At 45.9% G+C, this 41,810-nt stretch carries 34 protein-coding genes and 1 pseudogene; 15 read left to right on the plus strand and 20 right to left on the minus strand.

From position 1 onward, the window contains the following. Window positions 1-17: 17 nt before the first annotated feature. From AB4484_RS25625 to AB4484_RS25635, 3 genes and pseudogenes are all read right to left on the minus strand, one after another. A pseudogene (locus AB4484_RS25625) lies at window positions 18-971 on the minus strand (carbohydrate porin); the annotation flags it as partial. Window positions 972-1,344: 373 nt separating this feature from the next. Then, entirely contained in the window at window positions 1,345-3,405 is a 2,061-nt protein-coding gene (locus tag AB4484_RS25630; RefSeq protein WP_372080934.1) for a prolyl oligopeptidase family protein, read from the minus strand. A gap of 11 nt (window positions 3,406-3,416) precedes the next feature. Continuing rightward, entirely contained in the window at window positions 3,417-4,334 is a 918-nt protein-coding gene (locus AB4484_RS25635) for a LysR family transcriptional regulator (RefSeq protein WP_048611944.1), read from the minus strand. 234 nt (window positions 4,335-4,568) lie between these two features. Here AB4484_RS25635 and AB4484_RS25640 point away from each other — a divergent pair, with 234 nt between their 5' ends. The 3 genes from AB4484_RS25640 to AB4484_RS25650 all read left to right on the plus strand — a co-directional run bounded on the left by AB4484_RS25640 (window position 4,569) and on the right by AB4484_RS25650 (window position 11,012). Beyond that, complete coding sequence (locus tag AB4484_RS25640) at window positions 4,569-6,263, plus strand: L-lactate permease (protein ID WP_372080935.1); 1,695 nt, start codon at window positions 4,569-4,571, stop codon at window positions 6,261-6,263. A 286-nt stretch (window positions 6,264-6,549) separates the two neighbouring features. Further along, window positions 6,550-7,689 carry an FMN-dependent L-lactate dehydrogenase LldD gene (lldD, locus tag AB4484_RS25645; RefSeq protein WP_050620158.1) on the plus strand — a complete coding sequence of 380 codons (1,140 nt, stop codon included), beginning with the start codon at window positions 6,550-6,552 and terminating at the stop codon, window positions 7,687-7,689. Window positions 7,690-8,156: 467 nt separating this feature from the next. Continuing rightward, window positions 8,157-11,012 carry an FAD-binding and (Fe-S)-binding domain-containing protein gene (locus tag AB4484_RS25650; protein WP_372080936.1) on the plus strand — a complete coding sequence of 952 codons (2,856 nt, stop codon included), beginning with the start codon at window positions 8,157-8,159 and terminating at the stop codon, window positions 11,010-11,012. A 121-nt stretch (window positions 11,013-11,133) separates the two neighbouring features. Here AB4484_RS25650 and AB4484_RS25655 read toward each other — a convergent pair whose 3' ends face one another. The 7 genes from AB4484_RS25655 to AB4484_RS25685 form a co-directional block, all read right to left on the minus strand. Beyond that, window positions 11,134-11,376, minus strand: coding sequence for a hypothetical protein (locus AB4484_RS25655; protein ID WP_372080937.1), 243 nt, complete (start codon window positions 11,374-11,376; stop codon window positions 11,134-11,136). A gap of 152 nt (window positions 11,377-11,528) precedes the next feature. Continuing rightward, a complete protein-coding gene (locus AB4484_RS25660) occupies window positions 11,529-13,265 on the minus strand; it encodes an ABC transporter permease subunit (protein ID WP_372080938.1) in 1,737 nt (578 codons plus the stop codon). A gap of 4 nt (window positions 13,266-13,269) precedes the next feature. Beyond that, window positions 13,270-14,781 (minus strand): ABC transporter substrate-binding protein, encoded by a 1,512-nt coding sequence (locus tag AB4484_RS25665; RefSeq protein WP_372080939.1) that lies wholly within the window; start codon window positions 14,779-14,781, stop codon window positions 13,270-13,272. A gap of 48 nt (window positions 14,782-14,829) precedes the next feature. Next, window positions 14,830-15,681: an ABC transporter ATP-binding protein gene (locus AB4484_RS25670; RefSeq protein ID WP_372080940.1), complete on the minus strand. Its 852-nt coding sequence runs from the start codon at window positions 15,679-15,681 to the stop codon at window positions 14,830-14,832. Further along, window positions 15,678-16,436 (minus strand): ATP-binding cassette domain-containing protein, encoded by a 759-nt coding sequence (locus tag AB4484_RS25675; RefSeq protein ID WP_372080941.1) that lies wholly within the window; start codon window positions 16,434-16,436, stop codon window positions 15,678-15,680. The genes AB4484_RS25670 and AB4484_RS25675 overlap by 4 nt, the downstream gene beginning before the upstream one ends. A 234-nt stretch (window positions 16,437-16,670) precedes the next feature. Then, entirely contained in the window at window positions 16,671-18,008 is a 1,338-nt protein-coding gene (locus tag AB4484_RS25680; protein ID WP_372080942.1) for an MATE family efflux transporter, read from the minus strand. A gap of 246 nt (window positions 18,009-18,254) precedes the next feature. Further along, on the minus strand, window positions 18,255-19,124 hold the full coding sequence (locus AB4484_RS25685; RefSeq protein ID WP_050620166.1) for a GyrI-like domain-containing protein: 870 nt from the start codon (window positions 19,122-19,124) through the stop codon (window positions 18,255-18,257). A 115-nt stretch (window positions 19,125-19,239) separates the two neighbouring features. Between AB4484_RS25685 and AB4484_RS25690 the strand changes: the two genes are divergently transcribed. The 6 genes from AB4484_RS25690 to AB4484_RS25715 all read left to right on the plus strand — a co-directional run bounded on the left by AB4484_RS25690 (window position 19,240) and on the right by AB4484_RS25715 (window position 23,676). Further along, window positions 19,240-20,388 (plus strand): PLP-dependent aminotransferase family protein, encoded by a 1,149-nt coding sequence (locus AB4484_RS25690; protein ID WP_123961488.1) that lies wholly within the window; start codon window positions 19,240-19,242, stop codon window positions 20,386-20,388. A gap of 155 nt (window positions 20,389-20,543) precedes the next feature. Then, window positions 20,544-20,879 carry a 5-carboxymethyl-2-hydroxymuconate Delta-isomerase gene (locus AB4484_RS25695; RefSeq protein ID WP_372080943.1) on the plus strand — a complete coding sequence of 112 codons (336 nt, stop codon included), beginning with the start codon at window positions 20,544-20,546 and terminating at the stop codon, window positions 20,877-20,879. A gap of 75 nt (window positions 20,880-20,954) precedes the next feature. Further along, window positions 20,955-21,374 carry a GNAT family N-acetyltransferase gene (locus tag AB4484_RS25700; protein ID WP_372080944.1) on the plus strand — a complete coding sequence of 140 codons (420 nt, stop codon included), beginning with the start codon at window positions 20,955-20,957 and terminating at the stop codon, window positions 21,372-21,374. A 278-nt stretch (window positions 21,375-21,652) separates the two neighbouring features. After that, the gene (locus tag AB4484_RS25705) at window positions 21,653-22,642 is read left to right on the plus strand and encodes a rhodanese-related sulfurtransferase (protein WP_372080945.1); all 990 of its coding nucleotides are present in this window, start codon (window positions 21,653-21,655) and stop codon (window positions 22,640-22,642) included. A gap of 156 nt (window positions 22,643-22,798) precedes the next feature. Next, window positions 22,799-23,056 carry a YdcH family protein gene (locus tag AB4484_RS25710; protein WP_009846137.1) on the plus strand — a complete coding sequence of 86 codons (258 nt, stop codon included), beginning with the start codon at window positions 22,799-22,801 and terminating at the stop codon, window positions 23,054-23,056. A gap of 98 nt (window positions 23,057-23,154) precedes the next feature. Further along, entirely contained in the window at window positions 23,155-23,676 is a 522-nt protein-coding gene (locus tag AB4484_RS25715) for a GNAT family N-acetyltransferase (RefSeq protein ID WP_372080953.1), read from the plus strand. Here AB4484_RS25715 and manA read toward each other — a convergent pair. The 5 genes from manA to uhpT form a co-directional block, all read right to left on the minus strand. Continuing rightward, window positions 23,673-24,878 (minus strand): mannose-6-phosphate isomerase, class I, encoded by a 1,206-nt coding sequence (manA, locus tag AB4484_RS25720; protein WP_372080946.1) that lies wholly within the window; start codon window positions 24,876-24,878, stop codon window positions 23,673-23,675. The two genes, AB4484_RS25715 and manA, sit on opposite strands and share 4 nt — an antisense overlap. Window positions 24,879-25,169: 291 nt before the next feature. Next, entirely contained in the window at window positions 25,170-26,510 is a 1,341-nt protein-coding gene (locus AB4484_RS25725) for an MFS transporter (protein ID WP_372080947.1), read from the minus strand. Window positions 26,511-26,518: 8 nt separating this feature from the next. Next, entirely contained in the window at window positions 26,519-28,015 is a 1,497-nt protein-coding gene (uhpB, locus tag AB4484_RS25730) for a signal transduction histidine-protein kinase/phosphatase UhpB (protein ID WP_372080948.1), read from the minus strand. After that, a complete protein-coding gene (gene uhpA / locus AB4484_RS25735) occupies window positions 28,015-28,623 on the minus strand; it encodes a transcriptional regulator UhpA (protein WP_333917611.1) in 609 nt (202 codons plus the stop codon). Before uhpA ends, uhpB begins: the two co-directional genes overlap by 1 nt. A gap of 147 nt (window positions 28,624-28,770) precedes the next feature. After that, window positions 28,771-30,165: a hexose-6-phosphate:phosphate antiporter gene (gene uhpT, locus AB4484_RS25740; RefSeq protein ID WP_048610001.1), complete on the minus strand. Its 1,395-nt coding sequence runs from the start codon at window positions 30,163-30,165 to the stop codon at window positions 28,771-28,773. A 369-nt stretch (window positions 30,166-30,534) separates the two neighbouring features. Between uhpT and AB4484_RS25745 the strand changes: the two genes are divergently transcribed. Beyond that, the gene (locus tag AB4484_RS25745; protein WP_372080949.1) at window positions 30,535-31,305 is read left to right on the plus strand and encodes a hypothetical protein; all 771 of its coding nucleotides are present in this window, start codon (window positions 30,535-30,537) and stop codon (window positions 31,303-31,305) included. A 178-nt stretch (window positions 31,306-31,483) separates the two neighbouring features. On the opposite strand, the gene AB4484_RS25750 is transcribed toward AB4484_RS25745, so the two are convergent. After that, window positions 31,484-31,822 carry a DUF1840 domain-containing protein gene (locus tag AB4484_RS25750; protein WP_048610005.1) on the minus strand — a complete coding sequence of 113 codons (339 nt, stop codon included), beginning with the start codon at window positions 31,820-31,822 and terminating at the stop codon, window positions 31,484-31,486. A gap of 302 nt (window positions 31,823-32,124) precedes the next feature. Between AB4484_RS25750 and AB4484_RS25755 the strand changes: the two genes are divergently transcribed. Further along, window positions 32,125-33,315: a GGDEF domain-containing protein gene (locus AB4484_RS25755; protein WP_372080954.1), complete on the plus strand. Its 1,191-nt coding sequence runs from the start codon at window positions 32,125-32,127 to the stop codon at window positions 33,313-33,315. Window positions 33,316-33,340: 25 nt separating this feature from the next. On the opposite strand, the gene AB4484_RS25760 is transcribed toward AB4484_RS25755, so the two are convergent. Next, the gene (locus AB4484_RS25760) at window positions 33,341-33,625 is read right to left on the minus strand and encodes a hypothetical protein (RefSeq protein WP_061037706.1); all 285 of its coding nucleotides are present in this window, start codon (window positions 33,623-33,625) and stop codon (window positions 33,341-33,343) included. A gap of 158 nt (window positions 33,626-33,783) precedes the next feature. Between AB4484_RS25760 and AB4484_RS25765 the strand changes: the two genes are divergently transcribed. After that, window positions 33,784-34,656 (plus strand): pirin family protein, encoded by an 873-nt coding sequence (locus tag AB4484_RS25765; protein WP_372080950.1) that lies wholly within the window; start codon window positions 33,784-33,786, stop codon window positions 34,654-34,656. A 232-nt stretch (window positions 34,657-34,888) separates the two neighbouring features. Here AB4484_RS25765 and AB4484_RS25770 read toward each other — a convergent pair whose 3' ends face one another. Continuing rightward, on the minus strand, window positions 34,889-35,170 hold the full coding sequence (locus AB4484_RS25770) for a pyrimidine/purine nucleoside phosphorylase (protein WP_017057600.1): 282 nt from the start codon (window positions 35,168-35,170) through the stop codon (window positions 34,889-34,891). Between the two features lie 307 nt (window positions 35,171-35,477). Here AB4484_RS25770 and AB4484_RS25775 point away from each other — a divergent pair, with 307 nt between their 5' ends. After that, on the plus strand, window positions 35,478-35,942 hold the full coding sequence (locus tag AB4484_RS25775; protein ID WP_017065063.1) for a DUF2850 domain-containing protein: 465 nt from the start codon (window positions 35,478-35,480) through the stop codon (window positions 35,940-35,942). Between the two features lie 394 nt (window positions 35,943-36,336). Next, window positions 36,337-38,877: a glycosyl hydrolase family 18 protein gene (locus AB4484_RS25780; protein ID WP_372080951.1), complete on the plus strand. Its 2,541-nt coding sequence runs from the start codon at window positions 36,337-36,339 to the stop codon at window positions 38,875-38,877. Between the two features lie 132 nt (window positions 38,878-39,009). Here AB4484_RS25780 and AB4484_RS25785 read toward each other — a convergent pair whose 3' ends face one another. Continuing rightward, window positions 39,010-39,858 carry an alpha/beta hydrolase gene (locus tag AB4484_RS25785; protein WP_048610017.1) on the minus strand — a complete coding sequence of 283 codons (849 nt, stop codon included), beginning with the start codon at window positions 39,856-39,858 and terminating at the stop codon, window positions 39,010-39,012. 242 nt (window positions 39,859-40,100) lie between these two features. After that, entirely contained in the window at window positions 40,101-40,694 is a 594-nt protein-coding gene (locus AB4484_RS25790; RefSeq protein ID WP_050632571.1) for a TetR/AcrR family transcriptional regulator, read from the minus strand. A 161-nt stretch (window positions 40,695-40,855) separates the two neighbouring features. Between AB4484_RS25790 and AB4484_RS25795 the strand changes: the two genes are divergently transcribed. Beyond that, window positions 40,856-41,810 (plus strand): AEC family transporter (locus AB4484_RS25795; protein ID WP_372080952.1); only part of this gene is annotated, 955 nt, incomplete at its 3' end.

Raw genomic sequence — 41,810 nt, forward strand, 5'->3', positions numbered from 1 at the left:
TTCAATGATCACGGGTATATGATGAACTGCTCACTGACAGCATAATTACCTTCAACACTCGCGTAAAAGACAGTCTTGTCGCCAGCGAGGTCAAACACAGAGTCATCCGCACCGTCACCATACTTAACAATCAACTTGTTAGACTCACCCAGCCCTAAAGTTGCACCTACTAGGTATGCCGTTTCATCGCTGACTTTTGGCTCACCCGCTACGTCTGAGTCGGCTTCATCTGAAGCAAAACCATAGTTCGCATATAAATCCAGTTGACCGATACCCGCGTTAATTGAGTGAAGTTTAGAAGTGATTGCGTATCGACCGTTGTCATTTACGAGACCGCCTTTCACTTGGCCAACAAAGCCCATGTCTAGCTTGGCACCGCCGAAATCTAGGTTGTTAAAGCCAGCGCCTTGACCATCATGTGTCATCCAGAAGTAATCGTTCAAACCTTGTTGCGGACGTTGATGGAAGTCACGACCAGCCCACATGTACAGCTCAGGTTGGCTTTCAAATACATTGGTTACACCTGCGTACATTTTTTTCATGCTCAAGCCGCCGTCGTCAGCCCAAGCGTCAGCTTCCCAGTGGTCAGCCATGAATACGATGTCCCAGATAGCGCCGTTGTCAGCTTGGAAAAGCTTAGCTAACTGAACCTCACCACCGTTGGCTTCGTTACCCAAGCGACCAACAGAGCGACCAGTTGAACCGATGTCTACGTAACGCTCATCACCGCTCTTGTAGTGAGCGCCGTAACGAGCATAACCAGAGAAGACGATGCCTTCTGGCACCTTAGTTTCTGCAGTTAGGACCGCGGGCTGTTGATCGTTAACATAATCAATATCCACAACCTTAGATTCTAACTCTTGGATTCGTTTTTCTAATGCTTCTATATCCGTGTCAGCAGCAAAAGAAGAGAGTGAAGCAAGCGACGCCGCCACTGCGACTGTTATTGGCAAAAGCTTAAATTTTTGCATTGTAATTCCCTATTATTTTTTTGAGTTTTCATCGAACAGGGAAATATTAAGCAATGAAAGCGTTGAAAAGTTGGTCGCTGTTCACACTGATAAATCAGCCTAAATGCCATGAAACTTTTAGAATACCCATGACGAAAACTACTGATTTTAGATCAACAGGTTAGGATTGATATTGCGTTAAATATCAGCTTGAAATCGCTTTCATTTCATCAGTAATGGTGGCGGCTATCACGGAAAACAGTGTGTGAAAGTGAAGGAAATATGACGCAGTTTTGATTGGTTTTCATGTATATGAAAAGCCTCAAAATCTAAGGCAGATTTTGAGGCTTTTTGGTCTGAGTAAAATACCCTGTTATCTAGAATCAAGCATTCGCTAAAGTGAATCTAGAGACGCAATCCCCATATTGAACAAAGTAAATGCATAGATATCGGCGGTGAGATCGATCGCTTTACTCAGCGGCATTCCAGCGCCATGGCCCGCATTAACATCAATACGAATCATCACGGGCGCGCCACCTTCATGCTTATCTTGCAGCTCTGCAATGAACTTATAAGAGTGAGCTGGCACCACGCGGTCATCGTGGTCAGCGGTCGTAACCAGTGTTGCCGGATAATCAACGCCGCGCACCACATTATGAACCGGAGAATAGCCAAGCAAGTATTCAAACATCTCTTTGTTTTGTGCTGATGTGCCGTAGTCGTACGCCCAGCCTTCACCAGACGTGAATGTGTGGTAACGCAACATGTCCAACACACCAACCGCAGGCAGAGCCACTTGGAACAGCTCAGGCCTTTGTGTCATACAAGCGCCGACTAGCAAACCACCATTAGACCCACCACGAATCGCTAGCTTGTCGCTACTGGTGTAATTTTCTGCGATTAAGAACTCCGCGGCGGCAATGAAGTCGTCAAACACATTCTGCTTTTGCTGCTGAGTCCCAGCTTTGTGCCACGCCTTACCATATTCGCCACCGCCACGTAAGTTAGGCACTGCATACACACCACCAAGTTCTAACCAACTGCCTACCGTACCTGAGAAAGAAGGCGTCAGACTGACATTAAAACCACCATAGGCGTACAACATGGTTGGGTTACTACCGTCCAGCTTTAATCCCTTCTTATAAGAGATAAGCATCGGAACCTGAGTGCCATCTTTTGAGGTATAGAAGACCTGTTTAGACTCAAATTTATCCGATTCAAACGGTGACTCAGATCGCTGATAGATTTCAGAACTGCCAGTTTCGACATAGAATGAGAAAATCGTTGGCGGCGTGACATAATTGGTAAAGGTGTAATAAAGCTGGGTTTGCTCTTTTTTACCACCTAAGCCACTGGCCGTTCCCATCCCAGGCATGTGAAGTTCTCGAACTAAGTTACCTTGGTAATCCAGCTGATCGATTTTAGACACCACATCCACCATGTAGTGCGCAAACAAGTAACCACCACCAGTGCTGATGTCCAATGGCTGTGGCTTCTCAGGGATGATATCAAGCCACTTTCCATCGCGAGTATCAAAGCTCACCACCTTGCCGTTTGGCGCATCTAAGTTGGTATATAAGATGAAGACTTGGTCTTGGTTATCGATGAGGTAAGTGTCGCTATCAACATGGTCAATCAGCGTGTTCAACGGTTGCGCCTCTGAATCTAAATCGATATAGAACAGCCTGTTACCCGATGTCGACTCTTTCCCAAGAATAATTAGGTAACGATCGTCTTCCGTGGTGTAGCCCGACACATAACGGTGTTGTTCAGCGTTGCTCTCACCAAAGATTACCTTGTCGCTAGCTTGCTCTGTACCCAACTCATGGAAGTACAGCTTGTGTTGCTCAGTACGTGCCGACAGCTGGCTGCCGTCTGGCTTGTCATAGCTAGAGTAATAAAAGCCGCGATTACCCAACCAAGAAATACCGGTAAATTTGGCGTCAGTGATTTCTGCTTCAAGCGGCTGTTTAGTCTCGGTATCAATCACGAAGATCTTACGCCAATCGCTACCACCTTCAGAGATGCTGTACGCCACTAAGCTGTAGTCTTTAGAAAACGACACCGAGCCTAGAGATGTGGTGCCGTCTTCCGAGAAGGTATTCGGATCTAGGAAGACTTCAACCTCCTGCCCCTCTTTCTGACGATAGAGAATGCTGTGGTTCTGCAGACCATCGTTCTTATAGAAGTAGGTGTACTCACCTCGAACAAACGGCTGCGAGCTCTTTTTGTAGTCTTGCGCTTTCGCCAGTCTTTCTCGCAGTTCAGCGCGATACGGAATTTGAGCAAGGTAATCAAACGTGACCTCATTTTGACTCGCTACCCACTGCGCGGTCTCGTCACTTCTATCATCTTCTAACCAACGATACGGGTCTTCGATTATCTGGCCAAAATAGTCATCGCTGACGATCTGTTTGTTGGTGACTGGATATGGATACTCTTTTAAATAGCTCATCGTGATCCTTATTAAAAATAGTGAGAAATCGTCAAGTAGCGCGTTCTGATATGTTCAATCAATAACTTAATCTTGTTTGGTGGTTGGCGAGTAAAAGGGTACACCGCATAAATGCCCAACTTTTTCCCTACCAAGTCAGGGAAGATATCCACCAGCTGGCCGTTACGAATATCGTGATAAACCAGACAACGTGGCACGTACGCCACACCATGGCCGCCCAACGCCGCTTTACGAAGTGCCGTGGCGTTGTCGGTAGAAAATGAACCCGAGACACGCACGATGTATTTGTCGTTGTCAGTACAGCCGTCTTTACTATGCAGGAACTGCCATTCACTGGCACCCGTTGTTTGATACGCGTATTGCAGACAGTTATGTTGCACTAAGTCTTTAGGTAACATCGGCTTACCGTTCTTAGCAATATAAGACGGCGATGCGCACACCACCCATTGTGAATCCAATATATGACGAGCAATGAGGCTTGAATCTTCTAGGTAACCAGTACGAATCACCAAGTCCAAGCCATCCTCAACCAAGTCGACAAAGCGATTGTTCAGAGACATATCGACCGTTAAACCTGGGTGCATATTACAAAACTCGGCCACAGCGTCTGCGAGAATCAAATCTCCGGAGATAGTAGGCACTGACATTTTGATATGACCACTCACATTTTCACCAAAGCCTGAAACTGCATCCATAGCCTCTTGAGCTGCCTGCTTCACATTTTTGGCCCCGTGTAACATTGCCTTGCCCGCCTCAGTCAGGGTCAATTTACGCGTGGTTCGATATAATAATTGCACACCAATCTCTTCCTCTAAACGCGCAATTCTTTTACTAACTACCGAATTTGTAAGGTTATTTTGCTCTGCCACCTTACTGAAACTGCCCAGTTCTACCACCTGTGAAAACAGGATCAAATCGTCTGCTCGCATCTGATTATGCCAATTTTGGAATTAATTATTTTCATTATTTCCCTATATCAATAAAAAATAAAGGGGTAAATTCACGCCAAATTAACAAAACAATTACAAAAACAGTCATTCCAATTACAAGAGTCGCCCAAACAAGGTTCCCGTTTAGAGGCCAAAGCGATTCAAATAATGACAAACCATAACGTGATCTTTACTTCAAACATGAACGTTTGAAAACAGTACGAGGAAGTACCCATGAGTGAAACTCTACTAGCCCTATTGGCATTTTCACCAATAGTTGTTGCAGCGATTCTGCTGGTTGGCCTTAACTGGCCTGCAAAAAAAGCGATGCCTGTGGCATTTGCCTTAACAGTTGCTATCGCCCTACTTGCTTGGGACATGTCTGGCACTCGCGTGCTGGCTTCAGTATTCCAAGGCTTCGGCATTACCGTGTCGGTTCTCTGGATTGTGTTCGGCGCCATCTTCTTATTAAACACTTTGAAACACACCGGAGCCATCACCACTATCCGCAACGGATTCACTGATATATCCGCTGACCGTCGTGTTCAGGCAATCATCATTGCTTGGTGTTTCGGTTCATTCATTGAGGGCGCATCTGGCTTCGGCACACCAGCTGCCATCGCTGCACCACTGCTGGTTGCTATCGGCTTCCCTGCGCTTGCAGCGGTACTGATGGGCATGATGATCCAATCTACGCCAGTATCATTCGGCGCGGTTGGCACTCCAATTATCGTTGGTGTGAACAAAGGTTTGGATACGCACAACATCGGTGAAAGCCTGATTGCTCATGGCTCAACATGGGATGCTTACCTACAACAAATCACGTCAAGCGTTGCGCTGATTCATGCTTCTGTTGGTGTGATGATGCCTGTATTGATGGCAATGATGCTGACTCGCTTCTTCGGTAAGAACAAAAGCTGGACTGAAGGTTTAGATATCCTGCCGTTCGCACTGTTCGCAGGTGCTGCTTTCACGATTCCTTATGCATTAACGGGCGTTTTCCTTGGCGCAGAGTTCCCATCACTGATTGGTGGTCTGGTTGGCCTAGCGATTGTGGTTACAGCAGCAAGACGTGGCTTCCTTGTACCAAAATCAAAATGGGATTTCGAGAGCGAAGACAAGTGGCCAGCAGAATGGCTAGGTTCTCTGAAAATCGATCTTGATGACACTAAGCAAGGTCATAAAAAGATGAGTATGGCGATGGCATGGGCACCTTACGTGCTGCTCGCTGTCACTCTAGTTGCTAGCCGTGTAAGCCCTGAGTTCAAAGGCCTACTTAAGAGCGTGAGCTTATCGTTCAGCAACATCCTAGGCGAGACTGGCGTAAGCACTGCGATTCAACCTCTGTATCTACCGGGCGGTATCTTGGTCTTCGTCGCGCTGGTTGCGGTTCTCATGCAATCTCGTAGTGCAACGCCACTAGCTAAAGCGTTTGGTGAATCAAGTAAAACACTGATTGGCGCAGGCTTTGTGTTGGTGTTCACCATCCCGATGGTACGTATCTTCATTAACTCTGGCGTGAACGGCGCTGATTTGGCCAGTATGCCGGTAACGACTGCGAACTTTGCAGCTGACCTAGTTGGCGGCGCATTCCCAGCACTAAGTGCAACGGTTGGCGCGTTAGGTGCCTTCATTGCAGGTTCGAACACAGTTTCAAACATGATGTTCAGCCAATTCCAGTTTGAAGTGGCACAAACTCTGACTATCTCTAGTGCGGTGGTTGTCGCTCTGCAAGCGGTTGGTGCAGCAGCAGGTAACATGATTGCGATTCACAACGTGGTAGCGGCATCAGCAACGGTAGGTTTACTAGGACGTGAAGGTGCAACGCTACGTAAAACAATCATTCCAACGTTCTACTACTTGGTAATGACAGGCATCATTGGTCTAGTGGTTATCTACGGATTCAAAATGACAGACGCACTTATGTAAACCAAAGTCGTTAAAAAAGCACTTGGCGTTAATACTCAATTCCCCGACTGCAACACCGTCTAATAAGACAGTTGATGAGTTTCGGAATGGATACTGAAACACATCAACACCCTCGGGTATTAACGCCATTTTCCCGTTTTATCGTTTTATCGTTTTATCGTTTTATCGTTTTATCGTTTACAGCTTCAAAGATTAAGAAAGACAGAGCACTTACTTTCAAGAATTAAAGCAGCCCAAACCAAGCTCTCATAGAAGGGCAACATCCCAAGAATTTAGGACTGAAATTATGATCATATCCGCATCGACTGATTACCGCGCCGCAGCAAAATCGAAATTGCCACCGTTTCTTTTCCACTACATTGATGGCGGTTCTTACGGAGAACATACCCTACGCCGCAACACTGCTGATCTGGCAGAGATCGCGCTCAAGCAGCGTGTGCTTAATGACATGTCGGACCTAAATTTGGAAACCGAGTTGTTTGGCGAAAAGCTCGCAATGCCAATCGCACTGGCTCCGGTTGGTTTAACAGGCATGTACGCACGACGTGGTGAAGTACAAGCAGCAAAAGCCGCCGATAACAAAGGCATCCCTTTTACCATGTCGACGGTATCGGTATGCCCGATTGAAGAAGTCGCACCTAAGATTGAACGCCCAATGTGGTTTCAACTTTACGTGCTCAAAGATCGCGGCTTCATGAAGAACGTGCTTGAACGTGCAAAAGCAGCTGGCGTTACAACACTGGTCTTCACCGTGGATATGCCGGTACCCGGCGCTCGCTACCGTGACATGCACTCAGGAATGAGTGGCCCGAATGCAGCAATGCGTCGGGTATTTCAATCGATGCGTCATCCTAGCTGGGCCGTTGATGTTGGCCTACTCGGTAAGCCTCACGATCTGGGCAACATCTCTACTTACCGCGGTTCACCAACCAAACTGGAAGACTACATCGGTTGGTTGGGTGACAACTTCGACCCATCAATTTCATGGAAAGATCTAGAGTGGATCCGTGACTTCTGGGACGGCCCAATGGTCATCAAAGGCATTCTTGATGAAGAGGATGCAAAAGACGCCGTGAGGTTTGGTGCAGACGGTATTGTGGTTTCAAACCACGGCGGTCGTCAGCTTGATGGTGTTCTATCAAGTGCCAAAGCTTTGCCTGCGATTGCAGACGCAGTAAAAGGCGACACCAAGATTCTGGTCGACTCTGGTATTCGTACTGGCTTAGATGTAGTGCGCATGATGGCGATGGGCGCAGATTGCACCTTACTTGGCCGTTCTTTCGTCTATGCGTTAGCGGCACAAGGACAAGCAGGTGTTGAAAACCTACTCGACCTTTACGACAAAGAGATGCGCGTTGCGATGACATTGACAGGCGCCAAGACAATCAAAGACTTAACTCGTGAATCTTTGGTGGGATTAGATTAACCCGCCACGACTCAGGTTCATGTTCGGATTCAGATTCGGACTCATGCTTTGGTCTACTTAGACTGAAGTTCAATCGGTGTCACAGCAATTCCACTGCCGTTGTGACACCGTTTAAGCACTGGAAAATAAAATTAAAACTAGGGCGTGTTGATCTTTCGAGCTGATTTTTGCAGCGAGTTGCTGGGTATTTATACAAGACAGAGGCGTCGATGTGTAGCTAGCCTACATGAGAAGCCGATAACGTAGTAGAAATGGCCAGCAAACGCTGCCCGAAGGGTTCGAGCTGGGCGCCCCCGCAAAAAGCGTTTTACTCTTTGTTGAGGGGGATTTGCTTAGAGTGACTAGGCTACTTTCCCCTCGCCGCGATTAAAACGCTTTTGACTAGGCGTCCCCATTCGAACAAAATTTAACCACGAAAGGTCAACACGCCCTGATCAGTGCCAAATAAGAAGCACAAGGAAGCAAAGATGGAGACAAACACATCCCATGAGCGAGTAATAGACGCACTAGCTTATCAGCAGCTTGAAGCGATACTGGCTCAAAAAATAGAAACGGAACGCATTGTCACTCAAGAGGCAAAGCGCTTGGCTTACGGCACCGATGCGAGTTTCTATCGCTTGGTGCCGAAAATGGTTCTAAGGCTGAAAAACTTAGATGAAGTGATATTCACCATTCAAATCTGTCGCGAACTGGGCATTCATTTTACCTTTCGCGCTGCGGGTACCAGCCTTTCAGGCCAAGCCGTTTCAGACTCGGTACTTATTACTCTGACCGACGACTGGCGTGGTCATGAAATCGTCGACAACGGCAATCAGATTATCCTTCAACCGGGTGTGATTGGTGCTGATGCCAACAAATACCTTGCCCCTTTCCAACGTAAAATCGGCCCAGATCCAGCCTCAATCAACACCTGTAAAATCGGTGGTATCGCGGCGAATAACGCCAGCGGCATGTGTTGTGGTACTGCGCAAAACTCTTATCGCACCGTCGAGAGCATGAAAATCGTATTAAGTGATGGTTCCCTGCTTGATACCGCAGATAACGCCAGCGTTGAAGCATTCAAGCAATCACACAAAGCGCTGTTTGAAGGCATTATTGATTTACACAGACAGACAAGCTCGAATCAAGAACTGGCAGACAGAATCCGCCACAAGTACCGTCTTAAAAACACCACCGGCTATGCTCTGAATGCATTGGTCGATTACCACGACCCAATTGAGATCATCAAACATCTGATGATTGGTTCAGAAGGCACGCTAGGCTTCATCGCTGAGATTACCTATAACACGGTTATCGAACATCCGAACAAGGCTTCGGCTCTGCTGGTGTTTGCCGACATCGAACAAGCCAGTAAAGCCGTTACTACGCTATCAAAAACACCCGTTGCTGCGGTTGAATTGATGGATGGCAGAGCACTACGTTCAGTGGCTGATAAACCGGGTATGCCTGCATTTATGCCGAGCCTAGATTTAGAAGCCGCTGCTATTTTGGTGGAATCACACGCCAGCTCCCAGCAGGGCTTAGATTTACAATGTAAATCAATTTTGGATGCATTGGCTGATTACACGATTGTTGAATCAGTCCCTTTCACGTCCGATCCGAAGACAGTCGCGACTCTGTGGGGCATCCGAAAGGGCATGTTCCCAGCAGTTGGCGCAGTGCGTGAAGTCGGCACTACAGTCATCATTGAAGATGTTGCTTTCCCTGTCGAAAACCTCGCTAACGGCATTCGAGAACTGCAAGAACTGTTCGACAAATACGACTACAGCGAAGCGATCATTTTCGGCCATGCCCTCGAAGGTAACCTGCACTTTGTGTTTACTCAAGGTTTTGACAGCCAAACAGAAATCGATCGCTACGGCGGTTTCATGGACGATGTTGCCGAGCTAGTCGCGGTGAAATACCAAGGCTCTTTGAAAGCGGAACACGGCACGGGCCGAAACATGGCACCTTATGTGGAATTAGAATGGGGCAAAGACGGCTATGCCTTGATGCAACAGATCAAAGCACTGTTCGACCCAGAAAGGCTGCTTAACCCCGGCGTTATCATCAACGACAATCCAAATTCCCACATCACAGACTTAAAGCCGATGCCTGCAGCTGATGACCTTGTCGACCGCTGTATCGAATGTGGCTTCTGTGAGCCTGTTTGTCCTTCTCGCACACTGACTCTATCACCACGCCAACGTATTGTTTTATATCGAGAGCTACAACGCCGCCGTGCAGCAGGTGAAGAGATAGAAGCAAGCGAGCTAGAGAAGACATTTGAATACCAAGGCATTGATACCTGCGCCGCGACAGGCCTGTGTGCCGAGCGTTGTCCAGTGGGAATCAACACCGGCGATTTGATCAAGAAGCTTCGTATTGCCAAATACGAGAAATTTACGCCCATCGCTAAGTGGACAGCGGATCATTTCTCGACCACAACAAAACTGACTAAGGCTGGCCTCAAAACCAACCAAGTGGCGAGTAAGGTTCTAGGCGCAAATACAGTCGGCAAGCTAACCAACGGCTTACGCTCAATGACTAAAGGCGCGACACCGGTTTGGATGCCAGAGATGCCGCAATCCAATAGTCACTCGCTAGCCTCATCACCAGTGACGGCAGAATCCTCAAGCAACCATAAAAAGGTGGTTTACCTGCCTTCGTGTGCAAGTCGAACCATGGGGCAACAAAGCGATGCGGGCGACCAACGTCCTCTAACTGAAGTAACCATGTCTCTGCTTAAAAAAGCAGGATTCGAGGTGATTCTACCGAAGAAGCTAGATGACCAATGTTGCGGGATGCCTTACGACAGCAAAGGTATGACCGACTTAGCCCAATCGAAAGCGCAACAACTCGAAGAAGTGTTGTGGCAAGCCAGTCGTCAAGGTGAATACCCAGTATTAATGGATACCAGCCCATGTGCTAAACGCAGTATTGAGCAGTTCACCAAGCCATTAGAAGTGCTAGAACCAACAGGGTTTGTGAACCAATACCTGCTAGAGCACCTGACACTTGAGCCGCTGCAAGAAACCGTAATGCTGCATGTCACCTGTAGCTCTCGTCGAATGGGTTTAGAAGGTGCGATGTTAAACCTTGCTAAAGCGTGTACCGAAGAGGTGATTGTTCCAGAGCATATTCAATGTTGTGGTTGGGCAGGTGACAAAGGCTTCACGACACCAGAGCTGAATGAAGCAGCAGTTCACCCACTTAAGGAACAAGTGCCGAGCAACTGCACTCGTGGCTTTAGTAACAGCCGAACCTGTGAGATCGGTTTATCGCACCACAGTGGCATTTCGTATCAATCAATCTTGTACTTGGTGGACGAAGTAGCGCAGTAGCTCCACTCATACTGCGAGCAACGTGCTCTAGCTTAAAACGAAAAATGGCAGCCCAATCAGGCTGCCATTTGTTTATTCGATTTAAAACGTATTACCGAGCTAGATATTGCTGAGCTAGCGGCTACTGAGCTAGGCGCATCAACTCTTCTGGCGAGTAGTATTCTGCTTCTGCACCTTTGGCGATTAAGTCGATCACTTGGAACTCGCTCATGTCACCAAACTCTTTGGTTAAGTAATCACGGAACGCTTTCTCGTTCGGCCATTTGCCTCGCACGATATAGCCATCTTCCTTATCGAAATCTTCCGTCTCAAAGAAAGAAAAGTCGGTCATACCAATATTGTGACAATACAAAACGAGATACATGTTGAATCCTTTACACTTAACTAGGGCCTGTTTAACTTTCGAGCCGATCAAAAAGCGTCTCTAAAAAGCAGGGCTAAGGTTACAACATAAATGCTAAATCGAATACCCAATCGGATCGTCAATTTAGAAACCTCAGCGACCGGATCTTTACGTTAGTCATCAAACATCATGTTAATGGCTGCACCCAACAAGATCAGCCCAACAATTGGCCCCATGACTGCTAATGGCGCGCGCTCAATGTATGGAAGGTTCTCTGCGATCATCAAACCCCATTCAGGTGTTGGTGGCTTTGCCCCTAATCCGATGAAGCTCAGCGAGGTCAGACTTAGAGTGATAACCGGTAGCCTCAACATCGCGTGTCTTAACAACGGTGGCAGCACATACGGAAGCAAGTAGAAACGGAAGATTCTAAGCTTACTGGTGCCCCATAGTGGCGCGAGGTGTGTATAAGGTTGAGCCTTGGCTTCTACGATCAAGCTTGAGCAGTGCGCGGCTAACGGCGCCCACGATACCAATACAATCGCGATTAAGGCGCTGTTCGGATTCATCCCCGTTAAACCTGCAACAAGCAAGCCTGCAATGATGTATGGGATACCCTTAGTGATCTCGATAAGGCCTTGGCTAAAGCGGGTGTTGAAACCCATGATGATGCCCGTCACCAAGCTCAAGAACGTTGCCAATATGCCGGCTTGGAAGGTCGTAATCATACCAGAACCAATTCTCGCCAGTAGGTCTCGACCAATGCCATCTGCGCCCAAAGGTGCTTGCCAACTCGGTGATGCCAAGCGTGCGAATTGGCTAGTGTATGGGTCTCGGAATGCAGCCCATACAACGATAGCAATTAGGAAAGAGAAGATCGCAAAAGCAGTGACACGCTTTGCGCGGTTCTGGGTAAAACGAAACGAAGAGTGGCTACTGATGAGCTTGCCGCTTTTCAGGCTGTGGCCAAGAATCAATTGCTGAACAAACAAGCTCATGCTGCTCACGGCAATTGAAAATAGCAGCAACACCAATAAGCCGCCTTGCAGCGTTGGTAAGTCTTGCGCCTTGGCTGCACCAAGAATCATGCGCCCGATACCAGGGATCGAGAAAATAAGCTCAACCGCGACTGCGCCACCAGTTAAGCCAATCACGATCATCGCGATTTGCGGGATCAGACTGCTCAGCGCTCTTTTCAGCGCAAAGCGAATAATTTGATTGGAATGAACGTTGGCACTGAGCCAAGTGATCACCCAAGGTTCATTGAGAACGCGTTGTAAACTGTCTCTGAGTAGGCGACTAAACAGGCCGCTAGCAGGCAGTGCGAGCGCTAAACTCGGTAGCCAGATATCTTGCCAGCCTTGCCAACCATACGGTGGCAGCCAACCTAACCAGATTGAGAATACCAGTATTAATACCGAGGCGACCACATACTCTGGCAACGATATTAATACGGTGCTTAAACTGCTGTAACTCTGCCCCAGTTTGCCCTTCTTCCAACTGCGTAAGGTAGCCAGTAAGCCTGCACCGCACAGTACGAAAGTCATCACAAGTGCGCTAGACATCAAAAACAGAGACGTAGACGCTGTCTTTTGAATACCTAGCGCAACCGAGGAACCATCAATCCATGATTCACCTAGATCACCTGAAAAAGCACTTCCTACCCAGTCGATCAGGCGTTCAATGGCTGAACGGTCCAGCTGAAGATCAGCGCGTACCGCCGCTAAAGCTTCAGGCGTAAGCAGGTGTTGTTGCCCCGCCCTAGCCCGCAGAATAGATTGGCTTGGATCGATGCCTGCGATGTCAGGCATCAAACCAACAAGAATCACCACCACAATCAGTGAGGCGATTCTTGATAGCCAAGGCGTCAAGATAAATAGAGTTCGACGCAGAGTCTCAGCAGATAACATTTATTTAGTTAGCCTGTGTTGCCGGGTTAACTTGTGTCGTTTGATCAACCAAGCGACGTTCACTTGGGTCACGAACGACATTGCTTACACGCTCACTTTCACCTTGAATCACACGTTCGTGAAGCAGCGGGATAGCCGCGAAATCGTTAAGGATTTTTTGTTCAGCTTCGATGATCGCTTGGTGACGCAGCGCACCTAGTGGTTGTAGGTCAGCGTGATTCAGTGCTTTATCTACCTCTTGAGAACAGAACTGGCCAAGGTTGAATGAACCCTTACAACCAAAGTCGCTCATCATGTAAGCCACTGGGTCACCCGAATCTAGAACCGTTGCACGAGAAAGGATAAACGCGTCGAACTTACCAGATAGCGCATCGTTCTCGATCTGAGCGTATTCACGAATATCCAGCTCAACCTTGAAACCAGCCGCTTCAAGTTGTTGTTTCAGTAGTGCTGCCACTTCTGGAAGCTCTGCACGATCGGTAAAGGTACCGATAACAATGCTTTCGCCGTTCGCTTTTAGCGTTTTTTCGACTGCCGGGCCTTCAGGTCGAATTGGTTCAGCCCAAGCAAGTGCAGGACCTAATAGGCCTTGTGCGATATCCGCGTGGTTTTCATAAACAGTATTCACAATCTGCTCACGGTCTACTGCAGCTGCCGCTACCTTACGTAGTTCAATATCGCTAAATACGCCTGACTTGTTGTTCAGGTAAAGCGTATTAGTGCGAGGCATTGCCACTTCGTAAAGTAGGTTCGGATCAATGGTCGCGATTTGTGAAACGGGTACCGCTTCAACGACGTCAGCCGTGCCGGTTCTCAACGCTGCAGCGCGAGCAAAACCATTAGGAACGTATTCTGCAATTACAGATTCAACTTGCGCTTTTTCTCCCCAGTAGCCATCAAAACGTTTCAGTTTCGCGCTTGTTGTGCCGTTGATTTCAGTCAACTCAAACGGGCCAGTACCTGCGCCAATTGGACTAACACGGCCATCTTCTTGATAAGCACTTGCTGCAAGAATCGCTAATTGAGGGCTTGATAAACGGCTTGGTAAAAGAGGGTCATCAAAGCTGGTTTTAATCTCTACACGGTAGTTGTCCATCGCTTTCACTTCTAGCTCTACGCCATCTAGGATGCGCGGCTTAGGTGCTGCTTCAAGCGCTTTTTGTAGAGAGTTCACTACAGAGTTTGCCGTTAATGTCGAACCATCATGGAATTTAACGCCTTGGCGAATCGTGAACTGCCAAGTCAGAGGATCAAGATGTTTCCAATCCGTTGCCAACATAGGTTGTGCTTCTGAGGTTGGGCTCAGGTTAACCAGAGTTTCTGCTGTGCTCCAACGAGATAACTTAAAAGCGTCATCAGAAAGTGGCGATAAACCCGTTCTTGGTGGTTGCATCATCGCAACTCGAATTTCAGATTTTACTGCGGCATCGCTAGACCCTGGTTGAGAGTCAAAACAGCCCGTCAAAGGCAGAGCCAACGCAAGCGCGCAAGCCAGTTTGATTGAATTAAAACGCATAATTATTTTTTCTCTGTAGCTGTATTTTTTTAATAAATAAGGTTGTGTTTAACAAGTAGATTTCGAAAGAGGCTGAGACTCGATCAGCATCTGAGTCGCAGGATGAGCAGGTTTACTCATCACTTGATCGGTCGGTCCGTGCTCCACCATTTCACCATGGTCGAGTACCAGTATTTCTTCACAAAGGGCTTTTGCGGCACCTAAATCGTGCGTAACCAAAATAAGGCGCATATCGCGCTTCTTTTTTAATGAATTAACCAAGTCCAACAACCTTTGACGATTCACAGGGTCAAGGCTAGCAGTAGGTTCATCGGCCACCAGCACTGCGGGTCTAACGACAAGAGCCCGAGCAATCGCCACACGTTGAGCTTGACCTGTAGAAAGCTGATTAGGTTTCAGTAAGAGCAAACTGGCAGGCAATCCAACGTCTGACAGCGCTTCTTCAATGATGGCTTCATGATTACCCGAAACATCTAAGTTGCTTAACGGTTCGGCTAAGATCTGTCGAACGGTATAGTAAGGGTTGAGGCTAGTGTGGGGCTCTTGTGGCACCAATTGAATCAGCCGACACACCGTTGCTTGCGCTTTGCTATCGCGAATTGGGAGCGAATAACCGAACAAGTTTATTTGACCAAAGGTTGGCGCTTTAAGGCCAAATAGCAGTTCAATTAACGTTGATTTACCGGCACCAGAACGCCCAACAATTGCTAGGCTTTTGTCTTCAACATTAAGGTCTATGTTCTGCAGCGCTTTAAACGCTTTACCACCCAACCAACTTGGTACGGAGTAGTAGTGAACACTCACATTGTCGAACTGAATCTCTGTCGATGTTTGTGTTTCTGAATCAGTCACTGGCATTAATGGCGAGGCTTCTGAGTTTAGTGGTAAGGTCGAGCTCATTCGATTAAGTCTCTCAATGAACAGCAGAAAGCGTGAGAGCTCGACTCAAGTGCATGTTTCGGTGCACCGTAAGCCACCACACCACCATCATCGATGACCAACAACTTGTCACACGCCAACGCGCTATGCAGGTCATGGGTGATGAGTAAACCACCAATTTGACGTTGTTTAACATTGTGTCGAATCAGCTTAAGTATCTCTTGCTCTGTCACCGGATCTAACGCACTGGTTGGTTCATCGGCGATGATAATATCGGAGTTACTCAGCAAGCCAATCGCAATACACACACGTTGGCGTTGCCCACCCGAAATTTGGCTCGGGTACAACGGCAAGATGGTTTCTGGATTAGGAAAACCAAGTTGAATCAGCAACTCGGTAATTTTGATTTTGTCTTTTGATTTAAGCTTGGTGCGAGTTCCCGTCAAGGCAAGGCAGAGTTGGCCTTCTATTGAAACCAGAGGGTTTAACGCTTGAAGCGCATCTTGGAAGATAACTGCGGGGCGCTGTGCTGCAGTTCTTTGCAACATCGGCAAACCACACACAGCTTCACCAGATAGAGAAATATGACCTTCAACTTCAACCGTCTCTGGCAGAAACCCCGCAATAGCGCGAGAAAGCATCGACTTACCAATACCTGAAGGACCCATGATCGCCAACAGCTCACCTCGATAAACATCGAAGTGGATATCTTGGAAAAGGATTCTCGAAGAGGTTTTGATCGTTAATCGGTCAACAGACAAAAGTGGGGCGTTCACGCAGATACTCATATATAGATGTTATAACATAACAACTCTATCATTTAGCCGACATGATGAAAAGAGAACATTGAACTGTATCGCATTTTATTTGCTGTTTGATTGACCAATTTTCATTAGGGCGTGTTGACCCTTCGAGGTGATTTTTACCGATACAAAAAAGCGCTCACTAAATTTATCGTGTAAAAATAGTAAAGCGCTTTGATAAAGTATTACAGGTGGTGATTAGGTTACTTAGTTAATGGCACCCTGAGCGGCATCTTCGACTGGGTAACACTTCTGCTTAACTTGTGCGATGAACGGATACAGGAACGCAATACGCCCAAGATAGAACAGAGTAAACGCCAACCACAAACCATGATTGCCCCAAATATCGATTGTGAATGCCTGTACCGCTAAGAATACCAACAAAGTCGCGATGCTTGAGTTTCTAACCGGACGCGTGGTTCCCGTTCCGGTAAAAATGCCGTAAACCGTTAAGCCAAAGCCTGCCACTAGCGGGAACACGATTAACCATGGAGCCATCTCTTGATATAGAGCGACTAGCGCTGGAATATCGGTAAACAAGAAAACAATGCTGTCTTTAAATACCAAGGTCAACAACGTCAGCGCAGCAATAAAACCGGCCGTCCATTGGAAGTTAAGCTTTAATACTCGATCCAACATTGAAGGTTTCTTCTGTCCTACTGCTTTACCAGCAAACACACTCGATGCGTTGGCAATACCGTCAAACATGTAACTGACTATGAAGGTCACCTGCATCAAGATCGCGTTAGCCGCTAGAACATCCGTACCCAGTTTAGAGCCTGTACGCGCCATCATGTTGAAGAACACCAAGATACAAATGGTGCGAAGTAATAGATCAGTATTCGAAAAGATGATTGTCGATAGGTCTTTCTTGGTCATCTTCGAGCCTTGCAAGAACTCAGAGATCGAAATATTGCTGGTCTTCATCACCAAGGTCACACCAATCGCAAAGGTGGTAACTTGTGCAATCAAACTTGCGTAAGCCACACCTGCGACACCCAGATCGAAATAGAGTACAAACACCGCATCTAAAACAATGTTCAACACGTTACCAAACACTTGTGTATAAAGAACTTCTTTGGCTTTCGCCTGCCCCATTAACCAACCAATAATGGTGTAGTTGAGCAACACAAAAGGCGCGCCATAAATCAAAATATTGAAGTAGATATGCGCGTGATCGGCCACATTGGCTTCAGGCTCTATCACCCACATTGCGCCTTGCCAGATGAGTGGTTGTATCAAGATCAAGATCAAACCCACCAAACCAGACAGCACAAACGGACGCATCAAACTACCCGCCAAATCAGAGCGATTCCCCTTGCCCAGTGCCATCGCACTTTGCCCCGTGGTACTGACACGGAAAAAGCCAAACAACCAATACATGGTGTTCATAATGATGGTGCCGATCGCCACGCCACCAATCAGTTCAGCAATACCAAGTTGGCCGATAACAGCGGTATCCACCGCACCTAGTAGAGGCTGTGTCACCGTTGAGATGATGAAAGGGAAGGCAATTTTCAGATAATCTTTGTGGGTAATGGTCATATATTCTAGCGAGTGATATTAAGAACTATTTGCAATTAGAGCGGGATGCTATCGTTTAATCCGTACGTTGTCATCATTTACTTAGAGTCGTTTATCAACAAGCTTCTCTCTCATCGCACCATCAACATAAGAGCCCTTTCTGTCATTGAGCGAGCAAATTAGCCACAACAAATGAGTAAAATCACGCTCGACAAAACACAACAAAACCAATTACAGAGCCAACTCAATGGTTAACCTAGTAAAGGCTCAGTAAAAACTCACGGGAAGGTAGAAATCGAGTTCGAATATTTCATCACTATTAAGAAAGTGATTCTGATGATAATGCACGTACGCAGGAGTAGATCGCTGTTTGAAACCAGATGTGGGTAGCCATTTTTCTAACACCATACTGATCTGTGGTAGCAGCTCGCCGTAGCGGCCATTCAATCTAAATACGGCATGTAAACCACCCGGAATCACCATCTGGTTCACGACACTACGATACTTAATCGGTTCATCAATCGCGATACACGCCACATAACGACACTGATCCATTTCAACCCAAGCAGGGTTTGAGTGATGCAAACCAAATTGACTCGAAAAATCACGCTGTTCTGAATTCGCCCACGCTTTCAATATCAACCACGCATTGCGAATGGATCGGTTATAGCCCGTATGTCGAACGTAGGCCGCCATGCGTTCAGGCACTTCAACGATCTTGGGTTCGGGCAATACTCGCTGCGCCACATTCAAATAGCCCGCCGCCACTTCGGGATCTTTCAAATAGGGTTTTTCTGCTACTTGTAAATCATGCTTACGCCATTCTCCGGGCGACATATTAAAGGTCGCTTTAAATGCTCGACTAAACGAAGACACAGAACTAAAGCCACATTTATGCGCGATCTCAACCACAGACGAGCTGGTATCGAACATCAATTGATTAGCCGCATACTCCATTCGAGTGCGTCGGATATATTGATGCAGCGACTCCCCGACCACACTTTTAAAGGTGCGATGAAAATGCTGTTCTGAATAGGCCGCTATCTCAGATAACTCTTTGGCTGACAAAGGCTGACTGATGTCTTGGTGAATATGGAACAGGACATCATTGATTCGCGATATGTGTTGACGTGACATCGTTTAAATAGCATAAATGGACATGTTTAAGAGCATAAACGGACACGCTAGTTTTTACAATTGCCGTGTAATATCAAGCGATAGAATAAAAACGATAAACGACGAGACCCAACACATGGAAATCGCACAGTCATTACAACAGATTCAATCTTCATACATTCGAGAGATCCTCGCAGCCGCAAGTGATCCAAATGTCATCTCATTGGCCGGTGGTTTACCGGACGAGAAAACATTCCCAATCGATTTAATGAAGCCAACGCTAGAAAACCTAGCGAACATGCCTGAAGTTTTCCAATACGGCTCTACTGCCGGTTACGGCCCGTTGCTTGACCACCTAACACAAAGCTACCAATTGCCAGAAACTCACACAGCAATGATCTGTACTGGTTCTCAACAAGGTTTGGATTTGATTGCGCGTGCGTATGTCGACCCGGGTGATGTGGTTGTGATGGAAGCGCCAAGCTACTTAGGTGCGATGCAGGTGTTTGGCCTAGTTCAAGCAAACATTGCGACCGTGTCTCAAACTGAATTTGGCCCGAACCTAGATGAACTGGAAACGTGCTTTGCACAGCAATCACCGAAGATGTTCTATGCCGTGCCTGATTTCCACAACCCAACCGGCGTGTGCTGGGCAACAGAAACTCGTCAAAAAGTGGCTGAGCTATGTATCAAATACAACGTGGCATTCATTGAAGATGCACCATACCGTGAGCTACGTTTCACAGGTACAGAACTGCCGTTGGTTTCTTCGTTCTGCCCTGATAACTCTATCGTTCTTCGTTCATTCTCTAAGATTGCATCGCCAGGTTTACGTATTGGCGCGGTAACAGGCAAACGCAGCTACCTTGAGCCACTGATCAAAGTGAAGCAAGGCGCGGATTTACACTCAAGTGTACCAATGCAAGCGCTGCTTGTTGGTCTTCTAAAACATGAAGACTTTGGCGTACACATGGAAAACATTCGCACCCTGTACAAGTCTCGTTATGAGGTGCTGTTCTCAGAGCTAGAGAAACAACTGCCTGCTGACTGTGTACTGAAAGCGGTAGACGGCGGGATGTTCATTTGGGTTGAGATCCCAGAGTGTGACACCTTCGAACTGGCTAAAACCTTGCTATCGAATGGCGTGGCAGTAGTACCAAGCCCAGTATTCTATCCAAAGGCCGATGAAGCCAAAGCCGCACTGCGCTTAAACTTCACCAACGCCAACCCAGAAGAATTGACGGAAGCGGTAAAACGCTTAGCAGAAGTACTTAACCAAGCGTAATCGCTGACAATACTGGCCGCTTTGGTGATTGCCTGATCGGCTTATTACTGAGTAAAGCTGTCACGAGTCAGCATTAAAAGCCAATGTCATTCTCAACAAGAGAGCCACATTGGCCTTAATTCTAGGTCTCCATAAAGCACAGAAAGGACGTCAGTTTGCCGCATTGTATTATCGAACACTCATCTACTATTGATGGTCAGCAACTCAACCAAAAAGTGTTTCTCGGCGCGATGGAATCTCAGCTGTTCTCACCAACAGGAGAAGACATCAAAGTACGCAGCCTTGCCTATCAGCATTACCAAACCGGCGAAGTAAAAGAAGACTTCGTGCATGTCTCTGTGCGTATTTTGTCTGGGCGTAACGAAAGCGTTAAAGCGATGCTCTCCAAGTCCATATTGGATCAATTACTGACTCTTTCACTATCTAATGCTTCGCTGACCGTTGAGATCATTGATATTGAGACAAGCAGCTATTCAAAAGCCTTAGTTTAAAGGCAAATCACAAGCGTACATCCCCGCAACAATAGGGGATTCTAAAAACATTCGTTAACAGCATGGAGCAATGAAATGGAATTGGTGATTGGTAACAACCCAGAATTGATAACGCAAGCACAGTCCATTCGTCATCAAGTATTCGTTGTTGAACAAGGTATTCCCCATGTGTTGGATCTTGATGGGTTAGACCCAGTATCACATCATGCACTCATCACCGATGAAGATAATTTAGTCGCGACGGCACGCTTGCACATTGATGAATTAGGACATTCAACCATGGCACGTGTTGCTGTTCTTCAGCCTTATAGAGGATCAGGTATCGCGTCTAAAATTGTACGTGCACTTCTAAATCACGCTTCTGAACATGGTGTCAAAGTCATTGAAATCCACGCCCATCAATACCTAAAAGGTTACTATGAAAAGTTCGGCTTTGAGTTCATTCGTGAAGTGGAAATCGTCGGAGAACACCAACTCATTGAGATGAGATACTAAATAAGTTCATAGCCGAAGATTCAATAGACAACAAAGCACCACTCCTTATTTGAGTTAAAACTGCTTTTCAAATAACGGCCTTTTCACCACACCTAAAGCCACACCAAAAATAATGTTATATAGCCCTACGTTTGGTTGGTTTTTGTCCCGCACCGCCTTGGTTATACTGCGCCTGATTTTAATAAGCCAACAAGACAGAACTAAGTTGAAATACTCAGTTCTGATCACAACAGGCAACCGCTCTGGATTTACGTTCCAGCTCGCAGAAAGGAAAAACCATGTCTCAATATGTTGTATGTGCTCTGTATAAATTCGTAGCACTTGATGATTACCAAGAAATTCGCCAGCCACTAACCGACGTGTTAGAAGCCAACCAAATCCGCGGTACTTTGTTACTTGCGAGTGAAGGCATCAACGGTACCGTTGCAGGTAAGCGCGAATCGATCGACGCCCTTCTTCAATGGTTCAAACAAGATTCTCGCTTGGCTGATGTTGTTTACAAAGAGTCGTTCAACGAAGAACAACCATTCAACCGCACCAAGGTTAAGCTCAAGAAAGAGATCGTAACCATGGGTGTTGAGGGCATCGACCCTCGCCACGTTGTCGGCACTTACGTTAAACCAAACGAATGGAACGCTCTGATTTCTGATCCAGATGTGATTCTGGTTGATACTCGTAACGACTACGAAGTGGACATCGGCACCTTCAAAAATGCTGTGAACCCAAACACAGAAACCTTCCGTGAATTCCCTCAATACGTTGAAGACAACCTTGATCCTAAGAAACACAAGAAAGTCGCGATGTTCTGTACTGGCGGTATTCGTTGTGAAAAATCAACAGCCTACATGAAAGAGCAAGGCTTTGATGAGGTTTACCACCTTGAAGGCGGCATTCTTAAGTACCTAGAAGAAGTACCAGAAGAAGAGAGCATGTGGGAAGGCGACTGCTACGTATTTGACGGTCGTGTTGCCGTTAACCACCAGCTAGAAAAGAGTGGCTACGATGTATGTAACGCGTGTCGTCTACCAATCACAGAAGAAGACAAAGCCTCTGAGCATTTCGAGAAAGGCGTAAGCTGCCCTAAGTGTATTGATAAGCACAGCGACGAGCAGAAAGCCCGTTTCCGTGAACGTGAAAAGCAAGTTCAACTGTCGAATGCTCGTGGCGAAACTCACGTAGGTGGCGAAGCTGCCCACCTTATCGAGCAACGTAAAAAAGAGAAGCTTGCACACAAAGAGCAGCAGCGCTCTGGCAAAAAAACTCAGTAGTATTTGATCCTACTAAAATAACAAAGGGCATTAACGCATCCAAACTGGAACGTTAATGCCCTTTTTTGATCCTGCTCGCGCTTTGTGTTTAGGAACACATTTATCTTCAAGAATAGGCTCTATACTGAAGTTAATTAGACAAGTGAGGAAGTGCCAATGCTCAATGAAAACCATGCCTTTATCTTAGATTTCCCAGATCTTAAATTAGACATTGTTCAGCTCAACCACGACGACGAAAAATTCAAAGCAGATATGCAGAAGTACCACCAACTCGACTACGACATCCGTCAGCTAGAAATCTCTGGCAGCCCTATCGATGACGACAGCATGCACAACCTCAAAGTAGAACGCATGGAGCTCAAAGACTCGCTACACAAACAGCTCACACGCCATCACGCGCTTAAGATCGTATAGAAAAATCAGTCCAAAACTCTATTTTAAGCCATGCACTACGCATGGCTTTTTGGTTTTATAACATCGTAAAATCAAAAGCTAATTCGTCCTCTTCAATTATGTTACTGTTTGCTTATTCTAAGGCGTTTGATAAGGAAGCAAGCAAAGTGGCAATAAAAGAAGAGAACATACAACTCCAGCTTGTTTCAAACTCTGAGTTCGAAGAACTGTTTGCGAGTGTTAAACAAGGTCTTTTCATACACGTAGATAGCGTTTTTGGGTGGGATGATGACTTTCAACGTCAACGTCTAATCAATGATTATCATCCTTCTTGGTTTCATTGGATATATCGCGAAGATGAGAGAGTAGGACTCGCCTGCTTTAAGCCTTATGACAACGCATACCATATTCATCTGCTGATCATTTTCCCTCAATACCAAGGTCTTTCGCTGGGTAAGCAAGTCATGGCTCTCATACATAAGAGAACCATGGAAGAGCAACGAAGCCAAGTGACTCTGTCGAGCTTTAGAAGTAACACTCGCGCCATTAGCTTTTATCAATCACTGGGCTATCACATTGTTGATGATAGTGATGTTTACTTCGTAGGGATGGGGCTCGATCTAGGCCACAAGCTCCCCTAATTAAACGCCCTAGCCACTCGCCCATTACTGCTCAATTCGTAATGACCAATATAGGCAGGGATAAATACCGATTGCCCTTTGGTGAGTGTTAGGTGTTCACCTTTCTGGCTCATTAGCGTTAAATCATCATCGATTGCCATTAAGATTTCAGCACCACTTGTGATGACTTCTTCTTGCTTTGGGCCATGAAAGATATTGAAATCAAAGTCACTAACCGGGATATCATAGCGATCACATTGACCCAGTTTTGAGGGTGCCAATAACAAGCGATCAAACGGAATTGGCGTAAACTCTGTACACGCGACTAACTCAGGGACATCAATGTGTTTTGGCGTTAAACCAGCGCGCAACACGTTGTCTGAATTAGCCATAATCTCAAGCCCGGTTCCCTTAATGTAAGCATGTGGAGTGTTTGCGTTCAAATACATCGCTTCACCTGGCTTCAGTGTGATCAGGTTCAGCAGTAGAACACAAAATAGTCCGATATCGTTCGGGTACTGGTGGCTAAGCTCAGTAACCAAAGCAAACTCAGCTTGGTCTTGATGAGACGCTGCGTAAGTCAGAAGTTGCTCTAATGCTCGGTGTTTACGTTGGTCATCTAGAGTTAACAGATCACGAAAAAACGCTTCTAAGCCTAGAGAATCAAGGTGGTTGCCAAACTCTTCAACCAAATTAGCCAACTCGCTCGAATCCAACTTTCTGAACAACCCTAATATTTCATTGAATTCTCGAAAGCCATTCATCGCTTGATATTCGGTGATCGCGTAAACCAATTCAGGTTTGTGGTTAGAGTCTTTGTAATTACGATGCCCTGCAGCCAGAGGGATTCCTGCTTGCTCTTCTCTTGCAAAGCCAACCTCTGCTTGCTGCTTGTTTGGGTGAACCTGAACAGATAGCGCTTTTTCTGCTGCCAAGATCTTAAACAAGAAAGGCAGTTCACCGAACTCCTGCGCAATATCGCTTGATAGATAAGCGGGTTTATTCTTGTTAATCAGCTCAGATAGAGACACTAAATGTTGGTCCAGCTTGACCATTGAGCAGCCCTTCGGATGCGCTCCCATCCAAACTTCCGCTTGCGGCTCTTGTGACTCATTCTTAAAGCCAAACAGTTCACGTATCGAAGAAATGCTCCCCCATGCATAATTTTGGATGGTGTTTTCCATTGGGAAAAATGAGTGTTCTGAGAAGTGGCTGAGTGACATGACAATTTCCGTAGTGAGCCCTTTGAACACAATTCAGAGAGCTGATTTCTAATAACGTAAATAATTAGAAAGACTACAGAGAGCAGCTAGAACCCACATGAGATGAGGTCTTAGACGCAATAGGAAAAATTCTTAGAAACAGGTGAGAACGATGAAAAGCGTGAAAAAAGTCACATTTGAGTATCACGTATAGAAAGCGCCGAAAATAAGATAGCGGCTTGTATCGCACTGGATACAGCAGCGATACAAGCATCTGAATACAAACACTAGTGACTATCTTGTTATCGATCCTTAAAAAACAGAGCGAACCTCTGCACTTTTCTGAGGTGATTGAGCTTGTAAAAAAGGCAGTAACAGCAAGCCAATAACGGCCGCACAAGTAGAGATGGTAATGAAGAACCCACTCCAACCGTAAGTTTCTAGAACGAGCGCTAATGGGTAACCAGAAAGTGCTGCTCCCATATAAGCAAACAAGCCAACAAAACCTGTCGCCGCCCCGGCAGAGTCTTTATGTGAACATTCAGCCGCCGCCATGCCAATAAGCATTTGAGGGCCAAAAACAAAAAAGCCTACACAAAACAGCCCAGCGGCTTGAAACACAAAGTTGGTTAAAGGCATAAGCCATAAAGCCGAAACCGAAAGGAAGATGCCAATTGCAAACAGGATGTTCATCGGGCCACGGTTACCACCAAACAGCCTATCCGATCCCCATCCGGCCACAAGTGAGCCAACAAAGCCACCTATCTCAAACAGAGACAACGCAGCGTTGGCGTTTATCAAACTGTAATCGTGTTCTTCGGTGAGGTATAAATTGCCCCAGTCGTTAACTGCCGTTCTTACGATGTAAACCAACACATAGCTAAAGGCGAGCAACCAAATGTACTTATTGCTGAACACATAGGTTTTCAGTATTTCTCGATAGCTTAACCCTTGTCCATGGCTCTCTTGCGCTAATTCTAGGTGATCATTGCGCCACTTCCCTACAGTCGGAAGTCCCATGGTGGTGGGCTTGTCACGTAAGCGCCAGCAGACAATAAGACCGATAAAAACACCAATCACACCCGGCCAGATAAACCCAGCTCGCCAACTGAATTGCAGCGTCAGATAACCCACAAGAATAGGGATAAGCGCCCCGCCAACGTTGTGTGCTGTATTCCAGATTGCCCAGCGAAAGCCTCTTTCGGAGCGAGAATACCAAGTCGTCAATAACTTGGAACACGATGGCCAGCCCCAACCTTGGAACCATGCATTCAGTACCCACAGCGAGATAAAAGCCGCTAACGAACTCGAAAAGCCAAACGCGATGTTTATCAGACCAGTCGCGATTAGGCCAAGCCCCATGAAGTAACGCGGGTTCGACCGATCCGATATCGTGCCTGATATAAATTTCGATAAGCCATAAGAAAGATAAAAGAGCGTGCCAATTAAGCCGATATCGCCTTTGTCCAAACCAAGATCGGTGATCATGGCTGGCGCGGCATAATTAAAGGTTTTACGAGTGAAGTAAAAACCTGCATAGCCGACATACATTCCTATCATGATGTGAAGGCGCCAATAGCGATAACTCTGGTTGACCTCATCATCAGCTAGAGCATCACTCTTCGACGTTGTTGAGCGCAGAAATCCAAACATATTCGTTCTCACACTTTGGGTAATGTAACGCTGATATTGGTACCCGAAGACGAGCCATTAGCGTTGATTGTCATCTTGCCGCCGAGCGCCTGAACACGCTCTTGCATACCGCGAACACCCATTCCTTTGAGAAGATCTTGCGCTGTAAAACCAATGCCATTATCTGATATCTGAAGATAAGCCTGGTCACCTAAAAGCAGTTCAATTCTGATTTCGCTCGCGTTGGCGTATTTAGAGGCATTGTTTAGAGATTCTTGGCACAGCCTGAAGATAGTGACCTTAAGCGTGTCACTCAAACACGAGTAATCACCTTGCCAATTTAACTGAATATCAACGCCGAGATCCGAAAACTCCATCTCTCGAATAAGCTGTTCCACGGAATCTTTTAGGTCAAGATCGTCCAACATCTTAGGTCTTAGTTTTGTAAGTAGACGTTTGGTGGTGTCATAAACATTCAAAGACAATGACTCAATGGTACCCGCACAACGAGCGCTCATTTCAGCGGCATCGACGCGTTTAATGATGCTTGCCTGAGTACGAATTGCCGTGATGTTTTGGCCGATCTCATCATGCAACTCACGCGCAATATCACGACGAACCGACTCTTCAGCCGTCACTAACTGACGTGAAAGGTTTTGATTCCTAGAGAGTTCACTGCGTAATTTCGAGTTGAGGTCTTTCTGCTTTTGAACCGCTAAACCAAGCAGTATACCTGTGATGGTTTGAGCAGATAGAGACAAGAGTAAGTCGGTAATTTCGAGTTTGGATGTTCCGCTGTGGGCTGCAATCAACGCGACACTATTTAACATTGTTGCAAGCAAAGCGCCTTGCCATCCGTAACGAACAGCGAGCAAGATAATAGGGATCGCCATACAGAATGGGGCGAAGCGCCTTAGTTCATCAGGCAAACTGGTTTGTATCAAAATACTGGCCACCAACAAGACGCTATATAAAGCGATGTGCCGGATTTTAAACTCTACAACATTATGGATTAAGTAAGAGCTCAGTGGCGCCCACTTATTTTGGAATAGATAGTTCCAGACCAGATAACACATAGGCACCAGCATCAGTCCACCCGTGATACTCGCTAACCACACCATGTAAACGGCTGGTACATGAGAACCCACCACAGCAACGTTAATTGATGCGGTGACCATGATTAAGCTTGCCATCACTAACAAATGACGATTCTGATCACCAGAATAATAACGCTTGGCAATTAGCGTGGCAGGAATACTCAGTCCACTGGCGATGAGTATCGTCAGCCATTGAGGCTCATCAAGCAGTAAAGCTAAAGCGATCGCAAGCCCCCACTCTGCGATATAGATAGCAGGCCAATAGTGAGTGCGAGTGTGCAGCGTCATTCCCAATCGAAGTGAAAATGGGAAAAGCAGAATGGCTAACTCAGGGTCATTAATGAAATAGAAGGCAATAACCCACAAACAGAACCATGCACAGCCAGCCATAAAAATCCCACACAGGGAGGTGGCTAGGTAAGAACGCATTAGTACTGGTCTTGTGTAAACAATTTAGCTAACTCGACGTTATTCTTAACATTGAGTTTGTCCATCGCATTGGCACGGTGTACATGCACCGTTTTATGGCTAACCCCTAGCTCTACGGCAATAGATTTTACATCGAGCCCTGTTGCCAATAGCTGACACACTTCGCTTTCTCTGCGGGTGAGCTGATTTAAAGAGGCTTTATTCTTCATGGGCGTCGCAAGCTTTATAGCGATATCGGGCGTGAGATAACAGCCACCATTTGCGCTCGTGTGTACGGCTTGGATTAACTCATCAGGGCTACAGCGCTTGCTGAGATAACCTTTAGCTCCTAACTCTAATGACTTCTCAACCATCGCCGGAGAGTCATGAACGCTCAACATGATGCTGGCAATGCCCGATGGAATCTCTTCCAATAAGCTCAGGCCACTTTCGTCCTGCATTGAGATATCCAAGATCACGATATCAGGGTGACAGCTTGGCAATCCTAGGCGCGCTTCTGCCGCAGAGTTGAATTCACCCACGACCGTAATATCAGCTTCAAGACTGAGTAATTGAGCAAAGCCAGATCGAACAATGACGTGGTCATCAACAAGCGCAACATTAATCATGATATTAACCAGAATTAAGAGTAAGAAAGAAAAATAGCCCCAACAGGAGCTATCTAAAATTAAGTTTATTGATAGAGATGATACTGAATCGAACTAACGATTGGTATGATCTCACGTGCTTTAAACCAATAAAGCACGTGAGACTCGCTACGCGTTTTGAGACGCTAAGTGCATTTTCTTAGCGTGGCGAATCTTCTTCTCTTCCGCAACCGCAACGAATAGCAGTAACACGATACAAATGGCAGCTGATGTATCAAGCGCTGCGAACGTGCCTTTCCAACCCGTTAAGCCAAAAATAGGCGTGCCGTCTGCAATCATACCTAGGCCAAGTTTGGCAAAGCTGTCACCAATTAAGTAAGCAAATGTGCCTTTCACACCATCTGCAACACTGATTGCTTTCTTAGGCACGAAACCTACTGCAGCAACACCAATCAGCAACTGAGGACCAAACACAAGGAAACCAAGCACAAACAGTGATGCTAAGTACATGAACTCACTTGTTGCATGTTGATAGAACTCTAGAGAAACGATGATAAGGCCAAGCGACACACAAGCAACCAAAGCACGGCGCCCGTTCGCAAGGTCAGATAGATAACCCCACATTAACGTACCGACTAGTGCACCAACCTCAAACAGAGTGAAGCCTGAAATCGCAGTTTCCTTTGATAGACCTAGCTCTTGATACGCATAAACGGTAGACCATTGATCGATACCGATACGAACAATGTATAAGAAGATATTCGCGAAGCAGAGCAACCAGATCACTTTGTTTTTCAGGATGTATTCAACAAAGATCTCTTTCTTAGTCATTTGATTTTCTTCAGCAGCCGTATCTTCTTCGCTGACTTCTTCATCAAACAACTCTTCAACCGTACCTAGACCATAGGCTTCTGGAGAGTCATTACCAAAGCGCATACCAATAAAGCCAACCACAATCGCAATGATTGATGGGAACACGAACATACCGATCACGTTGCCATCAAATAGGTAGTTAGCGCCGAACAGAGCAACACCAGCGGCACCTGCGCCACCTACGTTGTGCGACATATTCCAAAGGCCTAAATAAGAACCACGCTTGTTACGAGGCGTCCATTTAGTGATGGTCGAGTAGCTTGAGGGACCGCCGGTACTTTGGAAGAAACCACTCAACGCATAGAAGGCAACCATCAGGAATAAGCTAGCACTACCGCCGCCCATACTGAAGCTAAAGCCCAACATGGCAATACCAGAAAGAACAAGCATGAATGGTAGGAACTGCTTAGTGTTTTTACCATCGGCATAATAGGAAACGACGGTTTTACCAATTCCGTAAGTGATAGAGAAACCCAGACCGATAAGACCTAGATCCGTCATCGATAACCCATAAGTAGAAATCATGTCGTTTTGCGCGACATTGAAGTTCTTACGGACCAAATACATGGTTAGATAACCAATGAACACGACTAGGTAAGATTGTAGGAATGGTTTAAACCACATTTTTCTTCTAGTTTCGACCGGAAGATCCAGCGTCGGTTTTCGAACCTGATCTAGGAACTTTAACATTGTGAACTCTCTTATTATTTATGAGGTCTGCACGGCATAATTGCGACCATGCATTGTTTGTTATTTGACAGGGAAATAATAAGGAGTCTAAAAATCGACCGCATGAGAGAGGGTCTTAGAATAACTAGGAAAAATTCTTAGTTCAGAATTGGGAGTCAAGAAAGCGTGAACAGCATCACTTTGTTTACGGTCTGTTATGTATTGATATTACGATAACAAAAGTCTCTCATTTCAAGGCGGACGAACCTTGTAAACGAACAGAAACAAGTGAAACACTTCGCAACAAACAAAGCATTATTCATAATGGTTGCCTGACATTGCATTGATAAAGTTTGAATCCTTTTATAAACACATTTTTAGGTTCCAACTATGAATTCAATGGTCAAATCATCACTTGCGATTGCTATTAGCCTTCCACTACTTACTGGGTGTGTGACACCTGGTGAAGATGATCCCAATGCGAGCACCAAACAGGGCGCTGTCGGTGGCGCACTGTTAGGACTCACGATAGGTGCATTAACAGGTGATGCAGAGCTAGCAATGAAAAGTGCCGTTGTCGGCGGAGTAGCCGGCGGGGTTGCAGGTGCAGGTAACGACATTAGAAGTAATCGAGACAACATTCGTCACGATAGCCGTAACGAAGCCATTGCGCATACCAACGTGAACGCAGCAACAGCAACAGAGACGAAGCAACAAAATTGGGAAGAACTCAATAATTTCATTGGCGAATGGGATGTCACTATCCACAATCACGTTAACACTCTGGATACTATCTCGGACTTAGAGTCGACAGGAAAACTGAACAGTATTAGTCAAGCGGAGGTGAGCGTAGCTAATTCACAAGGAGTCAACCTAACGGCTCAGTACTCTTACGATGAAGCTCAAGGCTACCAAATGGATGTCACCAACCAAGCTACCCAGGTGAACGTCAACTTTGCTGGCGAGCCTCAATCTCAAAATAATCGTTACAATTTTTATCCAACTAACATCCAAGATGTAATCTATGAGGGTGTAAATAGTGCTGATGTTCGCATTGAATTGGGAATGCTCAATAGCCAGCTTTGGATCTTAGAAAGCTACGCTTACCTAGATGGTAGTGAAAAGAAAATACAATCGATTCGATTTAACAAAGCCAGCTAGCTTTTCGTTATGAGCGGTTCGTTATTAATTATTAGTTATTAACTTCTAAATCGCAGATCAAATAAAACACCAGTATCGGTTCATCACCATCAAACTCCATGGTGTGTCCGATACTGGTTCAACATTCATTCTTATTAAAATAGATTCAATAGGCTTGTTACGTTTCACGCGAATCGTACTACAGTCGTTTACCGCTGCCGTCTTCCCACATCACTTCGCATTCATCCTTGATGGCTGCTTTTAATAATTCAACCAGTGGGAACGCTCGGCTACCGATATTAACAGGTGCTTCAACCACCTCTTCTTCATTGTCGTCATCAGTATTTTCTTGCTCTACGGGCTTGCTCTGCTCTGCTGCAATCGCAGCGCGTAGATTATCCAGAGCTTGAGGAACCTCTGAAGCATCCATAGCACCTGGGATGGAGCCGCTATGCCCAAGCATCTTGATGAACTGAAGGCCAACTTCACCAAACATCGTGACACTAGCATGAGCTTTACAACTAAAGGTAATTAACATAATGAGCCCTTCTTAATTTTGGTCGTTTACAAACTATGTGGAGTAACTCACTGGAAAGCAAGTGGATAATATTCAAATCGCTCCAAGCACCTCGCTCGTCATCAGAAAACTCTGCACCTTCAGCGACACACATCAACAATTATTATGAGTCATATCGATTTAATATGAAATCTTGATAGCAGTCACACTAAAAAGACGACTAACACTCCGCAATGACTATTATTTAATCTATTATTAACATCATCATCAAAAACTTTGGCACAGATCACATGAAAAGGCTCGTCGGCAGGCACCTAGAAGAAATGGCGGACATACGCTCCACCCGCAAGCAAAAAATTGTCCACTCCTTTTCACTGACTGCCGCTGCGTTATTTATTTTCTATACTTGGGCTTATTTCCAAGGCGAGCATTACACGTTGTCAATGTTCGAATTGTGTTTCGCCATCATTGCCATCTCTAACGCTTTATATGTAAGAAAAGTCATCAATCCTGAGTATTCCGAATTGATTCTGAGTGGTGTTCTTCTAGTTCAGGGCGTCATCCTATTCTTGTACAGTCACGCCATCCCCGATCGCATACTTTGGCTCTACCCAATTCTGGCCGCGGTCATTTTCATTAATGATTTCAGAATTGGCATTATCTTCAGCACCTCGTTTTGCCTGTTCATCAGCACCTTGATCACAGCAATGCCTAGCAACTTTTCTTTACCATTTAACAGCACACACAGATTTGTCCTTAGCTTATTTACCATGAGCTTGGTGTGCCATACATCCGCCTATTACTACACAAAAGCCGTCAGTTATATTCAACGCCTGTATAAAGAAGGCATTGAAGATCTCGCCTACAGAGATCAGCTAACCGGCTTGGCAAACCGTTGGAGCTTTGAACGCTGGGCGACAGAAAAACTAGCCACAGTCGATAGTGAGCGGTCACTTACGGCATTGGTCTTTTTGGATATAGATGACTTTAAAGGCATTAACGACAGCTACGGGCACGATGTGGGAGACAGTGTCTTACAGCATTTTGCCAATCGCTTGAGCAACAATATTCGAACCAGAGACAGAAAAAGCCATGAATACGATTATTCCATCGCGCGCTTTGCTGGAGACGAGTTTGTTCTGATGCTCTACGATGTACCAACTCGTAAAGCTCTAGACGGCATTCTAGATAGGATCTGCGGGCTGTTCGAAAGCGGCTGCCAAACAAACGAGAGAATCAAGGAATTGACGTTAAGTGTTGGGGTTGCTTTATACCCGCAAGATGCACAAGAATTACATGAGCTGACGAGATGTGCTGATAAAGCGATGTATGTTGCCAAGCATTCAGGAAAAAACCGTTACGCTTATTATCACGACAACCCAGTATCGACCTTGATAGAAGAACTACCAACGAGTCTTGTTAGCTCAGTACCGGATTCATCTGAACTGGAAGATTGCTTTGAAGCGAAGATCGAAGGGAACAATGTTACGCTATTAAAAACGCGCCAACGCTAGCCATTCCAATAACTGAGTGGCGCTGCTAACCTGCAAAGTACATAAGCCAAAGGCTCACTAACCCGATCATAATAATCCATATGACTTGACGTGTTCGGTTTGGGTTATTCCCTTTAGGTCGCCTCACCACGGTTTTAAAAGCGGCTTGCTTAGCTGACTCAATAAACGGCGCTTCTATCTCACGTTTTTTCACGCGGCGTTTAACGGCGCTGTTTGCAACCTCTGTAAAACGCTGACTTTGCTCCGTTGTAAAGTCGTTATCAAAACCCATCCGACCATGCCTTTCGCCATGTTTTTGCTGAACTGCCATAGCGGCCTCCTTGGCGGTCTACTCTCTATTCAAGTATAGACATAATTTCATATTGTGACCTGTTCAAGATTTTCGAATAAGTCACTCAACGTTGTGCCATCTTCTTTTTAAATCAAATTACATAAACTACAGCTATTCAAGTTTACGAGGGTTTCAAAATGACGAATGTAAGAGCAGTAGATCATGTGATTGCAGCACATGCCACCTCAGATGGTGATAGCGTCAAAATCCAACGACTCGCAGGTTTTAATAACGCACGTTTCTCTCCATTTTTAATGATTGATGAACTTAAGTCGGATGAAAGCAAAGACTATGTGGGCGGCTTTCCTCCACATCCTCACCGTGGGATAGAAACGCTCACTTACATGCTCCAAGGTCACTTCCAACACAAAGACCATATGGGGAATGTTGGAGAGCTACGCAGCGGTGGCGCTCAATGGATGGCCGCAGGCCGTGGTGTCATTCACAGCGAAATGCCAATGATGGAAGAAGGTGCGCTGCATGGTTTTCAGATTTGGATAAACCAACCTGCGACACACAAAATGCAACCAGCGCAGTATCACGATTTTCAAAGTGAAAGCATCGCGGAACATCAAAGTGAACAAAGTGGCTTGTTAAGAGTGATTGCTGGAGAGTTTGAATTGCACAACCAAACTGACGATGATTCAGAGGCTTTACGAGCGCAGGGTCCATTACAGAAAACAGGTGTGCCATTAAGCGTTGCGGATTGGCGCTCTCATTCTGGGCAAAAAGTCACGTTAGGGACTAATGTTAATCACAATGCCATGACTTACGTGTACAAGGGTAGTATTAAAATCGGCGACAAAGTGATCAACCAAGGTCAACTTGCCCTGCTCACCAAAGCTGACTTGCTGTCTTTGGGTAGCTTGGAAGATTCAGGGGTACTGATTTTTTCTGGTGAACCGATTAATGAACCTGTTGTGCACTATGGTCCGTTTGTCATGAACTCGATGGAAGAGATTGAACAGACAATTCAAGACTACAACAACGGTGTGTTTGAGACTTACTGATGTCTTGGCTTTGAGCTTTGAGCTTTGAGCTTTGAAGATTGAAGATTGAAGATTGAAGATTGAAGAGATTTTGCAACGAACAACGATTTGGTCATCCATTTGATGACTACAAAAACAAGTGACACTATCCACTGCCGGTTACTATCACTTATTTAACCACGCTCCTAGAGCGTGGTTTTTTTCTATTCAATCAGAGGCAAATGATGCCCTGATTGAACAAATTTAGACCTGATTACAAGTACTCACACAGGTAAGCCGTCGCTTCTTTTACCTGTAGGTCGAATGATGAATCACCCGCAACGTCAAAAGACTCACCAGATTGGTATGTCGTCCAGTCATCATCGCCAACACGCTTTACAATCAAAGCACCTTTAACAACGGTCATCTTTTCTGGAGCCGCAGTACCAAAAGTGTACTCACCAGCCGCCATTACACCAACACTCACATCAGCACCAGACTGGTTAAACGCTAACGACTTAACGCCACCTTCAAAGTATGTGTTTTCTTTAATCATTGTACTTCCTTGTTATCTTCAAATTGCAATTATTGAGCTCACCGAGTAAGCCTATGCGTAAATTTAGGTGATAATTGTTTTAACCAATTCGAGACTTTCCTACAAGAAATAAATACGCATAGCTTAAGCATTTCTGGAATTCGCTTTCATTGATAACGTAAATAATGAGGAGCAAGGCTAAAAATCACTAACGCAACCAAATTTATTAGAACATTCGATCCTGCTTCTAACTCTTAGAACAATTTTTGCAAACTAAGGTTTTAGTTAATAGAATCTAAAACAATATCAGTCGAAAAATGAAGAGATAATGGCAAAAAAGCCGACTAAAAGCAGAGATCTATTTGCCAACTCGTTACTCTACGGCTTCCTATTAGCTGGCTTTATGGTTGCCCTCACCGCCGGCTATTTTGCTTACCAAGCCCACCAGCAATCTGTCAGCCCAAGCAACGTCTATGGCACATGGATAGAGATTGCGGCGCCACCTTACAACACCGATATCCTGACACTTTCAGAAAACGGTGTGATGATGAATCATCGTCTTATCACTACCTCATTCGATTTTGACGGTAAGATCGTCACGATCAACACTGGCTCTGGAACCACTGTTTACACCATCAGTGGTACTTACGATTCGCCTCGCTTGAAGCGACTAGAGCCAAGCGTACCGTCTCAGCAATTTATTAAAGAAGGCTACGAAGATACTGCGACTGGTGATACCCATAGTGTCATGCAGCAACGACGCGCTTCCTTAGCTGAGCAATTCAAAAGATAACTCTCTTATCCATATTGCCAGAAGCATTCGTCTTCAAGACTACTCATCGTTCGACCTCGCTCAACATACTTCATTTTGTGATTCTGCTTCAATCCACAGTATTTTCTTATAGTTTGTCGCACCTTTTCATAACTTCATGTCGTGAATTTTCACTTGTGAGATTTTCCTACTGAAGGATGTTTTATTTTATAAAACATGGACTCAGCCTCTCATTCATTAAGCAACAGAATTGTAACAAGATACAATTTTTTAGCTGTCCATCGAAAACGGATTTATTTTCAGTTATGAAATTAAAACTCTCTCGAATACTGACTGGGAAGCTCCTTCAAAACTGATTGGAGCCGTTTATGGGGCCAATTGGTTCTCGTAATCTTCAAGGAATGAGAGAAATAGTATGATTCGTATAAATACCTGTGCTGCAAGCATTGCTCTAGCGCTATCTGGTACAGCATTAGCTGCTCCAACAGCACCTAGCATCGACATGTACGGTTCCAACAACCTGCAATTTTCTAAAATTGAACTCGCGATGGAAACCACCTCTGGCTACAACCAGATGGTGAAATATCACGACCAAGCGAAGGTCGACGTTAAGTTCAACCAATGGAGCGGAACGTCAGGAAACACGTACAACATCTACTTTGATGGCGTTAAAGTGGCCACCGGCCCAATTACTGGCAGCCAAACCACAGCTTCTTTCGAATACGGCCAAGGCGGCTTATTTGAGATGGAAATCGAAGCGTGTGATGAAACAGGTTGTAGCAAGAGCGCACCTGCTCAAATCACGATCGCTGATACCGATGGCTCACACTTAGCGCCACTTGCGATGAATGTGGATCCAAACAACAAGTCATACAACACAGATCCAAATACGGTAGTCGGTACTTACTTTGTGGAGTGGGGTATTTACGGCCGTGATTACACCGTTGATAACCTACCCGCTGACAACTTGACCCATATCCTTTATGGCTTCATCCCAATTTGTGGTCCGAACGAATCAGTTAAATCAGTAGGCGGTAACAGCTACAACGCACTCATGACAGCTTGTCAGGGTGTTAACGATTACGAAGTGGTGATACATGACCCTTGGGCGGCTTTCCAGAAAAGCTTCCCTCAAGCGGGACACGAATACAGCTCACCGATCAAGGGTAACTACGCAATGATGATGGCGCTCAAACAGCGTAATCCTGATTTGAAGATCATCCCATCTATTGGTGGCTGGACGCTGTCTGACCCGTTCTTTGATTTCACAACCAAAGCCAACCGTGACACCTTCGTTGCGTCTGTTAAGAAATTCCTCAACACATGGAAATTCTACGACGGTGTGGATATCGATTGGGAATTCCCTGGTGGAGGCGGTGCGGCACCAGACCTTGGTGATCCTGTAAATGACGGCCCAGCTTACATTGCATTGATGGCAGAACTTCGCGTGATGCTGGATGAGCTAGAAGCGGAAAACGGCCGTACTTACGAGCTAACTTCTGCGATTGGTGTTGGTCACGATAAAATTGAAGACGTGGACTACGGCGATGCTATCCAATACATGGATTACATCTTCGCAATGACTTACGACTTCTACGGCGGTTGGAACAACGTGTTAGGTCATCAAACAGCGCTCAACTGCGGTAACTTCATGCGCCCTGGTCAATGTGATGGCACAGGCCTTGATGAAAATGGCGAACAATACACAGGCCCAGCTTACACCACGGACAACGGCATCCAATTACTACTTGAGCAAGGCGTTCCTGCGAACAAACTTGTTGTTGGTACAGCGATGTACGGTCGTGGTTGGGAAGGCGTATTACCATCATCACTTTCAGATCCTAGCGACCCTATGACAGGGGTGGGTAATGGCAAACTGAAAGGTAGCTCTGCGCAAGGCGTATGGGAAGATGGCGTTATTGATTACAAAGGCATTAAAGCAAACATGCTTGGCGCGAATAACCAAGGCATCAACGGCTTCGAATATGGCTACGACGAAATGGCAGAAGCGCCTTACGTTTGGAACCGCACTTCAGGCCAGCTAATCACATTTGATGATGACCGCTCGGTAAAAGCAAAAGGCGCGTACGTTCGTAGCCTTGGTCTTGCGGGTCTATTCTCTTGGGAAATTGATGCAGACAACGGCGACATTCTGAATGCGATGCATGAAGGCCTAGCGGGCGGTACAACAGATCCTGTCAACCGCAAACCAACGGCAGCTGCAGGCGCAGACCAATCGGTTGAAGGCCCAGCTTCTGTTTCTCTAGATGGCAGCGCTTCAAAAGACAGCGACGGTACAATCGCGAGCTACGCTTGGTCACAAGTAAGTGGTTCGGCAGTAACGCTGGCGAACGCTAATGCCGCTGTTGCAAGCTTCGATGTGATTGAAGTCGCTCAACAAGAAGTACTCACGTTCAGCCTAACGGTAACTGATAACGAAGGTGCTACTGCAACTGACACCGTTGTTGTAACCGTAACGCCTAAGGACACGGGCCCAGTCAATACAGCACCAGTTGCTGTGGTTATGGCTCCGGCTGAAGTGAATGCGGGTGATGTAGTCGTGGTTGATGCTTCGGCTTCAAGCGATGCTGACCAAGACACATTAACCTTCACATGGGATGTACCTGCTGGTATCGATGCAATGGTTCAAGGTTCTTCAGTGAGCTTTGTCGCGGCGGAATACACGCAAGATACAACGCTGAACTTCTCTGTAACGGTCAGCGATGGCACAGAGACATCGGTAGCAGCTACTTCAGTGAAAGTTGTTAAGAAAACCACAGGCGGCGGTACGTGTACTAACGCTTGGGATTCAGGCGCGGTTTACACGGGCGGTGACCAAGTAACTCAAGGCGGTAAGGTTTGGGAAGCGAAATGGTGGACAACCGGTGAAGATCCAACAACAACAGGCCAATGGGGCGTGTGGAAAGAGATAGGCCCAGCAAGCTGTGCTAACTAAAAATAGGGTTTAGCTAAACGCGAACTAAGCGTCGACTAAACACCTAAAAGCAAGGCCAACCAGATAATGTCTGGTTGGCCTTTTTAGTGTTTGTTTTCTTAGCTGGCGTTCTAATTGCTTGATTCGTTAAAGTTAACCAATCAAGTTATCAAAACTCTCGAATACTTGTGGGCACTTCATTACTCGCCCGTGGCCCTGCCCTTGAGTCGCAATCAAGGTAACGCGACCCATTTCATTAGCCGCACGCTGAGACACATCAAACTTAGTAAACTTGTCTTGCTCATCATGAACGATGATCGTCTGAGACTCACGAAGCGCTAGCTTTCCATAGGGATCAACAGACTGAATTGGGTAGTTAAACTGCTCTTCTACTTCTCCGACTACCGCTTCAAACAGTTTCATTGAGTAACCTGAACGCGCGACGCTGCCAAAGAGGTTTTCTAGATAATCCAGTACAGGTGCAATCAGCAATAGTGGCTTGTTTTCCAATTTAACGTGCTTACATTCCAACGCAGAAGCCGTACCCATGCTGTGACCGACCAAACCAGCTACCTCACCTACCGAATCGAGAATCGCTTCCAAACCATTTACAAACGCAGGAATATGACCATGTACACCATCGCTGCCACCATGAGCAGGATGATCGTAAGCCAGAGCCGTAAAACCTTTGGCGGCGATGTGTTCCATCAAAGGGAAGAACTGACTCGCGGTGCCAGACCAACCATGAGTCAGCACCCAAACAGGCCCCGTACCTAAAGAATAGGTTTTTAAAACGCCATCACGACCTTCAATTTCACTCTTGATAAGCCCTTGGGGATCAGCATTTTTTTGCTCGGTACGCATTGGAGTGAGCAGCAGCTTACGTGCCGTTTTCTTCGCATGGCTCGGCGCTAAGATGTAATGCAGATTGGTTGTTGCGCCAATTAAGCTGCGCTTGAAGCTGAATTTGTTCGATGTATTAAAGTAGATTTTGTCACTCATGACCGTTCCTTGTATCGCCATCATCATTGGCGGATCGAGCTCGGCCCTAAAAAATCGAACGACCGTGCTATTTGTTGGTATAAAAAATGGCGATAGCGCTTTTTATGACTGCTTGCCGCCACTTCTCTTAAAGTCTTTTGCAAACCGTAGTTACGCAAAGTCACATGCTTTACGAGTTCAATAGTTTGCGAGCTAAGAAGCTTGCGAACTCTATGGTTTCCCGAACCAAGTGGCTTGGCGAGTTAAACCACTTTCCAGCTAGCGATTAAGCGCTCTACACCACTCCAAAAATGGGTATGGCTCGCTTGTTGGCCACGTAACGAGTAGAACAAGTTCGCACTCAAATAGAGACCGTATAACTCAAAGGTTGCCTGTTTAGGATCTAAATCGGCTCTGAACTGTTTGCTCTCAACCGCTTTTGCTACCTGAATCGTCAAGTAATCAATCCACACTGAAATGGTTTTCTGCAGTGCTTTCTGAATCACAGACGTTTCACTGCCCGCATCTTTCCATGCATCAATAAACATGCAACTGCCTTGGAATGAATGGTTCCAGCCCAGCCAATTGTCGAGCAGCTGTTTCAATTTCGCTTCAATATCACCATCTCCCAGCTCTCTTGCGGGAATGATGACTCTTTCGGTGAATATGGCGTTGGAATACTCGAGTACAGAGAGTTGCAGGTTTTCTTTAGAGTTGAAGTGTGCAAACAAGCCACTCTTAGACATGCCACATTGCTTGGCTAACTCGCCAATCGTCAAACTCTCAAGCCCATTCTCACTTGCAAGCGCGAATGCATGGCTCAAAATATACTCTTTGGTTATCTTTCCCTTACTCATTATTCACCAATAATAAATCTGATACATTATTTTTAGCACGTTCGTTCTTTTTTTCAAGATTTTTTACTTAACCCTAGGTATTCATTTTGTCTTATCAAAGAATTGTGGAAAAATGCGACAGTATTCAAAGGAAATTGAAATCGACTAACAAAGGAAAAACAATGAACACACTTTGGGAACAGTTTGCGTTTTCGGCGTCGGTAACAGGCCCTATCTGTTTAATGCTGTTTCTTGGTGTGATGCTCAAGCGAATCGGCTTAATCAATGACAATTTCATTGATGTCGCATCTAAGGTCGTCTTTCAAGTCACCCTGCCCGCAATGCTATTTCTGAGTATTGTTCAATCGAATCACAACTTTTCAGCCAGTAGCGCGTTAGTTGCCTTTTGCGTCATCGCTAACTTTATCTTTTTCTTGTTCACGATTTTCTCGACCAAGTTAGTATTTAAAGGTTCGAAAGATCAAGGTGTGATTGTCCAAGGTGGATTTCGCGCCAATACCGCGATCATCGGCCTCGCCTATGTGGCTAATATCTATGGCAACCAAGGCGTGGCATTGGCGGCTATCTATGTCGCATCCCTAACCGTGCTGTATAACATTCAAGCCGTAATTGCACTGACACCCAAAGGCGAAGACACTGGCGCGAAAGCGATTAAAGTAATCGCCAAGTCGATTACCAAAAACCCATTGATCATCGCTATTTTCTTAGCGGTCGTCTTCTATGCGCTTTCTATTCCTATCCCCAAAATGGTCACTGACGCTGGTCAATACTTTGCCAACATGACGTTGCCTTTAGCACTGCTTTGTACCGGTGGGTCGCTAGACATCAGCTCACTCAAACAAGAAAAATTGTCGACGTGGTTCGCCTCTAGCTACAAGTTAATTGCCTCACCGTTACTGATTACACTGGCGGCTGGGTACTTAGGATTTGAAGGGCTCGATCTCGGGCTTATCTTCTTGATGAGCGCGGCACCAACGGCAGCGGCAAGCTACGTTATGGCTCGTGCGATGGGAGGAAACTCAACACTGGCGGCTAACATCATCGCGCTTACTACTGTTGTTTCTCTTATCACTTGTACTCTCGGTATTTTTGTACTTACTATACCCGTGATCATTG

This window comes from Vibrio sp. 10N.261.46.A3, assembly GCF_041472995.1.
Classification (GTDB): Bacteria; Pseudomonadota; Gammaproteobacteria; order Enterobacterales; family Vibrionaceae; genus Vibrio; species Vibrio coralliirubri.

Bases quoted from the DNA above. Each gene is read 5' to 3' on its own strand.
- AB4484_RS25785 (WP_048610017.1), bottom strand. From the start codon at position 39,858: ATGAGTGACAAAATCTACTTTAATACATCGAACAAATTCAGCTTCAAG.
- AB4484_RS25750 (WP_048610005.1), bottom strand. From the start codon at position 31,822: ATGTTAATTACCTTTAGTTGTAAAGCTCATGCTAGTGTCACGATGTTT.
- AB4484_RS25790 (WP_050632571.1), bottom strand. From the start codon at position 40,694: ATGAGTAAGGGAAAGATAACCAAAGAGTATATTTTGAGCCATGCATTC.
- AB4484_RS25665 (WP_372080939.1), bottom strand. From the start codon at position 14,781: ATGCGTTTTAATTCAATCAAACTGGCTTGCGCGCTTGCGTTGGCTCTG.
- AB4484_RS25775 (WP_017065063.1), top strand. From the start codon at position 35,478: ATGGCAAAAAAGCCGACTAAAAGCAGAGATCTATTTGCCAACTCGTTA.
- uhpT (WP_048610001.1), bottom strand. From the start codon at position 30,165: ATGTTAAAGTTCCTAGATCAGGTTCGAAAACCGACGCTGGATCTTCCG.
- AB4484_RS25650 (WP_372080936.1), top strand. From the start codon at position 8,157: ATGGAGACAAACACATCCCATGAGCGAGTAATAGACGCACTAGCTTAT.
- AB4484_RS25755 (WP_372080954.1), top strand. From the start codon at position 32,125: ATGGCGGACATACGCTCCACCCGCAAGCAAAAAATTGTCCACTCCTTT.
- AB4484_RS25700 (WP_372080944.1), top strand. From the start codon at position 20,955: ATGGAATTGGTGATTGGTAACAACCCAGAATTGATAACGCAAGCACAG.
- AB4484_RS25690 (WP_123961488.1), top strand. From the start codon at position 19,240: ATGGAAATCGCACAGTCATTACAACAGATTCAATCTTCATACATTCGA.
- lldD (WP_050620158.1), top strand. From the start codon at position 6,550: ATGATCATATCCGCATCGACTGATTACCGCGCCGCAGCAAAATCGAAA.
- AB4484_RS25705 (WP_372080945.1), top strand. From the start codon at position 21,653: ATGTCTCAATATGTTGTATGTGCTCTGTATAAATTCGTAGCACTTGAT.
- uhpB (WP_372080948.1), bottom strand. From the start codon at position 28,015: ATGCGTTCTTACCTAGCCACCTCCCTGTGTGGGATTTTTATGGCTGGC.
- AB4484_RS25670 (WP_372080940.1), bottom strand. From the start codon at position 15,681: ATGAGCTCGACCTTACCACTAAACTCAGAAGCCTCGCCATTAATGCCA.
- AB4484_RS25780 (WP_372080951.1), top strand. From the start codon at position 36,337: ATGATTCGTATAAATACCTGTGCTGCAAGCATTGCTCTAGCGCTATCT.
- AB4484_RS25640 (WP_372080935.1), top strand. From the start codon at position 4,569: ATGAGTGAAACTCTACTAGCCCTATTGGCATTTTCACCAATAGTTGTT.
- AB4484_RS25715 (WP_372080953.1), top strand. From the start codon at position 23,155: ATGTTACTGTTTGCTTATTCTAAGGCGTTTGATAAGGAAGCAAGCAAA.
- AB4484_RS25655 (WP_372080937.1), bottom strand. From the start codon at position 11,376: ATGTATCTCGTTTTGTATTGTCACAATATTGGTATGACCGACTTTTCT.
- AB4484_RS25760 (WP_061037706.1), bottom strand. From the start codon at position 33,625: ATGGCAGTTCAGCAAAAACATGGCGAAAGGCATGGTCGGATGGGTTTT.
- uhpA (WP_333917611.1), bottom strand. From the start codon at position 28,623: ATGATTAATGTTGCGCTTGTTGATGACCACGTCATTGTTCGATCTGGC.
- AB4484_RS25770 (WP_017057600.1), bottom strand. From the start codon at position 35,170: ATGATTAAAGAAAACACATACTTTGAAGGTGGCGTTAAGTCGTTAGCG.
- manA (WP_372080946.1), bottom strand. From the start codon at position 24,878: ATGTCACTCAGCCACTTCTCAGAACACTCATTTTTCCCAATGGAAAAC.
- AB4484_RS25765 (WP_372080950.1), top strand. From the start codon at position 33,784: ATGACGAATGTAAGAGCAGTAGATCATGTGATTGCAGCACATGCCACC.
- AB4484_RS25660 (WP_372080938.1), bottom strand. From the start codon at position 13,265: ATGTTATCTGCTGAGACTCTGCGTCGAACTCTATTTATCTTGACGCCT.
- AB4484_RS25745 (WP_372080949.1), top strand. From the start codon at position 30,535: ATGAATTCAATGGTCAAATCATCACTTGCGATTGCTATTAGCCTTCCA.
- AB4484_RS25635 (WP_048611944.1), bottom strand. From the start codon at position 4,334: ATGCGAGCAGACGATTTGATCCTGTTTTCACAGGTGGTAGAACTGGGC.
- AB4484_RS25685 (WP_050620166.1), bottom strand. From the start codon at position 19,124: ATGTCACGTCAACACATATCGCGAATCAATGATGTCCTGTTCCATATT.
- AB4484_RS25680 (WP_372080942.1), bottom strand. From the start codon at position 18,008: ATGACCATTACCCACAAAGATTATCTGAAAATTGCCTTCCCTTTCATC.
- AB4484_RS25725 (WP_372080947.1), bottom strand. From the start codon at position 26,510: ATGTTTGGATTTCTGCGCTCAACAACGTCGAAGAGTGATGCTCTAGCT.
- AB4484_RS25710 (WP_009846137.1), top strand. From the start codon at position 22,799: ATGCTCAATGAAAACCATGCCTTTATCTTAGATTTCCCAGATCTTAAA.
- AB4484_RS25630 (WP_372080934.1), bottom strand. From the start codon at position 3,405: ATGAGCTATTTAAAAGAGTATCCATATCCAGTCACCAACAAACAGATC.